Genomic DNA, 43,920 nt, shown 5'->3' on the forward strand with positions numbered 1-43,920 from the left:
TCGGCCACGCTGTTGAGGTGGCCCACAGCACCCCAGGCTCGCCCCAGCTTTTCCGTGGCCACGTCCAGCAGCAGCGACAGCGCGTCGTAGTCGGCCGGCACGTCGGGGCCGGTCACCTTGGCCAGGGCCTCTTCGGCCTGCGCGAGCAGCACGTCCATCGCGGGCGTGACGTGCTCGGGCTGGATCTGGTCGAAAAGCGGCAGGCCGGTGGTGTCAAGCAAGGGGTTGGTGCTCATGGTGTCCTTCGGGGGCCACGGGTAGGCAGCCCCCCGTTGTCGCTGAGTGGGTCGCAGGTCAGGCGCGCTGGGCGGCGGCCCGTTCGGCCGCTTCCATCGTGTTGACCAGCAACATGGTAATCGTCATCGGGCCAACCCCGCCGGGCACGGGGGTGATGTAGCCCGCCACCTCTTTCAGGCCGGCAAAGTCGACGTCACCGCACAGCTTGCCGGCGTCGTCGCGGTTCATGCCCACGTCGATCACCACCGCGCCGGGCTTGATCATGTCGGCGGTCAGCACGTTGCGCTTGCCCACGGCGGCCACGACGATGTCGGCCTGGCGCGTGTGGTGGGCCAGGGCGGCCGTGCCGCTGTGCGTGACGGTGACGGTGGCATTGGCCTGCAACAGCATCATGGCCATGGGCTTGCCAACGATGTTCGAGCGGCCGATCACCACGGCGTGCTTGCCGCGCAGGTCCTTCATGCCGATGGACTCGAGCATCTTCATGCAGCCATAGGGCGTGCAGGCCTTAAAGCCGACTTCACCCACCATCAGGGCGCCCGCGCTGGCGACGTGGAAGCCGTCGACGTCCTTCAGCGGCGAGATGGCCTCGATGACCTTGTGGTCGTCGATGTGCTTGGGCAGGGGCAGCTGCACCAGGATGCCGTGGATGCTGGGGTCGTTGTTGAGCGCCTCGACGCGGGCCAGCAGTTCGGCCTCGGTCATGCTGGCGTCGTACTTTTCCAGCACGGAGTGAAAGCCGACGTCCTCGCAGGCCTTGACCTTGTTGCGCACGTACACCTGGCTGGCCGGGTTGTCGCCCACCAGTACGACGGCCAGACCGGGCTTCAGGCCCTTGGCGGTCAGGGCGGCGGCGCGTTCGGCCACCTCGCTGCGCAGTTGCTTGGACAGGGCGTTGCCGTCGATCAGTTGGGCGGTCATGGGGAACTCCGGGGCAGAAAGATCAGAAATCGGAAAGGAAAAAGGCCGCGGGTGGCGGCCTTTCTGCAAGAGACACGGCAAGTGTGGGGCCGGCCTCCGGTTCGTGTGCTTACTTGGTGGCGGCCGGGGCGTTGGCGCCCAGCGCGATCTTCAGCAGGTCGGCCACCGTGTTGGCATTGAGCTTTTCCATCACGTTGGCACGGTGGGCTTCCACCGTCTTGATGGAGATGCCCAGGTCGTCGGCGATCTGCTTGTTCAGGCGGCCGGCCACGATGCGCTCGAGCACCTGGGCTTCGCGGGTGGTGAGGCGCGACAGCAGGGCTTCGCGGCTGGCAGCTTCCTGCGACTGAGAGAAGGCGGCCCGGGCCTGGTCCAGCATGCGCTCGACGAGGGCCACCAGGGCGTCTTCCTTGAAGGGCTTCTCGATGAAGTCCATCGCGCCCTTTTTCATGGTGTTCACGGCCATGGGCACGTCACCGTGGCCGGTGATGAACACGATGGGCAACGGGGACTTGCGCTCCAGCAGCTTGTCCTGGAGTTCCAGGCCGCTCATGCCATCCATGCGAATGTCGGCGATCAGACAGGCCACTTCGCGCGGGTCGAATCGCGCCAGGAACGATTCGGCGGAGTCGAAACACCGCACACGGTAGTCCTTGCCTTCGAGCAGCCACTGCAGCGAGTCGCGCACGGCCTCGTCGTCGTCAACCACATACACGGTGCCTTTTTTCGGGATCAAGCTCATGGGTTATCGGCAAGCAAGTCGTTGGAAGGGGGCGGCAGGGAGTCCTGGAAATCAGCAGTGCCACCCGCATCGACGGGCAGGGTGAAGGTGAAGCTGCACCCGATGACCGTCGAATCATTGTAGATGTTCTCGGCCTTGATCCGGCCCTGGTGCGACTCGATGATGGAGCGGCACAGGCTCAGGCCGATCCCGAGGCCCTCCGCCTTGGTGGAATGGAAGGCTTCGAACAGGCGCGCCAGCATCTCTTCCTTCATGCCGGGGCCGCTGTCGAGCACCGCGAACTCCACGACCTTGCCCTGGTCTTCCAGGACACGTTGCTGGACCCGGAGGTCGATGTGGCGGCGAGACTGGGGCATCTGCGCGCCGTCGATGGCCTCGGCGGCGTTCTTCAGGAGGTTCAGCAGCACCTGTTCGATCAGGATCGGGTCGGCCATCAGCGTGGGCAGCCGCGGGGCGATCTGGGCGTTGAGCGTCACCCGGCGGCGCTTCATCTCGAACATGGCCAGCTCCATCACCGCGTCGGTGATGTCGCGCACGCGGGCCGGCTGGCGTTGCGGCTCGCTGCGCTTCACGAACTGGCGGATGCGGTGGATGATCTGGCCGGCGCGCTGCGCCTGGCGGGAGGTCTTGTCGAGTGCGCTGATGAGCTGTTCGTTGTCGATGTTGCCCGAGCGGACCCGGCTCATCATGCCGCTGCAGTAGTTGGAGATGGCGGCCAGCGGCTGATTCAGCTCATGCGCAACGGTCGAGGCCATTTCGCCCATCGTGATCAGGCGGCTGGTGAACTGGGACTTTTCAGCCTGGCGCGCGGCCGCCTCGTCGGCCTGCTTGCGCGCGGTGATGTCGGTGGCGATCAGCATCTGCGCCAGATTGCCGTCCGTCCACTGCACGTAGCGGGCGCGCACGTCGAACCACTTCTGAACGGTGTCGAGGAAGACCTCCCGGGAATCGCTGCCCGCATCCGTCAGTTCCTGGGCGGGCAGCCCGCCGAAACTGTCGACGGCTTCGTCGGCCTCGCCCTGGTAGTCGGGCTGCAGTTCGCCGCCAGTGAGCTGCGCGTGGGCGTCGGGGTTGCCGCCGAACCACAGGCGGTAGGAGCGGTTGGCGAACAACAACTCGCCGCGCTGAACGGACATCACCGACACGGCGGCGTCCAGCCCTTCCAGCACCGTGGTAAAGCGCTCGTGCGCGGCGGTGAGCTGGTCGCGCACGCGCTTGGCCTCGGTGATGTTGGTGATGGACGTCATCCAGCCGGTCTGGTCGCCCTGGGCGTCGATCAGCGGCGAGACGTACATGCGGGCATCGAACTGGCTGCCGTCGCGCCGCTGCATCACCACCTCGATACCGCCCATGGGGCTGCGGCCGAGCAGTTCCTGCTGGAACATGCGGTTGAACTCGTCGATGCGGTCTTTTGGCCAGTAAGGGTAGGGCGGTACGCAGCCGAGGAGTTCCTCTTCCGAGAAACCCGTCATCGCGCAGAAAGCGGGGTTCACATAGCTGATGCGGCCTTCCAGGTCGATGGTGCGCATGCCGGTCAGCATGGAGTTTTCCATCGCGCGCCGGAAGTTGGTTTCCTGCACCAGCGTCTTCTGGATTTGGGCGCGGCGCCGCATGTGGCGCAGCGTGCCCATCAGCGTCCACACCGTCAGGGCTGACAGCGCCACCACCATCCAGAACAGGGTGTTGCCGATCAGGTTGGATGAGGTTCGGTAACCCGTGCCGCGCAGGATCAGGCCGTTGCCCACCGGGGTGACGATGACCTCGTGAACGAAGGTGGGTTTCGCGGAGCGCTCGGTGTGGCTGCCGACGGTGCTGGTCAGCGTCTCGCCGTCGACCCGGACCAGGGCCATGGCATGGCGACCCGCCACCTCGCGCGGAACGAGGTAGCGCATCATGGCTTCGAGCGCGTACTCGGTGACCACGGTGCCGACGAAGCCGCTGCGGTCGATCAGCGGGATGTGGACCTGGATGACCTTGGTGGCCAGCGCGTTGGTGTAGGGCTGCGAGTACACCGGCTGGCTGCGCTGACGGGCCAGCTGGAAGGCGCTGTGCGATTCCTTGGCGTCCTGCGGGTTGTAAGCCTCGAGCTGGCGGCTGAACTGGTCGAGGTCCATGCCCTGACCGGGCTCGAGCAGCATGCCCGTCGTCGACTGGCTGGCGCGGATCTGCTCATCGGCCTGCACCCACGAGACGCTGATCACCTCGGGCCGGGCACGCACGAAGTCGGCCGCCTGCTTCATGAACTGGTCGGGCGTGACGGTGCGCATCGACACGTCGCGCGCCAGCCGAAGTAGTTGCTCCTGGTTTTCGATCAGGCGCAGGCGGATCTGCTGTTGAACCACCTCGGTGTCGCGCTTGACGGCCTCCTGCTCGCGCTCGATCTCCTCGTTGCGCAGATACCAGAAGGCGGCAATGATGGCGGCCAGGAACAGCAGCACGGAAACCAGCGGGCCCAGCGTGGCGTAACGGTCCTGCTGGCTGGGGCTTTGTTTGCGCCACCAGCGCCAGAACAGGCGCGAGGGCTGCCCGGCTTTGGTTACGACCTGCACCGCCGGGTTGTGGCTCGAAGACGAAAAAGGCATGGCCGGATTATCGGTGCGGACTCCCACATCGGAATCAGGGGGAAAGCCGGCTATATTGCTCGGGTTTGGCGCCCCGCCACCCCTGGGGTACCAAACGACATCGTGACCCGATTCCTCGCGTTTATCCACGTGTTCGGAATCCGGCCAAGTGCCCATACTGGGGCGCAAGGCCACTTACACCAGGAGACTCACCCCATGTCTGCCCATGATCCTTTGCCGTCCGCATCGCTGGACCTGGATCCCCAAGAAACCCGCGAGTGGCTGGACGCGCTGTCCGGCGTCATCGAGACGGAGGGCCGCAACCGCGCCCATGATCTGCTCGAGACCGTGCTCGACCACGCCCGCCAGGCCGGCATCGACATGCCGTTCTCGGCCACCACGGCGTACGTCAACACCATTCCGGCCGAAGACGAAGCGCGCTGCCCCGGCAACATCGAGATCGAAGAGCGTCTGCGCGCCTACATGCGCTGGAACGCGATGGCGATGGTGGTGAAGGCCAACCGGCACAACCCGGAAGACGGCGGTGACCTGGGCGGTCACATCGGTTCGTTCGCCTCGCTGGCGCACATGTTCGGTGCTGGCTTCAACCACTTCTGGCACGCCGAGAGCGAAGGCCACGGCGGCGATTGCATCTATTTCCAGGGCCACGTGTCGCCTGGTGTGTATGCCCGCGCCTACCTGGAAGGCCGCCTGACCGAGGAGCAGTTGCTGCATTTCCGCCAGGAAGTCGACGGCAAGGGCCTGTCGAGCTATCCGCACCCGAAGCTGATGCCGAACTTCTGGCAGTTCCCGACGGTGTCGATGGGCCTGGGCCCGCTGATGGCGATCTACCAGGCGCGCTTCCTGAAGTACCTGCATGCCCGTGGCATTGCCGACACGTCGAACCGCAAGGTGTGGGTGTTCTGCGGTGACGGCGAAATGGACGAGCCGGAATCGCTGGGCGCGATCGGCCTGGCCGCCCGCGAGAAGCTCGACAACCTGATCTTCGTGGTGAACTGCAACCTGCAGCGTCTGGACGGCCCGGTGCGTGGCAACGGCAAGATCGTGCAGGAGCTGGAAGGCGAATTCCGCGGTTCGGGCTGGAACGTGATCAAGCTGCTTTGGGGCAGCGACTGGGATCCGCTGCTGGCCAAGGACAAGGATGGCCGCATGCGCAAGATCATGATGGACATCCTGGACGGCGATTACCAGGCCATGAAGGCCAACGACGGCGCGTTCGTCCGCAAGAACTTCTTCGAGCGCGACCCGCGCGTGGCCGAACTGGTCTCGAAGATGACGGACGAGCAGATCTGGGCGCTGCGCCGTGGCGGCCACGACCCGCAGAAGGTGTACGCCGCCTACGACCGGGCCGTGAACCACAAGGGCCAGCCGACCGTGCTGTTGATCAAGACGGTCAAGGGCTTCGGCATGGGCAAGGCCGGTGAAGGCAAGAACACCGTTCACCAGACCAAGAAGCTGACGGACGAAGACATCAAGTACTTCCGCGACCGCTTCAACATCCCCATCCCGGACAGCGAGCTGCCGAAGATCCCGTTCTACAAGCCTTCGGAAGACTCGCCGGAGATGAAGTACCTGCACGAGCGCCGCAAGGCCCTCGGCGGTTACCTGCCGAGCCGCCGTTCGCGTGCGGAAGAGCAGTTCACCGTGCCGCCGCTGGAGACGTTCAAGGCTGTGCTCGAGCCCACCGCGGAAGGCCGCGAGATCTCGACCACGCAGGCCTATGTGCGCTTCCTGACGCAGCTGCTGCGTGACAAGGAGCTGGGTCCGCGCGTCGTGCCCATCCTGGTCGACGAAGCCCGTACCTTCGGCATGGAAGGCCTGTTCCGCCAGGTCGGCATCTACAACCCTGCGGGCCAGCAGTACACCCCGGTCGACAAGGACCAGGTGATGTACTACCGCGAGGACAAGGCCGGCCAGATCCTGCAGGAAGGCATCAACGAAGCCGGCGGCATGTCGAGCTGGATTGCGGCCGCCACGAGCTACAGCACCTCGAACCGGATCATGATCCCGTTCTACGTGTACTACTCGATGTTCGGCTTCCAGCGCATCGGTGACCTGGCCTGGGCGGCCGGTGACATGCAGGCGCGCGGCTTCCTGCTGGGCGGCACGTCGGGTCGCACGACGCTGAACGGCGAAGGCCTGCAGCACGAAGACGGCCACAGCCACATCCTGGCCGGCACCATCCCCAACTGCGTGTCGTACGACCCGTCGTTTGCGCACGAGGTGGGCGTGATCCTGCACCATGGCCTCAAGCGCATGGTCGAGAACCAGGAGAACGTGTTTTTCTACCTGACGCTGCTCAACGAGAACTATGCGATGCCGGGCCTGAAGCAGGGTACGGAAGAGCAGATCCTCAAGGGCATGTACCTGCTGGACGAAGGCCAGGCCGGCAAGCCGGCGGTGAACCTGCTGGGTTCGGGCACGATCCTGCGCGAGTCGATCGCGGCCAAGGCGCTGCTGGAGTCTGACTGGGGCCTGACCGCCAACGTGTGGAGCTGCCCGAGCTTCAACGAACTGGCCCGCGACGGCCAGGACGTGGAGCGCTTCAACATGCTGCACCCGCTGGAGACGCCGAAGGTGTCGTTCGTGACGCAGCAGCTGCAGCCGTTCGACGGCCCGGTGGTGGCCTCGACGGACTACATGAAGAACTACGCCGAGCAGATCCGTCCCTTCATCCCGAAGGGCCGCAGCTACAAGGTGCTGGGCACGGACGGCTTCGGTCGCAGCGACTTCCGCAGCAAGCTGCGCGAGCACTTCGAGATCAATCGCCATTACATCGTGGTGGCCGCGCTGAAGGCGCTGGCCGAAGAAGGCAAGGTGCCCGCGGCCAAGGTGGCCGAGGCCATCCAGAAGTACGGAATCAAGGCCGACAAGGTCAACCCGCTGTACGCCTGAGCCCGTCACGGGCTGCCGATGCCGGCCGTGTGTGTGTGCTTGCCCTGTGGCAGGTTCGCGCCGGCCGGCCCACGATCCATTCAATTTCTTCGTCTGTGACGGAGCACAAACATGGCATTGATTGAAGTGAAGGTCCCTGACATCGGGGACTTCGACGAAGTGGCGATCATCGAGGTGCTGGTGAAGGCCGGCGACACCGTGAAGGCGGAACAGAGCCTGATCACGGTGGAAAGCGACAAGGCCTCGATGGAGATCCCGTCTTCCCACGCTGGCGTGGTGAAGGAACTCAAGGTGGCGCTGGGCGACAAGGTGAGCGAAGGCTCGGTGGTGTTGGTGTTGGAGTCTGCTGAAGCAGCGGCTGCAGCGCCCGCTCCTGCGCCTGCAGCGGCCCCTGCTGCAACTCCGGCCCCGGCCCCGGCCTCGGCTCCGGCAGTTCCTGCTGCCGCTCCCGCGCCCGCCGCAGTTGCATCGTCCGGCCCCATCGAGGTGGTGGTGCCCGACATCGGCGACTTCGACGAAGTCGCTGTGATCGAGCTGCTGGTCAAGGTGGGCGACACCGTGAAGGCCGAGCAGAGCCTGATCACCGTCGAGAGCGACAAGGCGTCGATGGAAATCCCGTCGTCGCATGCCGGGGTGGTCAAGAGCTTGCTGGTGAACCTGGGTGACAAGGTCAGCAAGGGCAAGCCGATCGTGGTGCTGGAAGGCGCCGGCGGTGGCGCCGCACCTGCTGCTGCACCGGCCGCACCCGTTGCACCAGCTGCCCCTTCGGCACCGGCGCCGAGCCCCGCTGCTGCGGCTCCCGCTGCTGCGCCGGCGGTGACCAGCGCCCCGGCCACGCTGCCCGCTCATCAGCCCGGCACCCCGAGTGCTGCGCTGCCCCATGCGTCGCCCAGTGTGCGCAAGTTCGCGCGTGAGTTGGGTGTGCCATTGGCAGAGGTCAAGGGCACGGGGCTGAAGGGCCGCATCACCCAGGACGATGTGCAAGGCTTCGTCAAGGGCGTGATGTCGGGCGACACGCAGACCGCCGCGCAGAAGGCCAAGGCGCCTGCGGCCGCATCCGCCGCTGCAGGTGGCACGTTCCCGGGGTTGCTGCCCTGGCCGCAGGTCGACTTCGCCAAGTTCGGCCCAGTCGAGCGCAAGGACCTGTCGCGCATCAAGAAGATCTCGGGCGCCAACCTGCATCGCAACTGGGTTGTGATCCCGCACGTCACCAACCACGACGACGCCGACATCACCGACCTGGAAGCCTTCCGTGTTCAGCTGAACAAGGAGAACGAGAAGTCGGGCGTGAAGGTCACGATGCTGGCCTTCATGATCAAGGCGGCCGTGGCGGCGCTCAAGAAGTTCCCCGAGTTCAATGCCTCGCTGGACGGCGATCAGCTGGTGCTCAAGAACTACTTCCACATCGGCTTTGCGGCAGACACGCCGAACGGCCTGATGGTGCCGGTGATCAAGGATGCCGACAAGAAGGGCATTCTGCAGATCAGCCAGGAGATGTCGGAGCTGGCCAAGAAGGCCCGCGACGGCAAGCTCAGCCCGGCCGAGATGCAGGGCGGATGCTTCTCGATTTCGTCGCTGGGCGGCATCGGTGGCAAGTACTTCACCCCCATCATCAATGCGCCGGAAGTGGCCATCATGGGCGTGTGCAAGAGCACCATCGAGCCGAAGTGGGACGGCAAGGCCTTCCAGCCGCGCCTGATGCTGCCGCTGTCGCTGTCGTGGGATCACCGCGTGATCGACGGCGCCGCCGCTGCCCGCTTCAATGTGTACTTCGCGTCGCTGCTGGCGGATTTCCGCCGCATCGCGCTCTGATGAGGAGCACGACATGGCAATGATCGACGTGCAAGTGCCGGACATCGGCGACTTCAAGGACGTGGCCATCATCGAGGTGCTGGTGAAGCCCGGCGACACGGTGAAGGCGGAACAGAGCCTGATCACGGTGGAAAGCGACAAGGCCTCGATGGAGATCCCGTCGTCGCATGCCGGGGTGGTCAAGGAGTTGAAGGTCGCGCTGGGTGACAAGATCAACCAGGGCACCGTGATCCTGACGCTGGAAGCGGCAGAGGCTGGGGCTTCGGCACAGGCAAACGCACCGGCCCCCGTAGCCGCGCCAACTCCTGCGCCAGCGCCGGCCGCTGCCCCTGCAGCGCCGCCCGCTCCGGCTCCCGCCGTGGTGACACCCGCACCGGCTGGCAGCTACACCGGCCCGGTGGATGTGGAGTGCGATGTGGTCGTGCTGGGCGGTGGCCCGGGCGGCTACTCGGCGGCGTTCCGCGCGGCCGACCTGGGGCTCAACACCGTCATCGTCGAGCGTTACGCGACGCTGGGCGGTGTGTGCCTGAACGTGGGCTGCATCCCCTCGAAGGCGCTGCTGCATGTGGCCGCCGTGATGGACGAGGTGAGCCACATGGCCGACCTGGGCGTGGACTTCGGCGCGCCCACCGTCAACATCGACAAGCTGCGCGGCCACAAGGAAAAGGTCATCGGCAAGCTGACCGGTGGCCTGGCGGCGATGGCCAAGATGCGCAAGGTCACGACCGTGCGCGGCTACGGTGTCTTCCTTGACCCGTATCACCTGAAGGTCGAAGAGACCGTGGGCGCGGGCCAGGAGAAGACGGGCGCGGCCAAGGTGGTGCGGTTCAAGCGCGCCATCATCGCGGCGGGCTCGCAGGCGGTGCGCCTGCCGTTCTTCCCGCAGGACGAGCGCATCGTGGACTCGACCGGCGCGCTGGCGCTCAAGGGCGTGCCCAAGAAGATGTTGATCGTGGGTGGCGGCATCATCGGCCTGGAAATGGGCACGGTGTATTCGACGCTGGGCGCCCGCCTGGACGTGGTCGAGATGATGGACGGCCTGATGCAGGGTGCCGACCGCGATCTGGTCAAGGTGTGGCAGAAGATGAACGCGCACCGCTTCGACAACATCATGTTGAAGACCAAGACAGTGGGCGCCGAGGCCACGCCGGAGGGCATCAAGGTGAAGTTCGAGGCGGCCGACGGCACGCTGAGCGAGCAGACCTACGACCTGGTATTGCAGGCGGTGGGCCGCACGCCCAACGGCAAGAAGATCGACGCCGACAAGGCCGGTGTGGCCGTGTCGGACCGCGGCTTCATTCCGGTGGATGTGCAGATGCGCACCAACGTGCCGCACATCTTCGCGATCGGTGACTTGGTCGGGCAGCCGATGCTGGCGCACAAGGCCGTGCACGAGGCCCACGTGGCGGCCGAAGTGGTGGCCGGGGAGTTGCTGGGCGACGACAAGCTGGCCAAGGCCCAGTTCGACGCCCGCGTGATCCCGAGCGTGGCCTACACCGACCCGGAAGTGGCCTGGGTCGGCCTGACCGAGGACCAGGCCAAGGCCCAGGGCATCAAGGTGAAGAAGGGTCTGTTCCCTTGGTCGGCTTCGGGCCGCGCCATCGCGAACGGCCGCGACGAAGGCTTCACCAAGCTGCTGTTCGATGACAGCCCCGAGGCGCACGGCCATGGCCGCATCCTGGGGGGCGGCATCGTGGGCACGCATGCGGGCGACATGATCGGCGAGATCGCGCTGGCCATCGAGATGGGGGCCGACGAGGTCGACATCGGCAAGACGATCCACCCGCACCCGACGCTGGGTGAGAGCATCGGCCTGTGCGCGGAAGCGGCGCATGGCAGTTGCACGGACTTGCCGCCGGTGAAGAAGCGTTGAGGGTATGAGAAGCTGGCTGGTCTTGCGCCGGTCAGCCGGTCAGGCCTCGTGAAAGCCCCGTGGGTGTCAGTGCCCCGGGGCTTTCCTCTTTCCGGCTGCTGAACCCTCATAGGCCAAAAATGGACAAACAAGAAAAACAAGTCCATAATTGGACTCATTATGAGCGCCGCACTGCAAGCCCGACCCACCGCCCCCCCCGAGCCTTCGCTTCAGCAGATGTCGGCGGCTGGCCTGCGGGCCTTCGCACGGCTGGCCGATGCCTGGGACCTCACGGTCGACGAGCAGATCCGCCTGCTGGGTGAGCCGGCACGGTCCACCTTCTTTGCCTGGCGCAAGTCACCAGAAACCGCGCGCCTCTCGCGCGACACGCTGGAGCGCCTGTCCAACCTGCTGGGCATCTGGAAGTCGCTGCAGATTCTGTTGCCCGATGCGAAGGCGGCGGACGCCTGGGTGCGCCAGCCCAACACCGCACCGCTGTTCGGCGGCCGTACGGCCCTTGAGCGCATGCTGGCCGGCAATGTGTCCGACCTGTTTGCCGTACGACGCTATCTGGACGCTGTGCGCAGCGGCGGCTGGGCGTGAGCCGGGCGGGGCCCAGGGCGGTTGGGGCATGGCAGACAGACAGTGACGGAATTCCGCTGAAGCGGATCCGCTGGCAGCCGGCGTGGCGGATCGTGCCCACGCGCTATCCAACGGTCTACATCTACGACCGGATCGCCGACCCGGACGATTTCGACGCACTGTATGCGCTTGAAGCGTTGACCAACGACAGGCTGCGCGACGAAGCCGGCGTCATCGAGCTGGTGTCCGCCGAAGACCGCATCGTGGGTCCCGGCTCAGGCCCCATCATGGCGGCCTTCACGCACCTGAACCCCGATGGCAGCCGGTTCTCAGACGGGCGGCATGGCGTGTTCTACGCTGCGCACGACCGCATGACGGCGATTGCCGAGACCCAGTACCACCATGCGCGTTTTCTGACGGCCACCGCCCAGCCGGCCATGCAGTTGTCGATGCGGCTGTATGCCGTGAAGGTCAGCGCCACGTTGCATGACCTGCGCCCCGAGGGCGTGGTGCCGGCAGAGGTCTACAGCCCCGACGACTACAGCGCAGCCCAGGCGTTGGCGCGCAGGCTGCGGGCAGCGGGCTCGGCCGGAGTGGTGTACCGCAGCGTGCGCCACGCGGAAGGCGAGTGCGTCGGGCTCTTCCGGCCGAAGGGTGCCTCGGCGTGTGTGCATGCGGCTTACCTGCTGTATGCGTGGAACGGCGAGCGCTTCACCGACGTGTTCGAGAAGATCGACGGGTAGCGGGCGCTCAGCCCGCGTGCCGCCAGCGCAGCATCCGCAGGCCATTGGCCACCACCAGCAGGCTGGCGCCCATGTCGGCGAACACGGCCATCCACATCGATGCCTGGCCCATCACGGCCAGCACCAGGAACACCGCCTTGATGCCCAGGGCCAGCGCGATGTTCTGCCACAGCACGCCATGCGTGGCGCGTGAGAGCCGGATCAGTTCAGGCACGCGCTGCGGGTCGTCGTTCATGATGACGACGTCGGCCGCCTCCATGGCGGTGTCGGTGCCGGCGCCGCCCATGGCGATGCCGATGTCGGCTTTTGCGAGTGCCGGGGCGTCGTTGATGCCGTCGCCCACCATGGCAACCGGGCCATGGGATTGGCGCAACGCGTCGATCGCCCGAAGCTTGTCGTCGGGTAGAAGATTGCCGCGGGTGTCGGTCAGGCCGACCTGGGCGCCGACGTGGCGCGCCGTGGCTGCGTTGTCGCCGGACAGCATCACGGCATGCACACCCAGTTGACCGAGCGCTTGCACCGTGCCCGCCGAGCCGGGCTTGACGGTGTCGGCCACGGCAAACAGAGCCTGCGCACCGTGGTCGTCGGCCAGCACCGTGACCGTTCGACCCTGCGCTTCCTGTGTCTGCATGCGGACCTGAAGATCCGGAGAGGCGTGGCCGCGCTCGTTCATCAGCCGCTGGTTGCCCAGCATGTGGGTCTTGCCCTCCACACGCCCTTGCGTGCCTCGGCCTGGCAGCGCTTGCACCTGATCGGTCTGCAATTCCCCGGCGGGCAAGCCATTGGCGATCGCTTGGGATACCGGGTGGGTAGAGCGCGCAGCCAGGCTACGGGCCACCTGGGCCAGTCGTGTCCGCGCGTCGGCCTGTGCGTCGGTCGACGGGTTCAGTGCCTCCCAGTGGACCAGCGCCGGCTGGCCCGCCGTCAGGGTGCCCGTTTTGTCGAAGGCCACCACCTTCAGCTGGCGGGCCTCTTCAAGGTAACGTCCGCCTTTGACGAGGATGCCGCGGCGCGCGGCCGTGGCCAGGGCGCTCACCACGGTGACGGGCGTGGCGATCACGAGGGCACAGGGGCAGGCGATCACCAGCAGCACGAGCGCCTTGTAGATCGCGTCCAGCACGGTCCAGCCGCCGAGCAGCGGGCCCAGCACCGCCACAGCCACAGCGATGGCAAACACCGCCGGGGTGTAGATGGCCGCAAAGCGGTCGACGAAGCGCTGCGTGGGGGCGCGGCTGGCCTGGGCCTGCTCGACGGCGTGGATGATGCGGGCAAGGGTGGTGTCGCCCACCAGGGCCGTGACCCGCACAGTCAGTTCGCCGGTCTGATTGACGGTGCCTGCGAACACGGTGTCACCCGGGCCCTTGTCGACGGGAAGGCTTTCACCGGTCACCGGGGCCTGGTCGAGCGCGCTCTGGCCCGCCACGATGGTGCCGTCCAGCGGCACACGCTCACCCGCGGCCATGCGGATCAGCTGGCCCAGGGCGATCTGTTCGACCGGTTGGCGTTGCCACGATTCGTCTGCCTGCTGGACCATGGCTTCGCGCGGCGCTAGGTCGAGCAGCGTCTGAATGGCCTGACGGGCGCGGTCGACCGAGCGGGCCTCGATGCGTTCGGCCAGCGCGTACAGGGCCATCACCATCGCGGCCTCGGGCCACTGACCGATGACGAAGGCGCCCGTCACGGCCACCGTCATCAGCGCGTTGATGTTGAGGCGCCCCTGGCGCAGTGCAAGCAAGCCCTTGCGGTACGTTTCCAGACCCGACAAGGCGATGGCTGCGGCTGCAAGGGCTCGGCCTACCCAGGGCATCCAGCCCGCGTCACTGCCAGCAAAGCCGATGACCTCGGCGGCCACGGCCAGCGCCAAGGCGATGAGCATCGGCCCCCAGCCTTCCATGAAGCGCGTCGGGTGGGGGCGCACGCCCGAGACCATCGCCGCCTCGCCATCCGCTGAGGCGGGCGGGGGTGTCAGCGGCTGCGGGTTGTAGCCGGCCTGGCGGATGGCAGACAGCGCCTGGGGCAGGGCCACCGCCTCGGCCTGGATGCTGAGCACGCGGGCGGCCAGTTGAAACCGCAGGCCGTGCACGCCGCTCACGGGCGCCAGCGCCCGGCGGATGTCGGCCTCTTCCGAGGCGCAGTCCATGTTGGCAATGCGGTAATCGGCCCAGGGCAGGGAAGAGGGCTTGCGGCCGGCCGCGCGCGGCATGGCCACCTGGACCGGCATCGCGACCGGAATGGTCTGGCTGCCGCTGCACCCGCAGGCGTGGCCGCCGCAGGTGCCGCCCTCCGGTTCGGGCATGGTGGCTGCGTCGGCCGGGGCGACCGCAGATTCCTGGGAAGGCATCGTGCGTTCTTCAGGCGGGCTGGAGGACAGGGAAGGTGTCTGCATGCCATGATTGGAAACCCTGTAGCTGGTACAGAGTCAAGCGTGTTGGAGCGACACCATGAAAATCGGTGAACTGGCCGCCCGCGCGGGCACCCTGGTGGAAACCATCCGCTTCTACGAGCGAGAGGGCCTGCTGCCTGCGCCATCCCGATCGGCGAGCAACTACCGCGTGTACGACGAAAGCCACGTCGAGCGGCTGGGCTTCATCCGGCGCTGCCGTTCGCTCGACATGACGCTGGACGAGATCCGCGTGCTGCTGGACGTGAAGGCCGCGCCCGAGCAGAGTTGTCAGGCCGTGAACACGGTGCTGGATGAACACATCGGCCACGTCGGGCAACGGATTGCGGAGTTGCAGGCGCTGCAAGAGCAACTGCGGGCGCTGCGTGCGGCCTGCCCGGACGAGCGCGATGCCGGGCATTGCGGCATCCTGGCCGGGCTGAGCGGCGAAGGGGCGTTGTCGCCGTCGCTGCATGCGCCTGCTACCTCGTCGGCCAGTGTGACCATTGGAGCCTCCGCTCCGGCGGGCCGTGGGCGCGGTCATGTTCCCGGCGCGCATGGGCCGGGGCGCTGATCCAGCGCTCTGCGTTGCGCGCTCGGCAAGGGGTCAATGGAAATCCCGGCTGCGGGTGCCCAGCCGCCCGAGCAGGTGCGTCAGGTTCACCAGCCGGTGCGCCACCACATGCCGCACCTCTCCCTGTCGTTGCCAGTCGCCATGCACAGCCATCAGGCGGCTGTGAACCAGTTCCTCGCGCTGCTTTTCCTTCAGGTGGGGCCACACGATCACGTTGACGGTGCCGGTTTCGTCTTCCAGGGTCACGAACACCACCCCGGACGCCGTGCCGGGTTGCTGCCGCACTGTCACGATGCCGCAGGTGCTGACCCAGTCGCCATCGCGCCGGGGGTGCAACTGCTCGGCGGTGGCAAAACCCATCTGGGCCAGGCGGGGGCGCAGCAAGGCCAGCGGGTGGCGGCGCAGTGTCAGGCCCAGCGCCGCGTAGTCGAACAGGATGTCTTCGCCTTCTGGCGGGGCATCGAGCGCCAGTGGGGCTTCGTGGATGGGCGCGTCGCGCAGCAGGGCGGGGGCGCGATGGCGGGCGGCTGCTTCCCATACCTGCTGGCGGCGGTGCCCGGCCAGGCTGCGCAGCGCATCGGCGGCAGCCAGCGCGCGCAGGTCGGCCTGATCCAGCCGGGCGCGCCGGGCGAGTTCGTCCACATTGGCAAAGGGCCCGTCCTGCCGACGGGCTTCGACGATGCGCTGCAGCGTGGGCACGCCGATGCCTGCCACCTGGGCCAGCCCGAGGCGCACGGCGGGCTGGGGCGTTGCCGGACGGGCGGGGTCGGCGGGTGAAAACCGATGGTGCTCGGGATGGCGATGGGCCAGCAGGGGCCGCTGCGCCCACCCACGTGAGGCATCGGTTTCGTGCAGCGTGGCCGGCACGTCGCTGAGCTGCACGTCGACCGGCAGCACCGTCACGCCGTGGCGGCGGGCGTCCTGCACCAGCTGGCTGGGCGAGTAAAAGCCCATGGGCTGCGAGTTGAGCAATGCCGCCAGAAAGGCCGCCGGCTCGTGGCATTTGATCCAGGCGCTGATGTAGACCAGCTTGGCAAAGCTGGCCGCATGCGATTCCGGGAAGCCGTAAGAGCCGAAGCCCTCGATTTGCTGGCAGATCTGGTCGATGAAGGGCGGTTCGTAGTTCCTGAAGCGCATGCCTTCCACAATCTCGGCCTTGAACTTGTCGACCTCGCCCTTCTTGCGCCACGACGCCATCGCCCGCCGCAACTGGTCGGCCTTGCCGGGTGTGAAGCCCGCCGCCAGCACGGCAATCTGCATCACCTGCTCCTGAAAGATGGGCACACCCAGCGTGCGCTTGAGCGCCTCGTCCAGCCGGGGCGGGGAGGGCGTAGGGGTCTTCGGGTCACGGCGCAGGTCTTCGCGGCGCTTCAGGTACGGGTGCACCATGCCGCCCTGAATGGGCCCGGGGCGCACCAGTGCCACCTCGACCACCAGGTCGTAGAAGGTGCGGGGCTGCAGGCGAGGCAGCATCGTCATTTGGGCACGGCTTTCGATCTGAAAGACCCCCACCGTGTCGGCGCGCGAGACCATGTCGTAGGTGTGATCGTCCTCAGGCGGGATGTCCTGCATCTGCACGAGGTGGCCACGGCGCTCGCCGATCAGGTCGAGCGCGCGGCGGATGGCGCTCAGCATGCCGAGGGCCAGCACGTCCACCTTCATCAGCTTGAGCGCTTCCAGGTCGTCCTTGTCCCACTGGATGACGCTGCGGTCGGGCATGGAAGCGTTCTCGATCGGCACCATGTGGCTCAGCCGGCCGCCCGCGATCACGAAGCCGCCGGTGTGCTGGCTGAGGTGGCGCGGAAAGCCGATCAGCGTGCGTGTGAGTTCCAGCCATTGCTGCACGCGGCGCGACGCCGGGTCGATGCCGGCTGCAGTCAGGCGTTCGGCCAGTGCCTCGGTGCGATCCCACCATTGCAGGTGGGTGGCGGCGCGGTCGCATTCTTCAAGGGTGAAGCCCAGCGCCTTGCCCACGTCGCGCAGGGCGCTGCGAGTGCGGTAGCTGATGACGGTGGCCGCCAGTGCCGTGCGTTCACGCCCGTACTTGCCGTAGATGTACTGAATGACCTCTTCGCGGCGCTGGTGCTCGAAGTCGACATCGATGTCGGGCGGCTCGTTGCGTTCCTTCGAGATGAAGCGCTCGAACAGCAGCGTGGCCTCCTTCGGGTTGACCTCGGTGATGCCCAATGCATAGCAGACGGCCGAGTTGGCTGCGCTGCCCCGCCCCTGGCAGAGGATGCCCCGGCTGCGAGCGAACTGGACGATGTCGTTGACCGTGAGGAAGTATTTTTCGTACTCCTTCTCGTGGATGAGGGCGAGTTCGGTGTCGATTCGGGCCTGGATGGCGGGCGGTGTGCCTTCCGGGTAACGCCACTGCAGCCCCGCTTCGGTCAGGGTCCGCAGGTGGCTCTTCGGGGTCTGCCCTCGGGGCACGACTTCTTCCGGGTACTCATAGCGCAGTTCGTCCAGGCTGAAATTGCATTGCTCGGCCACGGTCAGCGTCGTGGCCAGCAGCTCGGCTGGATATCGCCGGGCCAGCCGAAAGCGACTGCGAAGATGGCGCTCGGCATGGCGCTCCAGCGCATGGCCGCATTCCGGCAGCGGCTTGCCCAGTCGGATGGCGCTCAACACGTCCTGCAAGGGCTTGCGCGAGCGCACATGCATCAAGGCATCGCCCACGGCCACAGGTGGCACGCCAGTGTCGGTGGCCAGTTGCTGCAGCCCTTGCAGCCACCAGTCGTCATCCAGATCATGGTGCAGGGCCACGCCCAGCCACAGCTGCCCGGCAAAGCGGGCCTGCAACGTGGCCAGTTGCGCGTGCATCGGGCGCCAGGGTGCGGCCGGGTCGGCCTCGGCGGCGCGGCTCATGAGCAGCGCGCGGGCCCGGGCGCGATCCGGCAGATACAGCAGCACGCAGCCGGACAAGGCTTCGGGGGTGAGTGCGTGGGTGTGCAGCGGCGCCACCCCCTTGCCGGGCTGGGCACGGCGCAGCCCGGTGATGAAGTGGCACAGCTCGCCATAGCCCTTGCGGTGCTTGGCCAGGGCCACCAGACGATACGGGGGGCAGCCCTCCGCCGCCTCTTGAGGATCCGGCGTGACGTCGAACTGGCTGCCGATCAGCAAGCGGAAGGTGTTGGCACCAGGCACCCCGTTGTCACGGGCATCGCGCAAGGCCAGGTGCGCGCGCACCACGCCCGCCATGGAACAGGCATCGGCAATGGCCAGCCCCGTGTAACCCAGTTTCAGCGCGCGCTGAATCAGTTCCTCGGCATGTGAGGCGCCGTGCAGGAAGGTGAAGTTGCTGGTGGCCAGCAGTTCCACGTAATCCGGCAGCTGCTGGGCACTCCGGCTTGGGGGCGGTTCAGGCAAAGACACCATGGATAAACCATGCCGAAGCCGCGAAGGGGGCGCCCACGGCGGGGCGCGTGCGGTAGACCCACAGCAGCCCCGCCCGGGGGCTGTGCGCCAGGTAGTAATCGCGGGAAGTGGTGGCCGGCGGCCCTGCGGCCGCGTAGCACGCCTCGGGCTCTGCCGCCTGGCTTGCGGCCATTCCTCCCGCCGGCTGGGAAGGCGCGGCGTTGTCGTTCCACCAACCGGTGTCAATGCGATGCGGGCCGGCCAGCAAGGTCAGCCGCCCCTGGTAGACCGGGCGTTCGGCCCCGCGGGCATCGTGTTCCAGCAGCAGGGGACGGGGCTCGGGCAGCAGCCAGGTTGGGTGGGGCAGGGCATGGCGGATCGGGGGCGGCACGTCGGGCGTGCTGGCGCCTGAACGTTCGGTCGCTTCAGCCCACGGACACCAGCGCTGATCCAGCCCCAGTCGGTGGTCGTCTTCCAGCCGGCCTGCGCACACCCGGTCGTTGCCGAGCCGCACGCTCAGGCGTTCCAGCAAGGCCACCCAGGCCTCGTGCTGTCGACGTTGGCCCGCCGGGGTGCGCAAGGCTTCTGCCTGCAGGGGCACGCCCTGGCCGGGCGTGAGAAACAGGTCATCGCACAGCGGCTCGGCCGGAGCCAGGTCGCTGGCGTGCAGGCCCAGTTCGCCCACGGGGGCGCTCAGCTCGAGCCGACGCAGGTGCTCCACCAGCAGGGCGCGCAGACGTGCCACATCCGACGTGGCGGTGCCCAGCCGGACGACATGCTCCCCGCTGCGGGCGGCATCCCTTCGCTGGCCATCGTGCTGCCAGCGCAGGGTGAAGCCCCGCACCCCCAGTTGCTGGGCCGACAGCCAGGCCCCCAGCCGGGCCAGCAGCCGGTCACAGGCGGGCAGCAGTTCATCGGCCAACTCCACGCGGGCGGGCAACTCCAGTCGCTCGTCAAACACCGGTGGCAGCGTCTGCCAGGTAAAGGCTTCAGGTACGACGCTGCGTGCCTGATCCAGCGCGTTCAGCAAGGCTGCGCCGAAGCGACGGCTCAGGCCATCGCGCGGCAGCCGCGCCACATCACCCACCGTGCGGCAGCCCATGCGGCTCAAGGTGGCCTGGTGGGCGCTCAGTGCGCTCAGGGCATGCAGTGGCAAGGCATCAAGCTGCCTGGGATGGGGACGTGGCGTGCGGGCCAGGGCCAGGGCACCGAGCGCCGTGCGGGCGTGGGCCCAGCCGGCACAGCCGGCCTGCTCGGCCCCCAGGTTCAGCCGCTCCATCAGCCGGCGGCGCCCGCCGAACAGCCGCTGGCTGCCCTGCCACTCCAGTATCACGGCCTCTTCCAGCAGCGCCACGCGCGGGGTGAAGCGCAAGGCCCACCACACCAGCATCCGGGCGTCGGCTGTGCCATCAGGGCTGGGCGCCGGCAGCCCTGACGGGGGCGCCACGGTCAGCGAGGCCGAGGGAATCAGGGCGGTCCAGCAAGGCATGGGCAAGAGCAGGGCGAGAGGTGGCCGAGGCCACCGTGGCAGGAAGCCCGGCCGGCACCCCAGGCCGTGGCACAGGGGGTGTGACGGTGGGCAAGACCGCGGGCAGAAGTGGCCTGAGCCCTGCTGGCCAGCGTGCCAGCACGATCGGCCGGGTGTGCAGCGGGCCGCGCCGTTTGAGCACCTGCACTTGCATGGGCACCGGCCAGGCCCCCAGATCCAGCCGCAGGCGCAAGGGGGCCGCCGACGCATCGGCCTGGGCTGCCAGTGGGCGGATGACGAAGCACAACCCGGCGTGGCGGCTGGCGCAGGCCTGCAGCCGGCGCAGCTGCTCGGGGCGGGCCTGAGGCAGCCACACCAGGATGACGCTGAGGCATTCGGCCTTCAGGGCCTGTTCGGCAGCCCACAGTCGCTCGGCTGCGGTGTGCGCCTGCACCCACACCAGTTGTTGCGGCTTCACCCCTTCAGGGACCAGCCCCTGCAGCCCGGGCGTGTGCGGCGGGCCGACCAGCAGCAGGCGGGCACCCTGTTGCAACAGCATGGCCACCGCAGGGCTCAGCAGGCGCCATTCGGCTTGATGATGCACCGGCTGCAGGATCTCGATCAGGCTCTGGCCAGGCCAGCCGCCCCCGGGCAGCTCGGCATCCAACTCGGCAAAGCCACTGGAAACAGTGTCCCCCTGTGCGCCCCCCAGATCCTGCCCGCGCCACATGGACCGGGCCACGTGCGCAGGCAGGTCGGCTTCCAGCTGCCGGATGGCAGCCGTGGCCGATGGCAAGGCTGAAGATGAAGGCGAGAGCGGCATGAGAATACTGTATGAATGAACAGTATCGTAGCGGTCTCAAGCGCGCTCGTCCAGCCTCCTTTTTTCCCATTGCCGGGTGTTTTTACGCGACCGCCGTCCCCACGTGACAGCTTTTGGCAAAATGTGACTCCCCTGAGGAAAATGAATGTCCCGTCCTGACACCGACAGCCCCACCTCCGCCAGCGCCCTGACCCCCGTCACTTCGGCCTTGGTCGAGTTCCTGGCCGAGGCCCGTGTGCCGACCGCGCATGGCACCTTCACCATGAAGCTCTTCCGCGAAAAGGCCACTGGCCTGGAGCACGTGGCCATGGTCATGGGTGAGGTGGCGGGCAGCGCGCTGGTCCGCGTCCACTCCGAATGCATGACCGGCGACGTGTTCGGCTCACTGCGTTGCGATTGCGGCCCCCAGCTTCACTTCGCCATGAACCAGATCGGCCAGAAGGGCAACGGTGTGGTCGTCTACCTGCGTCAGGAAGGACGCGGCATTGGCCTCGCCAACAAGCTGCGCGCCTACCAACTGCAGGACCAGGGCATGGACACCGTCGAGGCCAACCAGCACCTCGGCTTTGCCGCCGACCTGCGCAATTTCGATGTCGCCGCCCAGATCCTGGAGCAACTCGGCGTGAGCTCCGTCAAGCTCATGACCAACAACCCGCGCAAGGTCGAAACCCTGCAGGCCCATGGCGTGCAGATCGAGGAACGCGTGCCCGTGCGCAGCGACGTCCAGCCCGAAAACGAACGCTACCTAGGCACCAAGGCCCGCAAGCTCGGCCACCACATCGACTGGCTGGGCTGACGCGCCCGCAGCCCATGGACCTCACGCCCCAGGACAATCCGGAGCACGACACCCCCGAGCGACACGCCGTGGCGCGGTGCAGCACGCTGGTCAGCGTGGTCGTCAACGTGGTGCTCACGGCCCTGCAGGTCACCATCGGGGTGCTGGCGCACTCGCAGGCGCTGGTGGCCGATGGCATCCATTCGCTGTCCGACCTGGTGTCCGACTTCGTGGTTCTGCTGGCCAACCGCCACAGCCGCAAGGCCGCCGACGCCGATCACCATTACGGCCACCATCGCTACGAGACAGCGGCCTCACTCGTGCTGGGCGCGCTGCTGCTGAGCGTGGGGGTGGGCATGCTGTGGGGCGCGGTGCACAAGCTGAGCACCCCGGAAGACATCCCGCAGGTTCAGACGGTGGCGCTGTATGTGGCGCTGGCGGCGCTGGTGTCGAAAGAGATGCTGTTTCGCTACATGCTGGCTGCAGCCGAGAAGGTGCGCTCCAGCATGCTGGTGGCCAATGCCTGGCATGCCCGTTCGGACGCGGCCTCGTCGCTGGTGGTGGCCATCGGCATTGGCGGCAACCTGCTGGGCTACCCCTTGCTGGACCCGGTGGCCGCGCTCATTGTCGGCTTCATGGTGGGCAAGATGGGCTGGGACGTGGGCTGGGATGCCCTGCATGACCTGATGGACCGTTCCGCGTCGGACGAGCAGGCCGAAGCGATCCGCCAGGCGCTGGTGCAGACCCCGGGCGTGCTGGGTGTGCACGACCTTCGCACGCGCAAGATGGGTGACATGATCATGGTCGACGCCCACCTGGAGGTGGATGGCGCCCTGAGCGTCTGGGAAGGCCACGACATTGCCAACCGGGCCCGCGACCGCGTGATGCGTCAGCTGCCCGTGCTGGACGTGATGACCCACCTGGACCCGGTCGGCGTGCGGCCGACTGTGGTCTGAAGGGCCGCCGCCGACTCAAGGCTGCATCAGCAGGCGGATGCGATTGCGCCCCTCGCGCTTGGCCTGGTAGAGCGCCTGATCAGCCTGCTTGAGCAGCGCCTCGGGTGACGCCACATTGCCGGCCACGCCGTGGGCCACGCCCACGCTCACCGTCAGCACCCGGGCGGTGGAGGATCCCTCGTGGCGCACCTGCAGCGCTTCGACCGCCTGGCGTACCCGTTCGGCCACCTGGCTGGCGGTCTCGGGCGAGGCCTGGGGCAGCACGGCCACGAACTCCTCGCCACCATACCGGGCGACCAGATCGCCCGGGCGGCGCAGGTTGCTGCCCAGCACCCGGGCCACTTCACGCAGCGCCGCGTCCCCCGCGGGATGTCCGTACCGGTCGTTGTACTTCTTGAAGTGGTCCACATCCACCATCAGCAAGGCCAGCGAGGTGCGGTCGGGCGCTGCACGGCGCCACACCTGCTGCAGATAGTCCTGAAAATGCCCGCGGTTGGCCAACTCGGTCAGGCTGTCGACCTTGCTGAGCTCCATCAGCCGCGCATGCGTGTGCGCCAGCTGCTGCACCAAGGCCTTTTCGCGCAGCGTCAGCAGGTAATGGCGGCGCTCGTCGCGCTCCAGGGCGTAATTCGCCATCAGGGTGAAGACGATGGTGGCCGCCACCATGATGACGATGGGACCGAGCAACCGGGGCGGCATGTGGTCCAGCACCACGATCCCGCCCAGGTGCATGGCCAGGACCAGAAGCGAGAAGGGCACGGCCATCCAGAAGCGCAGACGCTGCACGATGTTGCCGTAGATGATCACGACGATGAAGCCCACATGGTAGTAGTGGCTCAGTGCCGTGTGCGAACTCGACAGGATGAAGGCCAGACTTGCGGCGGCCATCAGCCCACTGCACAGCACCGCCCCTTCGATCAGCACGGGCAGACGCCAGGCCAGAATCCGGGGGCCCCAGCGCCAGTAGGCCCAGAGCACCGCCCCGGCCAGGGGAGTGAACACAAACAGGCGGATCTGCAGGGCAAGCCAGAAAACGTCGCTCGCCATGAGGTAATCGACCAGCAGGAAGCCGTTGTAGACCAGGAGGGCGACGATGCCGCTGAGCAGGAAATGCTGCAGGCGCTGCGCCACCATGTCCTGCTGAAAGCGCGCTTCCAGTTCGGCGGGAAAACGCATCCAGGGAAAACCGCGGTCCAGCAGGCGTTGCAAGGTGGCCGGCTCATCGCCCTGGGGCGGTGTGATGGAAGCCGGCACGGCAGGTGAGGGCAGGGCTGACGACATCCGTGTGCCTCAATCGGCCGTGGCGAAGGCAAAGACCCGGTTGCGTCCGGTCTGCTTCGCCTGGTAGAGCGCCTCGTCGGCCGCCGAAATCAGCTGTGCCGGCGTGGCATGGGGTGCCGACGGTCGCATGCAGGCCACGCCGATGCTCACGGTGACGATGGCATGCGTGCTCGAGCCCGAATGCAGGCGGTTCATCCCTTCGATGCCCTTGCGGATGCGCTCGGCTGCCGCCTGGGCCGTCGCCAGCGGCGTGTCGGTGAGCACGGCGATGAACTCTTCGCCTCCGAAGCGCCCCACCAGGTCGCTGGGGCGGCGCAGTCGGCGTTTCAGCGTCGCCGCCACATCCTGCAGGCAGGCATCTCCCTCTGGGTGCCCGTACATGTCGTTGTAGGCCTTGAAGTGGTCGACGTCGATCATCATGACCGACACCTCGGTGCCATCCACCCGGGCGCGTTCCCACACCAGGCTGAGAAAGTCGTCGACGTGCCGGCGGTTGGCCACGCCCGTCAGCAGGTCGCTGCGCGAGACGCGCTCGAGGTGGGCGTTGGCGGACGCCAGTTCGTCGAGCAGCAGCCGCTCACGCAGGCGCATGAGCCAGTTGCGGCGGGTGTCCTTTTCCATGGTGTAGCAGCCGTACAGCGTGAACACCGCGGTGGAGATGACCGTCAGCATCACCGGCACCATCAGGGCCACCGGGGCGCGGTCGCGCATGAGCCACGCCGACACCGCACAGCACCCCACCACGAACACGTCCATCACCAGCGCAGGCCCGAATCGCATCCGGGCCACCCCGCTGCAGAACGTGAGGATGGAGGTGAGGCTGACCAGGTAGGCCGGGGCCAGTTCGTCGGTGCTGGCCACGCACAGCCAGGCCGAAATCAGGCTGGCGACCATGCCCGAAGTGGCGGCCACGCCCTCGCGCACACGCGGCAGGTCGATGCGCGTGAGCACAAAGATCGCGGCAAACATCAACGGCGTGTAGACCAGCAGGCGCAGGCGCAAGGCCAGATCGAACTGGTCGGGCACCATCAGCCAGTCGGACACCAGCATCAGGTTGTAGGCCACCGCCACGAGCGCGCTGTTGACCAGCAACTGGCGCATGCGCTCTGGCGCCACATCGCGCTGGAAGCGGCCCTCAAGGTCGTCCGGAAAGCGCAGTCCGCGCCACCCCTGGTCGATGAGCCCATCGACCAGATCGGGCAGTGCCAGACCTTCGACGACGGGGCGCGAAGCAGGGCGATCGGGTTGCGCTGCAGCCCGGTCCAACAAGACCCCATCCCGGGCCAATGTGTTACTGCTACCGGTACCCGCCATGCAAAGCATCGTACCGGATCACCCTCCGGGGCCGACGCCCTTTACGCTCAATGCTTACCCTAGCCAGGCGGGTGGTTGGTCCGATTTACCGGAACAGACCTTGCAATTGCTGCCAGCTGCGCTTGAAGAACCCGGCGCGTTCGACCGCCTCGAGCGCCACCACCGGCTGTTCGGCCAGCGTCTTGCCGTTGACCGAGGCCACCACCTTGCCCACCACGGCGCCCTTGGCAATCGGGGCGGTGAGGTTGGGTTGCATCTGCACGGCGGTGCGCACCTGCGCGGCCTGGCCACGCGGCACCAGCACGGACCAGTCGCGCGCAACACCGGCGCGCACCTGGTCGGCCACCCCAAACCGGACGGCGCCCACGCCAGCAGGCGCCTGGGCCTTCAGCAGATTGGCGCTCTCAAAGGAGCTGAAGCCCCAGTTGAACATGGCACGGGTCTGGTCGGCGCGCGACTGCATGCTTTGCGAACCCATCACGACCGAGATCAGGCGCATGCCGTTGCGGCGCGCCGAGGCAACCAGACAGAAGCCGGCTTCGCTGGTATGACCGGTCTTCAAGCCATCCACGGTGGGATCGGTGTAGAGCAGGGCGTTGCGGTTGCCCTGCTTGATGCCGTTGAACTTGAATTCCTTTTCCGCGTAGATGCTGTAGTACTCGGAACTGTCGCGGATGATGGCGCGCGCCAGGATGCCCAGGTCACGCGCCGAGGCCAGGTGGTTGGGCGCGGGCAGGCCGGTGGCGTTGGCGAACTGGGTGCGGGTCATACCCAGGCGCTTCGCCTCTTTGTTCATCAGTTGGGCAAAGGCCTCTTCGGTGCCGCCCAGGTGCTCGGCCACGGCCTTCGAGGCGTCGTTGCCCGACTGGATGATGATGCCGCGCAGCATGTCCATCACAGAAGCCTGGCCGTTGAGCGGCAGGTACATGCACGATTCGGTGCTGGAGCCCCGGCACCAGGCGTGCTCGCTGACCGAGATCATGTCGTTGGGCTTGATCCGGCCACTCTTGAGCGCCTGCTCGACGATGTAGCTCGTCATCATCTTGGTGAGCGAGGCGGGCGGCAGCGCCTGGTCGGCGTTGCTGGCCATCAGGATCTGCCCGGACTCGAAATCCATCAGCAGATAGGCCTTGGCTTCGATGGCCGGCGGCGGCACCAGGGTCTGGGCAGCGGCAGTCAGCGGGGCGGCCAGGCAGGATGCGGCCAGGATCAGGGCCGCTTGCATGCGGCCGGCAGAAAAGCTGAAAGTCATCGGTACATTGCCTGCGGCGTGCAGGCGGCAGTCGTCACATGAAGAAGGGGCGCATCCGAAGCAGTGCAGATGCAGCCGGGTGCCGCATCATAGGCCCACGTCCGTTGCCACGGGCGCACAGGGCAATGCGCGTGTGCTGGACAGGTACGCAAGCTGCTGTGGCGCAGGGGGAGGCGCTGAAACGATGTTTACCGACGTTTTCTCTTTCACCATGGACCCGCTGGAGGTGGTGCTCCGCGGTACGGCGATGTACTGGTTCCTGTTCGCCATGTTCCGCTTCGTGCTGCGGCGCGACGTGGGCGCGGTGGGCATTGCCGACGTGCTGTTGCTGGTGATCGTTGCGGATGCCGCACAGAACGGCATGTCGGGCGACTACAAGACGGTGCCCGAAGGGATGCTGCTGGTGGGCACGCTGATCGGCTGGAACGTGCTGCTGGACTGGGCCAGCTTCCGCTTTGCCTGGATTCGTCGCCTTGCTGAGCCTCCGCCTTTGCTGCTCCTTCGCAACGGCCGCTTCCACCGCCGCAACATGCGCCGCGAACTGATCACCACCGAAGAGCTGATGGCCGCCTTGCGCCAGCATGGCGTGAAGGAGCCATCCGAGGTCAGTGAGGCCTACATGGAGGGAGACGGGAGCTTCAGTGTGCTGACCAAGGACAAACAACCCGCAGGGGGCGGCCACAAGGGGCCGCCGGGGGCTTGAGCGGGGAAGCAGCGTTCCCACATGGCCGGGCGGTCAGGTCCCGTTTTCGGTCCTTATGTGAGTTGACATAATATACATCGTAGCAATTAACGCGCACCCGGAACACTTTTGATTGGGCATGGCGCTTGCCGCCCGGCTCCTCATCTCGACTTCGGGCCCACGCACCATGCCTGCCCGCGATTGTGCTCCTACTGCGCCGGGGCGCCCGCTGCTCGGCGCTCGCGTGGACGCGGATGGCACGCGCTTTCGCGTGTGGGCGCCCACCGCCCGGCAGGTCCACGTGGTGGACGCCGGGCCCGGCAAACCGGGTCAGCGCTGGCCGCTGGCGCCGGAACCGGACGGCCACTTCAGCGGCACCGTGCCTGAAATCGGCCCCGGAATGCTTTACCGGTATCAGATCGACGACGGTGAGCCGCTCCCGGATCCCTGTTCGTCATTCCAGCCAGACGGGCCGCATGGCCCTTCACGGGTGGTCGATCACGCAGCCTACACGTGGCGGGATGACGGCTGGCCGGGCGTGCCGTTGTCGGGCCAGGTGATCTACGAACTGCACGTGGGCACCCTGACGCCCGAAGGCACGCTGGATGCCGCCATTGCGCGCCTGCCTGACCTGCGCGAGCTTGGCGTGACGCTGCTTGAATTGATGCCGCTGGCAGAGTGTGCTGGCCGCTGGAACTGGGGTTATGACGGCGTCGGTCTGTATGCGCCGTACCATGTGTATGGCGACCCTGACGCACTCAAGCGCTTCGTGGATGCGGCCCATGCCCTGGGCCTCGGCGTGATGCTCGATGTGGTCTACAACCACCTGGGCCCCGACGGAAATTACCTCCGCGCCTTCAGCCCTCACTACTTCACGGCGCGCTATCCCAACGAATGGGGCGACGCTTTCAACTTCGATGGCCCGGACAGCCAGCCCGTCCGCGACCACGTCATCGGCAGCGCCTGCCACTGGATCGCGCAGTACCACCTCGACGGCCTGCGGCTGGACGCCACGCAGAGCATGCACGACGCCTCGCCGGTGCACATCGTCACCGAGCTCGCCGCGCAGGCACGGGAGGCGGCCGGGGCCCGCCAGATCCTGCTCGTTGCAGAAAACGAACCGCAACACACCTGCCTGGTTCGGCCGCGATCGGCTGGCGGCCACGGGCTGGACGCCATGTGGAACGACGACTTTCACCATTCGGCCCGGGTGGCGCTGACGGGACGGCACGAAGGCTATTTCCACGACCACCGGGGGCGGGCGCAGGAGTTCGTGTCGGCCCTGCGGCACGGCTTCCTGTTTCAGGGTCAGCACTACGCATGGCAGAACCAGCCGCGCGGCACGCCGACCGGTGATGTGCCCGCTGCCGCCTTCGTGCACTTTCTGCAGAACCACGACCAGGTGGCGAACACCTTCTACGGCCAGCGCTTGCATGAGCTCACCAGTCCGGGTCGTCTGCGTGCGCTCACTGCGCTCACGCTGCTGGGGCCGCAGACGCCGATGCTGTTCATGGGGCAGGAATTCGCGGCCTCGGCGCCCTTCACGTTCTTTGCGGACCACAAGCCCGAGCTTGCAGCAAAGGTGTTCGAGGGCCGCCGCGCCTTTGTGGCGCAGTTCAAGCCCTATGCGACACCGGCTGCGCAGGCCGCGCTGCTGGATCCGGCCGACGAGGCCACGTTCCTTCGCTGCAAGCTTGACTGGGCGGAGCGCCGTCATCACGCCCCTGTGCTGGCCCTGCACCAGGACGTGCTGCGGCTGCGGCGCGAAGACCCCGTCATCGCGGCCCAGGACCGCACCATGCTGGATGGCGCGGTCCTCAGCGAGCATGCGTTCGTGATGCGCTGGCGCGGCGGCTCACTCGGTGAGCGACTGCTGGCGGTCAACCTGGGTGATGAGCTGGACTTCCGTCCGGGGCCCGAGCCCCTGCTGGCGCCGCCGGAGAACAGCACCTGGGAGCTGACCTGGTCCAGCGACGACCCAGCCTATGGCGGCCCGGGCGCCGTGCACCCGGGCGAAGACAACAAGGGCTGGATGTTGCCCGGCGAGAGCGCCGTGCTGTTGCGGGCGGTGCCCTGCCCCGCGTCGAATGGAGAGCCACGATGAACCTGCAGCCCATCGAAATCGACTGGCACCCCGGCGATGATGTGAGCGCCTTGCGTGATCGGGAATGGCTGGTGACCAATGGCCTGGGCGGCTTTGCCTCGGGCAGTCTGTTGGGCATCAACACCCGACGCCACCATGGGCTGTTCGTGCCGAACCTGTCCAACCCAAAAGGCAGGCACATCCTGATCTCGCGTTTCGACGAAGAGATCCAGGCCCGGGGCAGACAGGTCAAGATCGGCGGCGCCGAGTACCTCAATGGCCACCTCGACACCGACGTGCACCGCTGCCTGGCCAGTTTCCGGTGGGATCACCTGATGCCCACCTGGCGCTACGACATCAACGGTGTGGTGATCGAGAAGACCATCGTGATGCCCCACAACCAGAACACGGTGTGCGTGTTGTACCGGCTGCTGGAGGGGGAACACGTCGAACTGCGGCTGCGGCCTTTTCTGGCGTTCAGGCGGCAGGATGCGGTGCTGGTGCACGAGGAGGAGTGGCCGTTCACGCTGTCGTTCTCACGCGGGGTGTACGAGGTGCGGCGCGACCGCACCGACCTCGCCCTGCAGTTCGGCCTCACGCCTGCGAGTGGCGGGTTCACGTGCCACGAGGTGGTGGGCCAGCACGCGCTGTACCGCGTCGAGCAGATGCGCGGCTACGACCACAGCGAGCACCTCTACAGCCCGGGCTACTTTTCGGCCACCCTGCATCCTGGGCAACCGCTGACCTTCGTAGCGACAGCCGAGGGGCGGGAAGCCTTGAAGTGCGACGGCATGGCGGCGGTGGAACACCAACAGCGTCGGGTGGAGCGCCTCCTGCAGATGGCGCCGCCTGCGGTGGTGCTTGACCCCGTGGCCGCCCAGCTCACAGCCGCCGCAGATGCCTTCATCGTCGTGCCCGGCAGCCGACTGGAAGAGGCGCTGCATGCGCGTGCGAGCGGCGATCAGATCCGCACTGTGATTGCGGGCTACCACTGGTTCGGGGACTGGGGGCGCGACACGATGATCAGTCTGGAGGGCCTCACGCTGTGCACCGGCCGCCATGCCGAGGCGCGTGCCATCCTGCAGACGTTCTCGCACTATGTGCGAGACGGCCTGCTGCCCAACCTCTTTCCCGAAGGCGAGCGCGAAGCGCTGTACCACACCGTCGATGCCACGCTGTGGTACTTCCATGCCATTGACCGCTACACCACGTGCTCGGGTGACCGCACGTTGATGCACGAACTGTTTCCGGTGCTCAAGCAGATCATCGAACACCACGTGCGGGGCACCCGTTACGGCATCGGGCTCGACCCGCAGGACGGGCTGCTGCGCGCCGGTGCGCCGGGCTATCAGCTGACGTGGATGGACGCGAAGGTGGACGGCTGGGTGGTGACGCCGCGCCGGGGCAAGCCGGTGGAGATCCAGGCCTTGTGGCACAACGCGTTGCGTCTGATGGTCGACTGGTCGGTGGAAGTGGACGATCCCGATCCACGTTGCCTGCGACTCGCCGAGCAGGCGCGCGCGTCGTTCAATCGCCGGTACTGGTCGCCCACCCTGCTCCATCTCTTCGATGTGGTGGACGGCGAAGCAGGCGAGGAGGTCAACGACGTGGCCTGCCGGCCCAATCAGGTGTTTGTCATGTCGCTGCGCCATCCGGTGCTGGACCGGGTGCATTGGGAGCCGGTGCTGGATACCGTGCGTCGGCAGTTGCTGACGCCCTGGGGGCTGCGAACGCTGGCGCCGGGCCATCCGGCTTACAAGCCGACGTACGAGGGCGACTTGCGGTCGCGGGATGCGGCCTACCACCAGGGCACGGTGTGGCCCTGGCTGATCGGGCACTTCATTCAGGCGTGGCTGAAGCTGCACCCGGATCGAACGGCGGCACGGGCCTTCCTCGCTGACCTGCCGGCGCATCTTAGCGAAGCCGGCATTGGCAGCATCAGCGAGATTTTCGATGCCGAGCCGCCGGGCTTGCCCCGAGGGTGCGTGGCCCAGGCATGGAGCGTGGCGGAGGTGCTGCGGGCCTGGTTGATGACCGCACCAGCCGTGCCATCCGACGCGGCGGACTGACACGCCGCGCGCGCCAGGGCATGTCGCTTGCCCGTTGGCAGCATCACCCTTCCACGGAGGACGCCGCCATGCCGAGCCGAACCACCAACACCGCCCTTCCCTCGACGCTGAAACGCTCGCCGGCCAAGGCCCAGCGCACGTACACCAAAACGTTGGCCCACGCCGAGGAGACCTATGGCCCCGGGGAACGCGCGCGTCGCACGGCCATGTCTTCGCTCAAGCACAGTTTCGAGAAGGTGGGCGACCACTGGGAACCGAAAGCCCGGCGCGGCCCGTCCGACCCGCAGGCTGCCGCCTCGGGTGATGCCGCCCGTCGGGGCGACCAGCCCACGTATGGCGGGGTTGACGCCCAGGGCCAGACCCGCGAGGCGCTGTATGCACGCGCCCGCGAGCTCGGTATTCCGGGGCGTGCCCGGATGAACAAGGCTGCACTGGCTCAGGCCATTGCGCGTCATCAGTGAGGTCGCCCATGTCCGTTCCCACCGTTCCCTCCCCTGTGCCACCCGGTCCGGGCACGCCCTCGCCTGCCCCCGACATTCCGACGCCGGAAGGCCCGGATGTGCCGGATCCGCAGGGCCCCGATTTTCCGCAGCCCGACCGCGGCCCGGAGATCACGCCGACGCCCCCTCAGCCCGAGATCGCCCCGCCGCTGACGGAGCCCGAGGTGTCGCCTGTGCCACCGCAGCCCGAGGTCACGCCGCCCCCCGAGATCCGGTGAGGCGGTTGTATCCGCACCGGCACCTTTTCCCGGTGCGTCTGCACTTCTTGCCAGCCCACCCGGTGGGCCCCTATCCCGTGCCTGGGCGGCTGCGCGCCCGCCGGGCACGTCCTTTGCCACCGTGCGATACCGCCATCTTCCGGCTCGGCCCATGCTCAGTGACCTCGACATCCATCTGCTGCACGAAGGCACGCATGCCCGTCTGTACGACATCCTGGGAGCCCACCCGAACGAAGGCCCCGAAGGCGGTACCCGGTTCGCTGTATGGGCGCCCAATGCCGAGCGGGTCACGGTCATGGGCGACTGGAATGGCTGGGATCCACACGCTCATCCACTGAGCCCGTGCGAGCGCGGCAGCGGCATCTGGCATGGCGTGATTCCGCAAGCGCGGCACGGGCACATCTACAAGTACCACCTGTGCAGCCAGCAACACCACCAGGAACTGGTGAAGGCCGACCCCGTCGCCTTCTATTCCGAGGCGCCGCCCGCCACCGGCTCGCGGATCTGGAGCAGCCATTACGCGTGGGGTGATCAGGCCTGGATGGCACGCCGCGCCGAGCGCAACGGCCTGTCGGCGCCCATGTCGATCTACGAGGTGCACGTGGGTTCGTGGCGACGCCCCGATGGCCGGCCGATGGGCTGGCGGGCGCTCGCGAAGGAGCTGGCGGCGTATGTGAAGGAGCTGGGCTTCACGCACGTGGAGCTGATGCCCGTCACGGAGCATCCCTTCTACGGTTCATGGGGCTACCAGACCACCGGGTACTTTGCCCCGACGGCCCGCTACGGCACGCCGGAGGACTTCATGGCCTTCGTCGACCATCTGCATCAGAACGACATCGGCGTGATCCTGGACTGGGTGCCTTCGCACTTTCCAACCGATGCCCACGGCCTGCATTACTTCGACGGCACGCACCTGTACGAACACGCCGACCCGCGTCAGGGCTTCCATCCCGAATGGCATTCCAGCATCTTCAACTACGGCCGCGGTGAGGTCAGCAGTTTTCTGATCTCGTCGGCGTTGTTCTGGCTGGACCGCTATCACATCGATGGCCTGCGAGTCGACGCGGTCGCCTCCATGCTCTATCTGGACTACGCCCGGCAGCACGGCCAGTGGGTGCCGAACCAGCATGGCGGCAAGGAAAACCTTGAGGCGATCACCTTTCTGCGCCGGCTCAACGAGGCCCTGTACCGCGCCCATCCGGATGCCTTCTCGGTGGCCGAGGAGTCGACCGCCTGGCCCATGGTGTCGCGCCCCACCAGCATGGGCGGCCTGGGTTTCGGTATGAAGTGGAACATGGGCTGGATGCACGACACGCTGGCTTTCATGAAGGAAGACCCGCTGTACCGGCGCCATCACCTGGGGCGGCTCACCTTCTCGCTGGTCTATGCGTTCAATGAGAACTTCGTGCTGCCGCTCTCGCACGATGAGGTGGTGTACGGCAAGGGTTCGCTGATCGGCAAGATGCCCGGCGACCCCTGGCAGAAGATGGCCAACCTGCGCCTGCTGCTGTCCATGATGTGGACGCACCCGGGCAAGAAGCTGCTGTTCATGGGCGGCGAGTTTGCGCAGCAGCGTGAATGGACGCACGAGGGCGAACTGGAGTGGCACCTGCTGGCCCAGGCGCCCCATCAGGGCGTGATGCGCCTGGTGCAGCAGCTCAATGCCCTGCTGCGACGCGAGCCGGCCTTGTACGAAATCGACTTCGGCCCGGAGGGGTTCGAGTGGGTCGAGAGCCACGATGTGGTCAACAACGTGATTGCCTTTCTGCGCAAGCCGCGGGGTGGTGCAGGCAGCCTGCTGGTGGTGTGCAACCTCACGCCAGTGCCCCAGCAGGGCTACATGCTGGGGGTGCCCGCGCCGGGCCACTGGCAGGAGATTTTCAACAGCGACGCGACGGATTACGGTGGATCGGGGTGGGGCAACCTGGGCGGTGTGATGGCCGTCAACCAACCGAGCCACGGGCGCCCCTGGTCGGTGCCCTTGACCCTGCCACCGCTTGCCGCAGTCGTGCTCAAAGGGGAGGCGCATGCCGCGCAAGGCCAACACTGAACCGAGAACGCCACCGCCGCAACTGGTCGGGGCGCCCCATGAAGGCCGCGCCCGCGCGGTGATCGATGCGGTGCTGCCGCATGTGGATGCCGGCCGCTTTGCGGTCAAGTGCATTGCTGGCGAGCCCTTCGAGGTGACCGCGCACGTGTTCACCGATGGCCACGATGCCGTGCGCGCCGTGCTCAGGTGGCATGCCGAAGCCGGCGACGCGCAGGATGTGGAGATGCGCCCGCTGGGCAACGACGAGTGGCGGGCAGCCTTCACGCCGCCGGTGCCCGGCCGCTATGGCTACACGGTGGTCGCGTGGGTGGACCGCTTTCAGTCCTGGCGCGGCGAGATGAAGCGCCGTCAGGGTGAGGCGGACATCCGATTGGCCATGCGCATCGGCGCCGACCTGCTGGACGATGCGGCCAGCCGTGCCGCCGGTGAAGACCGTGAGCATCTGAGCGAGGCCGCGCGGCAGTGGCGCTGGCACGCCACCGACGAGGCGGTCGAGGTGCAGGCCATCCAGGCCATCGCGCTGGACGAGGCCATTGCAGCCCGCGCGTTGCGCTATCCGGATCGGCGGCTGCAGACCGTCTGGCCGCAGACGCTGCCGCTGGTGGCCGACCGGCTGCGTGCCCGGTTCAGCGCCTGGTATGAACTGTTTCCCCGCTCGGCGGGTACCCAGCCCGGCGTGCACGGCCGTCTCACCGATGTGGTGGCCCGCCTGCCCTACCTGGCCGAAATGGGGTTCGACGTGCTGTACCTGCCTCCCATCCACCCCATCGGCCGTGAACGCCGCAAGGGCCGCAACAACGCCGAGGTGGCCGAGCCGGGCGATGTGGGCAGCCCGTGGGCCATCGGCGCGAGCGAAGGGGGCCACAAGGCCGTGCATCCGGAACTGGGCACCGCTGCCGATCTGGCCGACCTGGTGACGCGTGCCGCCGAGTACGGCATCGAGATCGCATTGGACATTGCCTTTCAGTGCGCGCCCGACCATCCCTATGTGAACGAGCACCGGGAGTGGTTCCGCTGGCGTCCGGACGGCACGGTGCAGTACGCCGAGAACCCGCCCAAGAAATACCAGGACATCTACCCGTTCGAGTTCGAAACCAGCGACTGGCCGGCTCTCTGGCAGGAGCTGCGCAGCGTCTTCGACTTCTGGATCGCGCTGGGCGTGCGCGTGTTCCGCGTCGACAACCCGCACACCAAGCCGTTCGCCTTCTGGGAGTGGGCGATCGCGCAGATCAAGGCGCAGCACCCGGACGTGATCTTCCTGTCGGAAGCATTCACCCGCCCGAAGGTCATGCACCGTCTGGCCAAGCTGGGGTTCACGCAGTCGTACACCTACTTCACGTGGCGACAGACGGGCGAGGAGTTGCGCGCCTACTTCACCGAACTGGCGGAAGGGCCCGGTCGGCATTACTTCCGGCCGAACGCCTGGCCCAACACACCGGACATCTTTCATGAGCAGTTCCACCACCAGGGGCGACCCGTGTTCGCGCTGCGCGTGGTGCTGGCTGCCCTGCTGTGCCCCAGCTACGGGCTGTATGGGCCAGCCTACGAACTGCTGGAGAACCGGCCGCGCAGCCCGGGCAGCGAGGAGTACCTTGACTCCGAGAAGTACCAGCTTCGACACTGGGGCGAGACGTGGACCGTAGACCGCCCCGACAGCGTGGCCGGGCTGATCGCGCGACTCAACCGGCTGCGGCGTACGCACGTGGCTTTGCAGTCGATGGACCGATTGCGGTTTCACGACACCGACAACCCGCAGCTGCTGGTGTGGTCGCGGCAGGCGCGCGAAGGCGAAGACACGCTGGTCATGGTGCTCAACCTTGACCCGCAGTACGTCCAGTCCGGCTGGGTGACGCTGGACCTGGGTGCGCTGGGACTGCCGACCGACGCGCCGTACGAGCTGCACGACGCACTCACCGAGCAGCGCTTCACCTGGCAGGGACCGCACAACTTCGTGATCCTCGACCCGTCGGTCACCCCCGCGCATGCGCTGGTCGTGCAGCGCCCCGGGGCTGCGGCGGCAGGCATGCCTCCTGCCCTGTCAGATCAGAACGTTGTGGAGCCATGAACATGCTCTCGCCCGACATCCCGCATCTCGAAGAAGCCGCCCAGGGCGCCACGGTGCCGCGTGACGACCAGGCGCTCTGGTACAAGGACGCGGTCATCTACCAGCTCAACGTGAAGGCGTTCTTCGATGCCGATGAGAACGGCATCGGCGACTTCAATGGCGTGACGGCCCGGCTGGACTACATCAAGGACCTGGGCGTCAACGCGATCTGGGTGATGCCGTTCTATCCCTCGCCCCTGCGCGACGATGGTTACGACATCTCGGGCTACGAAGAGATCCATCCCTGCTATGGCACGCTGGATGACTTCAAGCGCATGCTGGATGAAGTCCACAAGCGGGATCTCAAGCTGATCACCGAGCTGGTGATCAACCACACGTCCGACCAGCACCCGTGGTTCCAGGCGGCCCGCCGCGCGCCGCCTGGCTCACCTGAGCGCGACTTCTATGTGTGGAGCGATACCGACACGCGCTACCCCGAAACACGCATCATCTTCACCGACACGGAAACGTCCAACTGGACCTGGGATCCGGTGGCCAAGGCTTACTACTGGCACCGCTTCTTCAGCCACCAGCCCGACCTCAACTTCGACAACCCGGCCGTGCTCGAGGCCGTGTTCAAGGTGATGCGATTCTGGCTCGACATGGGCGTCGATGGCTTCCGGCTGGATGCCATTCCCTACCTCATCGAGCGCGACGGCACGAACAACGAGAACCTGCCCGAAACCCACGCGATCATCAAGCAATTGCGGGCGGCCATCGACGCGAACTACGAGAACCGCTTCCTGCTTGCGGAGGCCAACCAGTGGCCCGAGGACGTGCGGGACTACTTCGGCGAAGGCGACGAGTGCCATGCGGCCTATCACTTCCCACTGATGCCGCGCATGTACATGGCCATTGCGCAGGAAAACCGCTTCCCGGTGGTCGAGATCATGCGCCAGACGCCGGCGATTCCCGACTCGTGCCAGTGGGCGATCTTCCTGCGCAACCACGACGAGCTGACGCTCGAGATGGTGACGAGCAAGGAGCGCGACTACATGTACAACACGTACGCGGCCGACCCGCGTGCGCGCATCAACCTTGGCATCCGGCGCCGACTCGCGCCCCTGATGGAGAACAACATCGACACCATCAAGCTGATGAACAGCCTGCTGCTGTCGATGCCCGGCTCGCCCATCATCTATTACGGCGACGAGATCGGCATGGGCGACAACGTCTACCTCGGCGACCGGAATGGCGTGCGCACGCCGATGCAGTGGAGTCCGGACCGCAACGCGGGGTTCTCGCGCGCGGATCCGCAGAAGCTCTACCTGCCGCCCATCATGGACGCGGTGTATGGCTACCAGGCGGTCAACGTCGAGGCGCAGCTCCGTGATCCGTCTTCGCTGCTGAACTGGATGCGCCGCATGCTCGCCGTGCGCAAGAGCAGCCATGCCTTTGGACGCGGCGCGCTGACCTTTCTGAAGCCGGGCAACCCGAAGATCCTGGCCTACCTGCGCGAGTACGAGGACGACACCATCCTGTGCGTGGCCAACCTGGCGCGCTCGGCGCAACCAGTGGAGCTCAACCTCTCGCGCTACAAGGGGCGGGTGCCGGTGGAACTGCTGGGCCGCACGCTGTTTCCGCCCATCGGTGAGCTGCCCTATCTGCTGACCATTGCGGCACACGGCTTCTACTGGTTCCGACTCGACAAGGATGCCGGCGCACCCAGCTGGCACGAGGAGCATGTGCCCATGGAAGACGTTCCCGTGCTGGTGTTGTTCGACAGCTGGCGCAGCTTCTTTCCCGAGATGGTGGTGCCTTGGCGTTCGGCGCTCGCGGTCAAGACACGGGCACAACTGGAAGAGCAGGTGCTGCCCCGCCACATCGAGACGCAGCGCTGGTATGCCGCCAAGGGCCAGGCCATCGAACGGGCCTCGCTGCGTGACCATGTCATGTGGACGGACGGTGCGCGGAGCTGGCTCATCACCCTGGTCGACGTGCAGAGCGCCAGCGATGGCGTGAGCTACTTCATGCCCCTGGCGAAGGCGTGGGAGGAGCAGGACGAGGAGCGCACGCGGGCGCTGGCCATGACGGCCCTGGCCCGCACACGACAGCATGCCCAGGTGGGGGTGATGGCCGATGCCTTCTCGGATGCCGCGTTCTGCCGCGCGGTGGTCCGGGCCATGGGTCAGGGCCTGAGCCTGCCGACTTCGGGCGGCACCCTGCGCTTTGAAGCCAGCGCGGTCTACGACGCGCTGCTGCAAGACAAGCTCGACAGCCTGCCGGTCAGCAAGCCACTCGGTCAGAGCAGCAACACCGTCGTCACGCTAGATGAAACGCTGTTCCTCAAGGGCTATCGGGCCGTGCGCCCCGGCCCCAGCCTGGAATACGAGGTGGGCCGGTTCCTGACCGAGGTCGCGCGCTTCGAGCACATCGTGCCCGTGGCGGGCCTGCTCACCCACCAAGCGCCCGACGGCACCGAGCGCCCCCTGGCCATCCTGCAGGGCTACATCGGCAACCAGGGCGACGGCTGGGCCTACACGGCCGGCTACCTCGAGCGTCACCTGGAGCGCTCGCGCTCGATGGCCGAGGCCGAGGCCCAGGACGTGCACGCGGCCTTCCTCGACCTGATCCGCACGCTGGGCCGTCGCACCGCCGAGCTGCACGCCGCGTTCGCCACGCCTTCAGGCGATCCCCTGTTCGAGCCGGAAGCCTTGACCGCTGCCGACGTGACGGCCATCCAGGCCCGTGTGCGGGCCGACGTCGCGCGCAGCCTGGACCTGCTGTCCGACCGTCAGCCTGACCTGCCCGCTGAAGTGCGCGATGCCGCCGCCGCCGTGTTGGCCGGCCGCGATGCGCTGATCGGCCTGATCGAACGGCCCTTGAGCGTGCCTGCCGGTGCACAGCGCATACGCTGTCATGGCGACTACCACCTGGGCCAGGTGCTCGTGACGGCCAACGATTTCGTGATCATCGACTTCGAGGGCGAGCCGGCTCGACCCATTGATGAGCGACGCACCAAGCAGCCGCCATGGTTGGACGTGGCCGGCATGCTGCGGTCATTCAGCTATGCCCGCCTGGGCGCCCTGCGCTCTGCCGTGCACTCGGCCGAAGAGCAGGCCTTGCTGGGCCCGATTGCCGAAGCGTGGGAGCAGCAGGTGCGCGATGCCTTCCTCGCCGGGTACGTCGAGCCGAAGGCGCCTGAGGCGTCCGATCCGGCGGATAGCCCACCGCCTGCGGCGAAGCTGGCGGGGCACGATGCCGCCTTGCTCACCCTGTTCGAGCTGGAGAAAGCACTCTACGAACTGCGCTACGAGCTCCACAGTCGACCGGACTGGGTGGCGATTCCTCTCGCCGGCCTGCTGCAGCTGCTGGCACGGGAGGCCGTGTGAGCACCGCCGCCGAACCCGCCGTGGCCCCGGCCTCGCTGCCACCGACCGGTGCCGAAGCCGACGAGCTGATCGAAGCCTGCACCCGGGCTTCGATCAACCTGTTGAAGGACAACCTGACGCCGTCCGGCATCCTGGCCGCCAGCCGCACCAAGGCGGCCGAAAGCCGCAGCTACACGCGCGTGTTCGGGCGCGATGCGGCGATCTGCGTGCTCGCCATGGCGGGCAGCGGCGTGCCGGCGCTGGAACAGGGCGCCGTCGACAGCCTGGATTCGCTGGCGCGGGCGCAGGCGCAGAACGGGCAGATCCCGAAGTACGTCGATCCGCTCGGCCACGACGCAGACTTCTGGTACCTCGGCTGTGTGGACGCGACGCTGTGGTGGCTCATTGCAGTGGCTCACGTGCAGCGCCACTCGAACATGCCGGGCGTGTTCGGCCGCTGGCGCGGGCACATCGACCGGGCCATCACCTGGCTGCAGGCACAAGAACACCAGCGCTTCTTTCTGCTGCAACAGAATGAGGCGAGCGATTGGGCCGACATCATGCCCCGCTCGGGCTTCGTGCTCTACACCAACGCCTTGTGGCACCGGGTGAAGGACCTGTTCGATCTGCCCAAGCTCGACGAGACGCACTACCACTTCAATCACCTCTTCCATCCCTACCAGAGTGACCTGCCCGAGTACCGCCGCGGGCGGCTTCTGCAGCATTACGCCCGGCGTGGTCAGCGCAACAAGGGGCTGTATCTGAGCTTTGTCAACCTGTCGTTCGTGGGCGACGAGGGAGATGTGTTCGGCAACGTGCTCGCCGTGCTCTATGCCCTGCGCGAGGACGCGGCCGGGCGTGACGTCATGAAGACGCTGATCAACGCGGGCGTGCACGAGCCGTATCTGGCCCGTTCGGTCACGACGCCGATCACGCGGGATCACGACCTGTGGCGAGCCTACATGGCGCGCCACCAGCAAAACCACCCGGACCAGTATCACAACGGCGGCATCTGGCCCTTCATCGGCGGGTTCTTCCTGCTCGCCCTGATTGGCCAGGGGCAGACCGATCTGGCGCGGACCGAGCTGGTCAAGCTGGCTCACGTGCTGAGCCTGGACAACTGGCGGTTCACGGAGTGGTTTCACGGCCGCACGCTCGCACCCTGCGGCATGCCCGGCCAGAGCTGGAATGCCGCCGCGTTCCTGATGGCGCGAAGGGCACTGGACGTCGGCGGGCTGTCATGAGCGGCGAGGCCTTGCGCGTGGGGCGCCCCTGGCCGCTGGGCGCCACCTGGGACGGCAAAGGCACCAACTTCGCACTTTTCAGCAGCGCGGCAGAGCGCGTGGACCTGTGCGTGTTCGACACACCGGAAGACGCGACCGCAAGGGCAACCTGGCCGCTCGTGCACCGCACCGGTCACATCTGGCACGGGTACCTGCCCGAAGCCGGTCCGGGCACGCTGTATGGGTGGCGCGTGCACGGGCCCTATGCGCCGGAGCAGGGCTCACGCAACAACGCGGCGAAGCTGCTCATCGACCCGTATGCGCGCGTCCTGCGGGGGGCGCTGCCATGGTCGCAAGCGCATTACGCCTATGACCTGGAAGACGACGACAGCGACCTTTCGTTCAACAACGAAGACAGCGCGGGCGTGATGCCCAAGTGCGAGGTCATCGACGAGGCCTACGACTGGGAAGGCGATGCCCTGCTGCAGACGCCGTGGCGAGACACGGTGATCTGTGAGCTCCACGTGAAAGGCTACACGCAGCGTCATCCGGATGTGCCACCCGCCTTGCGGGGCACCTACGCCGGGCTGGCGACCGAGCCGGTCATCGCGCACCTGAAGTCGCTGGGGGTGACGGCCGTCGAACTGCTGCCGGTGCACGCCTTCGTGGACGACCATCGGCTCACGGCCATGGGCAAGCGCAACTTCTGGGGCTACAACACGCTGGGTTTTTTCGCGCCCGAGATGCGCTACAGCGCCACCGGCGAAGTCAACGAGTTCAAGGACATGGTCAAGCGCCTGCACCGCGCGGGCATTGAGGTGCTGCTGGACGTGGTCTACAACCACACGGCCGAAGGCAACCACCTCGGTCCCACGCTCTCGATGCGGGGCATCGACAACGCCGCGTACTACCGGCTGGCCCACGACCGTCGTTATCACGCCGACTTCACCGGCACGGGCAACACGCTGGACACGCACCACCCGATGGCACTGCGCCTCGTGATGGACAGCCTGCGTTACTGGGTGACGCAGATGCATGTCGATGGCTTCCGGTTCGACCTGGCCACGGCGCTGGCACGCGGCGGCGGCCCGGCCGACTACGACATCCGCAGCAGCTTCTTCGCAGCCGTGGCACAGGATCCGGTGCTCTGCCAGGTCAAGCTGATTGCCGAACCGTGGGACCTCGGGCACGGTGGCTACCGCGTGGGCGGCTTTCCCACGGGCTGGGCCGAATGGAACGGGCGCTACCGGGACGACGTGCGCGCCTACTGGCGGGGTGACGAAGGCGCCCTGCCCGCCTTTGCCCGGCGGCTCAGCGGGTCGGCGGACCTGTATCAGCACGACGGGCGCCGCCCCGTGGACAGCATCAACCTCGTGACGGTGCACGACGGCTTCACCCTGCGTGACCTCGTCAGCTACAACGAGAAGCACAACGAGGACAATGGCGAGGGCAACCGTGATGGCGAATCCCACAACCTCAGCTGGAACTGCGGGGTGGAGGGCGAAACCCATGACGAGGCGGTGCTCGCCCTGCGTGCGCGTCAGCAACGCAATTTCCTGGCCACGCTGTTTCTTTCGCATGGCACACCCCTGCTGCTGGGCGGCGACGAACTGGGGCGCACCCAGCAAGGCAACAACAACGCCTACTGTCAGGACAATGAGCTGAGCTGGGTGGACTGGACCGATGCCCGGCACCATCCGCTCAAGGCCTTTGTGGCCCGCCTCGCGACACTGCGGCGCAGCCTGCCGGCCCTGCGCCGAACCGACTTCCTGACCGGGCTGCCGGGCCCTGACGGCCGCAAGGACCTGACCTGGTTCAACTCCGCCGGGCTCGAGATGAGTGCCGACGAATGGCACAACCCGGCAGCACGCAGCGCATGCGCCATCTGGTGCGGACAGCAGACCGACGAACGCGACGCACAAGGCCGCCCCCAGCCATGCGAGAGCGTGCTGATGATCGTCAACGCCTACCACGACCGCCTGCGCTTTGCCCTCCCGGCGTATCGCAGCGATGCCTGGACGGTGGTGCTCGACACCGCCGACCCGGATGGCGAGCCCCCACGCCGCGGGTGGCACGCTGGCGAGCGTTACCCGGTTGCAGGCCGATCACTGGTCCTGATGACCCAATCCCATTCGGAAACAGCATGAAGCGCGCCTGTCACCACATGCCTTACGGGGCCACGTTGATGCCGCAGGGGGGCGTAGCCTTCCGCCTGTGGGCGCCTGCGCCCTTGCCGATCGAGCTGCTGGTCTACCAGGCTGATGGCAGCGAGCATGCCATTCCCTGCCCGCCCGACGCGCTGGGCTGGCGAGAGGCCATCGTGCCCGGCGCAGGACCGGGCACACGGTATCACTGGCAGGTGCACGGGCCATCCGGTCCCGTCCGCGTGCCGGACCCGGCCTCACGCTGGAACCCGGAGGGCGTTGACGGCCCCAGCGAGGTGGTCGATCCCCAGCGCTTTCGTTGGGACGATGACTGGCGGGGGCGCCCGTGGTCCGAGGCGGTGCTGTACGAACTGCACGTGGGCACCTTCACGCCCGAGGGCACCTATGCCGCGGCCGAGGCGCATCTGGCTGATCTGGCCGAAGACGGCATCACCTGCATCCAGCTCATGCCACTGGCCGCGTTCCCGGGCCGCTTTGGCTGGGGCTATGACGGCGTGTTGCCGTTCGCACCGCATGCCCCCTACGGATCACCCGATGAACTGAAGGCCTTCGTGCGGGCGGCGCACCGCCTGGGCCTGATGGTGATGCTGGACGTGGTCTACAACCACTTCGGCCCGCAGGGCAACCACCTGTCGCTGTACGCGCCGGCATTCTTCACCGACCGGCACCAGACCCCTTGGGGCGCAGGACCGAACTTCGACGGGCCCGAGTCGGCCGCCGTGCGCGGCTTCTTCCTCCACAACGCGCTGTACTGGCTGGAAGAGTACCAACTCGACGGTTTGCGATTCGACGCGGTGCACGCCATCCTCGACGACAGCAGCCCCGACATCATGGAGACGATCTCGATTCGGGCGCGTGCCGCCTGTGCCGGGCGACACGTGCATCTGGTGCTGGAGAACGATCACAACGACGCACGGCGGCTGGCGGCTGCGGGGACCGCCGGTCGATTCGACGCCCAATGGAGTAGAT

29 protein-coding genes and 1 pseudogene are annotated in these 43,920 nt (G+C 67.1%); 19 read left to right on the forward strand and 11 right to left on the reverse strand.

The window, feature by feature from the left end; all coding sequences use genetic code 11:
- The 4 genes and pseudogenes from Q0Z44_RS09570 to Q0Z44_RS09585 form a co-directional block, all read right to left on the reverse strand.
- Positions 1–236 (reverse strand): annotated as a pseudogene (locus tag Q0Z44_RS09570) (oligopeptidase A); the annotation flags it as partial.
- 58 nt (positions 237–294) lie between these two features.
- The gene (gene folD, locus Q0Z44_RS09575) at positions 295–1,158 is read right to left on the reverse strand and encodes a bifunctional methylenetetrahydrofolate dehydrogenase/methenyltetrahydrofolate cyclohydrolase FolD (RefSeq protein WP_298011994.1); all 864 of its coding nucleotides are present in this window, start codon (positions 1,156–1,158) and stop codon (positions 295–297) included.
- A gap of 109 nt (positions 1,159–1,267) precedes the next feature.
- Positions 1,268–1,900, reverse strand: coding sequence for a response regulator transcription factor (locus Q0Z44_RS09580; protein ID WP_109036562.1), 633 nt, complete (start codon positions 1,898–1,900; stop codon positions 1,268–1,270).
- Positions 1,897–4,482: a PAS domain S-box protein gene (locus Q0Z44_RS09585; protein ID WP_298011997.1), complete on the reverse strand. Its 2,586-nt coding sequence runs from the start codon at positions 4,480–4,482 to the stop codon at positions 1,897–1,899. The genes Q0Z44_RS09580 and Q0Z44_RS09585 overlap by 4 nt, the downstream gene beginning before the upstream one ends.
- A 195-nt stretch (positions 4,483–4,677) precedes the next feature.
- Here Q0Z44_RS09585 and aceE point away from each other — a divergent pair, with 195 nt between their 5' ends.
- The 5 genes from aceE to Q0Z44_RS09610 all read left to right on the forward strand — a co-directional run bounded on the left by aceE (position 4,678) and on the right by Q0Z44_RS09610 (position 12,366).
- The gene (gene aceE, locus Q0Z44_RS09590; RefSeq protein ID WP_298011998.1) at positions 4,678–7,377 is read left to right on the forward strand and encodes a pyruvate dehydrogenase (acetyl-transferring), homodimeric type; all 2,700 of its coding nucleotides are present in this window, start codon (positions 4,678–4,680) and stop codon (positions 7,375–7,377) included.
- Positions 7,378–7,488: 111 nt separating this feature from the next.
- Positions 7,489–9,189, forward strand: coding sequence for a dihydrolipoyllysine-residue acetyltransferase (gene aceF / locus Q0Z44_RS09595; RefSeq protein WP_298011999.1), 1,701 nt, complete (start codon positions 7,489–7,491; stop codon positions 9,187–9,189).
- A gap of 13 nt (positions 9,190–9,202) precedes the next feature.
- Complete coding sequence (gene lpdA / locus Q0Z44_RS09600) at positions 9,203–11,062, forward strand: dihydrolipoyl dehydrogenase (RefSeq protein ID WP_298012000.1); 1,860 nt, start codon at positions 9,203–9,205, stop codon at positions 11,060–11,062.
- A 159-nt stretch (positions 11,063–11,221) separates the two neighbouring features.
- Entirely contained in the window at positions 11,222–11,644 is a 423-nt protein-coding gene (locus Q0Z44_RS09605; protein ID WP_298012002.1) for an MbcA/ParS/Xre antitoxin family protein, read from the forward strand.
- 92 nt (positions 11,645–11,736) lie between these two features.
- On the forward strand, positions 11,737–12,366 hold the full coding sequence (locus Q0Z44_RS09610; protein ID WP_298012003.1) for an RES family NAD+ phosphorylase: 630 nt from the start codon (positions 11,737–11,739) through the stop codon (positions 12,364–12,366).
- Between the two features lie 7 nt (positions 12,367–12,373).
- On the opposite strand, the gene Q0Z44_RS09615 is transcribed toward Q0Z44_RS09610, so the two are convergent.
- Positions 12,374–14,752 carry a cation-translocating P-type ATPase gene (locus tag Q0Z44_RS09615; protein WP_298012004.1) on the reverse strand — a complete coding sequence of 793 codons (2,379 nt, stop codon included), beginning with the start codon at positions 14,750–14,752 and terminating at the stop codon, positions 12,374–12,376.
- Between the two features lie 55 nt (positions 14,753–14,807).
- On the opposite strand from Q0Z44_RS09615, the gene cadR reads away from it, so the two are divergent.
- On the forward strand, positions 14,808–15,320 hold the full coding sequence (gene cadR, locus Q0Z44_RS09620; protein ID WP_298012005.1) for a Cd(II)/Pb(II)-responsive transcriptional regulator: 513 nt from the start codon (positions 14,808–14,810) through the stop codon (positions 15,318–15,320).
- 33 nt (positions 15,321–15,353) lie between these two features.
- On the opposite strand, the gene Q0Z44_RS09625 is transcribed toward cadR, so the two are convergent.
- From Q0Z44_RS09625 to imuA, 3 genes are read right to left on the reverse strand one after another with little or no spacing between them, the layout of a single operon-like run.
- Positions 15,354–18,698 carry an error-prone DNA polymerase gene (locus Q0Z44_RS09625; RefSeq protein ID WP_298012006.1) on the reverse strand — a complete coding sequence of 1,115 codons (3,345 nt, stop codon included), beginning with the start codon at positions 18,696–18,698 and terminating at the stop codon, positions 15,354–15,356.
- Positions 18,682–20,166, reverse strand: a complete 1,485-nt coding sequence (locus Q0Z44_RS09630) for a DNA polymerase Y family protein (RefSeq protein ID WP_298012008.1) — start codon at positions 20,164–20,166, stop codon at positions 18,682–18,684. The genes Q0Z44_RS09625 and Q0Z44_RS09630 overlap by 17 nt, the downstream gene beginning before the upstream one ends.
- A complete protein-coding gene (gene imuA, locus Q0Z44_RS09635) occupies positions 20,087–20,968 on the reverse strand; it encodes a translesion DNA synthesis-associated protein ImuA (RefSeq protein WP_298012009.1) in 882 nt (293 codons plus the stop codon). The genes Q0Z44_RS09630 and imuA overlap by 80 nt, the downstream gene beginning before the upstream one ends.
- A 145-nt stretch (positions 20,969–21,113) precedes the next feature.
- On the opposite strand from imuA, the gene ribA reads away from it, so the two are divergent.
- Both ribA and Q0Z44_RS09645 read left to right on the forward strand, forming a co-directional pair.
- Positions 21,114–21,764, forward strand: coding sequence for a GTP cyclohydrolase II (ribA, locus tag Q0Z44_RS09640; RefSeq protein WP_298012010.1), 651 nt, complete (start codon positions 21,114–21,116; stop codon positions 21,762–21,764).
- Between the two features lie 14 nt (positions 21,765–21,778).
- The gene (locus tag Q0Z44_RS09645) at positions 21,779–22,699 is read left to right on the forward strand and encodes a cation diffusion facilitator family transporter (RefSeq protein WP_298012011.1); all 921 of its coding nucleotides are present in this window, start codon (positions 21,779–21,781) and stop codon (positions 22,697–22,699) included.
- A gap of 15 nt (positions 22,700–22,714) precedes the next feature.
- Here Q0Z44_RS09645 and Q0Z44_RS09650 read toward each other — a convergent pair whose 3' ends face one another.
- The 3 genes from Q0Z44_RS09650 to Q0Z44_RS09660 form a co-directional block, all read right to left on the reverse strand.
- Entirely contained in the window at positions 22,715–23,980 is a 1,266-nt protein-coding gene (locus tag Q0Z44_RS09650; protein ID WP_298012014.1) for a diguanylate cyclase, read from the reverse strand.
- A 9-nt stretch (positions 23,981–23,989) separates the two neighbouring features.
- Positions 23,990–25,249 (reverse strand): diguanylate cyclase, encoded by a 1,260-nt coding sequence (locus Q0Z44_RS09655; RefSeq protein ID WP_298012016.1) that lies wholly within the window; start codon positions 25,247–25,249, stop codon positions 23,990–23,992.
- 130 nt (positions 25,250–25,379) lie between these two features.
- Entirely contained in the window at positions 25,380–26,519 is a 1,140-nt protein-coding gene (locus Q0Z44_RS09660; protein WP_298012018.1) for a D-alanyl-D-alanine carboxypeptidase family protein, read from the reverse strand.
- A 211-nt stretch (positions 26,520–26,730) separates the two neighbouring features.
- Here Q0Z44_RS09660 and Q0Z44_RS09665 point away from each other — a divergent pair, with 211 nt between their 5' ends.
- The 11 genes from Q0Z44_RS09665 to Q0Z44_RS09715 all read left to right on the forward strand — a co-directional run.
- The gene (locus tag Q0Z44_RS09665; protein WP_298012020.1) at positions 26,731–27,249 is read left to right on the forward strand and encodes a YetF domain-containing protein; all 519 of its coding nucleotides are present in this window, start codon (positions 26,731–26,733) and stop codon (positions 27,247–27,249) included.
- Positions 27,250–27,415: 166 nt separating this feature from the next.
- On the forward strand, positions 27,416–29,332 hold the full coding sequence (gene treZ / locus Q0Z44_RS09670; RefSeq protein WP_298012021.1) for a malto-oligosyltrehalose trehalohydrolase: 1,917 nt from the start codon (positions 27,416–27,418) through the stop codon (positions 29,330–29,332).
- Positions 29,329–31,380 carry an amylo-alpha-1,6-glucosidase gene (locus tag Q0Z44_RS09675; RefSeq protein ID WP_298012023.1) on the forward strand — a complete coding sequence of 684 codons (2,052 nt, stop codon included), beginning with the start codon at positions 29,329–29,331 and terminating at the stop codon, positions 31,378–31,380. Before treZ ends, Q0Z44_RS09675 begins: the two co-directional genes overlap by 4 nt.
- 68 nt (positions 31,381–31,448) lie before the next feature.
- Positions 31,449–31,841 (forward strand): ChaB family protein, encoded by a 393-nt coding sequence (locus tag Q0Z44_RS09680; RefSeq protein WP_298012024.1) that lies wholly within the window; start codon positions 31,449–31,451, stop codon positions 31,839–31,841.
- 8 nt (positions 31,842–31,849) lie between these two features.
- On the forward strand, positions 31,850–32,098 hold the full coding sequence (locus Q0Z44_RS09685) for a hypothetical protein (protein WP_298012026.1): 249 nt from the start codon (positions 31,850–31,852) through the stop codon (positions 32,096–32,098).
- A 151-nt stretch (positions 32,099–32,249) separates the two neighbouring features.
- Entirely contained in the window at positions 32,250–34,148 is a 1,899-nt protein-coding gene (glgB, locus tag Q0Z44_RS09690) for a 1,4-alpha-glucan branching protein GlgB (protein ID WP_298012028.1), read from the forward strand.
- Entirely contained in the window at positions 34,126–36,213 is a 2,088-nt protein-coding gene (locus Q0Z44_RS09695) for an alpha-1,4-glucan--maltose-1-phosphate maltosyltransferase (RefSeq protein ID WP_298012029.1), read from the forward strand. Before glgB ends, Q0Z44_RS09695 begins: the two co-directional genes overlap by 23 nt.
- Positions 36,210–39,584 carry a maltose alpha-D-glucosyltransferase gene (gene treS / locus Q0Z44_RS09700; RefSeq protein WP_298012031.1) on the forward strand — a complete coding sequence of 1,125 codons (3,375 nt, stop codon included), beginning with the start codon at positions 36,210–36,212 and terminating at the stop codon, positions 39,582–39,584. The genes Q0Z44_RS09695 and treS overlap by 4 nt, the downstream gene beginning before the upstream one ends.
- A gap of 35 nt (positions 39,585–39,619) precedes the next feature.
- Positions 39,620–40,807: a glycoside hydrolase 100 family protein gene (locus tag Q0Z44_RS09705; RefSeq protein WP_298012039.1), complete on the forward strand. Its 1,188-nt coding sequence runs from the start codon at positions 39,620–39,622 to the stop codon at positions 40,805–40,807.
- Positions 40,804–42,933, forward strand: a complete 2,130-nt coding sequence (gene glgX / locus Q0Z44_RS09710; protein WP_298012034.1) for a glycogen debranching protein GlgX — start codon at positions 40,804–40,806, stop codon at positions 42,931–42,933. Before Q0Z44_RS09705 ends, glgX begins: the two co-directional genes overlap by 4 nt.
- Positions 42,930–43,920, forward strand: a 991-nt coding sequence (locus tag Q0Z44_RS09715) for an alpha-amylase family glycosyl hydrolase (RefSeq protein ID WP_298012036.1), incomplete at its 3' end; no start/stop codon positions are given. The genes glgX and Q0Z44_RS09715, both read left to right, overlap by 4 nt.

The organism is uncultured Aquabacterium sp., from assembly GCF_947366995.1.
Taxonomy (GTDB): Bacteria; Pseudomonadota; Gammaproteobacteria; order Burkholderiales; family Burkholderiaceae_C; genus Aquabacterium.

Excerpts from the sequence above, each read along its gene's own strand:
- Q0Z44_RS09660 (WP_298012018.1), bottom strand. The coding sequence starts at position 26,519 with ATGCAAGCGGCCCTGATCCTGGCCGCATCCTGCCTGGCCGCCCCGCTG.
- Q0Z44_RS09615 (WP_298012004.1), bottom strand. The coding sequence starts at position 14,752 with ATGCAGACACCTTCCCTGTCCTCCAGCCCGCCTGAAGAACGCACGATG.
- Q0Z44_RS09585 (WP_298011997.1), bottom strand. The coding sequence starts at position 4,482 with ATGCCTTTTTCGTCTTCGAGCCACAACCCGGCGGTGCAGGTCGTAACC.
- glgX (WP_298012034.1), top strand. The coding sequence starts at position 40,804 with ATGAGCGGCGAGGCCTTGCGCGTGGGGCGCCCCTGGCCGCTGGGCGCC.
- cadR (WP_298012005.1), top strand. The coding sequence starts at position 14,808 with ATGAAAATCGGTGAACTGGCCGCCCGCGCGGGCACCCTGGTGGAAACC.
- Q0Z44_RS09580 (WP_109036562.1), bottom strand. The coding sequence starts at position 1,900 with ATGAGCTTGATCCCGAAAAAAGGCACCGTGTATGTGGTTGACGACGAC.
- aceF (WP_298011999.1), top strand. The coding sequence starts at position 7,489 with ATGGCATTGATTGAAGTGAAGGTCCCTGACATCGGGGACTTCGACGAA.
- Q0Z44_RS09630 (WP_298012008.1), bottom strand. The coding sequence starts at position 20,166 with ATGCCTTGCTGGACCGCCCTGATTCCCTCGGCCTCGCTGACCGTGGCG.
- Q0Z44_RS09685 (WP_298012026.1), top strand. The coding sequence starts at position 31,850 with ATGTCCGTTCCCACCGTTCCCTCCCCTGTGCCACCCGGTCCGGGCACG.
- Q0Z44_RS09650 (WP_298012014.1), bottom strand. The coding sequence starts at position 23,980 with ATGTCGTCAGCCCTGCCCTCACCTGCCGTGCCGGCTTCCATCACACCG.
- Q0Z44_RS09675 (WP_298012023.1), top strand. The coding sequence starts at position 29,329 with ATGAACCTGCAGCCCATCGAAATCGACTGGCACCCCGGCGATGATGTG.
- glgB (WP_298012028.1), top strand. The coding sequence starts at position 32,250 with ATGCTCAGTGACCTCGACATCCATCTGCTGCACGAAGGCACGCATGCC.
- Q0Z44_RS09605 (WP_298012002.1), top strand. The coding sequence starts at position 11,222 with ATGAGCGCCGCACTGCAAGCCCGACCCACCGCCCCCCCCGAGCCTTCG.
- Q0Z44_RS09695 (WP_298012029.1), top strand. The coding sequence starts at position 34,126 with ATGCCGCGCAAGGCCAACACTGAACCGAGAACGCCACCGCCGCAACTG.
- ribA (WP_298012010.1), top strand. The coding sequence starts at position 21,114 with ATGTCCCGTCCTGACACCGACAGCCCCACCTCCGCCAGCGCCCTGACC.
- folD (WP_298011994.1), bottom strand. The coding sequence starts at position 1,158 with ATGACCGCCCAACTGATCGACGGCAACGCCCTGTCCAAGCAACTGCGC.
- Q0Z44_RS09645 (WP_298012011.1), top strand. The coding sequence starts at position 21,779 with ATGGACCTCACGCCCCAGGACAATCCGGAGCACGACACCCCCGAGCGA.
- treS (WP_298012031.1), top strand. The coding sequence starts at position 36,210 with ATGAACATGCTCTCGCCCGACATCCCGCATCTCGAAGAAGCCGCCCAG.
- aceE (WP_298011998.1), top strand. The coding sequence starts at position 4,678 with ATGTCTGCCCATGATCCTTTGCCGTCCGCATCGCTGGACCTGGATCCC.
- treZ (WP_298012021.1), top strand. The coding sequence starts at position 27,416 with ATGCCTGCCCGCGATTGTGCTCCTACTGCGCCGGGGCGCCCGCTGCTC.
- Q0Z44_RS09665 (WP_298012020.1), top strand. The coding sequence starts at position 26,731 with ATGTTTACCGACGTTTTCTCTTTCACCATGGACCCGCTGGAGGTGGTG.
- lpdA (WP_298012000.1), top strand. The coding sequence starts at position 9,203 with ATGGCAATGATCGACGTGCAAGTGCCGGACATCGGCGACTTCAAGGAC.
- imuA (WP_298012009.1), bottom strand. The coding sequence starts at position 20,968 with ATGCCGCTCTCGCCTTCATCTTCAGCCTTGCCATCGGCCACGGCTGCC.
- Q0Z44_RS09625 (WP_298012006.1), bottom strand. The coding sequence starts at position 18,698 with ATGGTGTCTTTGCCTGAACCGCCCCCAAGCCGGAGTGCCCAGCAGCTG.
- Q0Z44_RS09680 (WP_298012024.1), top strand. The coding sequence starts at position 31,449 with ATGCCGAGCCGAACCACCAACACCGCCCTTCCCTCGACGCTGAAACGC.